General features: G+C 41.7%; 53 protein-coding genes, 20 tRNA genes, 3 rRNA genes and 1 pseudogene (2 of these 77 cut by a window edge). 67 read left to right on the top strand and 10 right to left on the bottom strand.

Annotation, left to right across the window (positions count from 1 at the left end; all coding sequences use genetic code 11):
- Positions 1-181 carry the 5' end (the start) of an HIT family protein gene (locus FGK98_RS08015; RefSeq protein ID WP_138100745.1) on the bottom strand. Its footprint begins 230 nt before the window's first position, so the window shows 181 of its 411 coding nt (coding positions 1-181); its start codon is at positions 179-181; the stop codon falls past the left edge of the window.
- Positions 182-248: 67 nt separating this feature from the next.
- Between FGK98_RS08015 and FGK98_RS08010 the strand changes: the two genes are divergently transcribed.
- The 19 genes from FGK98_RS08010 to FGK98_RS07920 all read left to right on the top strand — a co-directional run bounded on the left by FGK98_RS08010 (position 249) and on the right by FGK98_RS07920 (position 19,815).
- Positions 249-980 (top strand): ABC transporter ATP-binding protein, encoded by a 732-nt coding sequence (locus tag FGK98_RS08010; protein WP_138100744.1) that lies wholly within the window; start codon positions 249-251, stop codon positions 978-980.
- Complete coding sequence (locus FGK98_RS08005; RefSeq protein ID WP_138100743.1) at positions 977-2,026, top strand: ABC transporter permease; 1,050 nt, start codon at positions 977-979, stop codon at positions 2,024-2,026. Before FGK98_RS08010 ends, FGK98_RS08005 begins: the two co-directional genes overlap by 4 nt.
- Positions 2,027-2,073: 47 nt before the next feature.
- A complete protein-coding gene (gene ccrZ / locus FGK98_RS08000) occupies positions 2,074-2,868 on the top strand; it encodes a cell cycle regulator CcrZ (protein WP_138100742.1) in 795 nt (264 codons plus the stop codon).
- The gene (trmB, locus tag FGK98_RS07995; protein ID WP_001266088.1) at positions 2,865-3,500 is read left to right on the top strand and encodes a tRNA (guanosine(46)-N7)-methyltransferase TrmB; all 636 of its coding nucleotides are present in this window, start codon (positions 2,865-2,867) and stop codon (positions 3,498-3,500) included. The genes ccrZ and trmB overlap by 4 nt, the downstream gene beginning before the upstream one ends.
- Before the next feature lie 126 nt (positions 3,501-3,626).
- Positions 3,627-4,106: a ribosome maturation factor RimP gene (rimP, locus tag FGK98_RS07990; protein WP_000338695.1), complete on the top strand. Its 480-nt coding sequence runs from the start codon at positions 3,627-3,629 to the stop codon at positions 4,104-4,106.
- 42 nt (positions 4,107-4,148) lie between these two features.
- A complete protein-coding gene (nusA, locus tag FGK98_RS07985) occupies positions 4,149-5,285 on the top strand; it encodes a transcription termination factor NusA (protein ID WP_000032278.1) in 1,137 nt (378 codons plus the stop codon).
- Between the two features lie 21 nt (positions 5,286-5,306).
- On the top strand, positions 5,307-5,600 hold the full coding sequence (gene rnpM, locus FGK98_RS07980) for an RNase P modulator RnpM (protein WP_000857560.1): 294 nt from the start codon (positions 5,307-5,309) through the stop codon (positions 5,598-5,600).
- On the top strand, positions 5,593-5,892 hold the full coding sequence (locus tag FGK98_RS07975; RefSeq protein WP_138100741.1) for a YlxQ-related RNA-binding protein: 300 nt from the start codon (positions 5,593-5,595) through the stop codon (positions 5,890-5,892). Before rnpM ends, FGK98_RS07975 begins: the two co-directional genes overlap by 8 nt.
- Before the next feature lie 16 nt (positions 5,893-5,908).
- The gene (infB, locus tag FGK98_RS07970; RefSeq protein WP_138100740.1) at positions 5,909-8,695 is read left to right on the top strand and encodes a translation initiation factor IF-2; all 2,787 of its coding nucleotides are present in this window, start codon (positions 5,909-5,911) and stop codon (positions 8,693-8,695) included.
- A gap of 251 nt (positions 8,696-8,946) precedes the next feature.
- Positions 8,947-9,297, top strand: coding sequence for a 30S ribosome-binding factor RbfA (gene rbfA, locus FGK98_RS07965; protein WP_138100739.1), 351 nt, complete (start codon positions 8,947-8,949; stop codon positions 9,295-9,297).
- 96 nt (positions 9,298-9,393) lie between these two features.
- A complete protein-coding gene (locus FGK98_RS07960; RefSeq protein WP_138100738.1) occupies positions 9,394-9,627 on the top strand; it encodes a DUF1858 domain-containing protein in 234 nt (77 codons plus the stop codon).
- Entirely contained in the window at positions 9,627-10,961 is a 1,335-nt protein-coding gene (locus tag FGK98_RS07955) for a DUF438 domain-containing protein (RefSeq protein WP_138100737.1), read from the top strand. The genes FGK98_RS07960 and FGK98_RS07955 overlap by 1 nt, the downstream gene beginning before the upstream one ends.
- A 9-nt stretch (positions 10,962-10,970) precedes the next feature.
- Positions 10,971-11,225: a DUF1912 family protein gene (locus FGK98_RS07950; RefSeq protein WP_000119707.1), complete on the top strand. Its 255-nt coding sequence runs from the start codon at positions 10,971-10,973 to the stop codon at positions 11,223-11,225.
- Positions 11,226-11,322: 97 nt separating this feature from the next.
- Positions 11,323-11,718 carry a helix-hairpin-helix domain-containing protein gene (locus FGK98_RS07945; RefSeq protein ID WP_138100736.1) on the top strand — a complete coding sequence of 132 codons (396 nt, stop codon included), beginning with the start codon at positions 11,323-11,325 and terminating at the stop codon, positions 11,716-11,718.
- 280 nt (positions 11,719-11,998) lie between these two features.
- Positions 11,999-12,565 (top strand): GNAT family N-acetyltransferase, encoded by a 567-nt coding sequence (locus FGK98_RS07940; RefSeq protein WP_138100735.1) that lies wholly within the window; start codon positions 11,999-12,001, stop codon positions 12,563-12,565.
- Entirely contained in the window at positions 12,562-13,881 is a 1,320-nt protein-coding gene (locus FGK98_RS07935; RefSeq protein ID WP_138100734.1) for an ABC transporter permease, read from the top strand. Before FGK98_RS07940 ends, FGK98_RS07935 begins: the two co-directional genes overlap by 4 nt.
- 26 nt (positions 13,882-13,907) lie before the next feature.
- Positions 13,908-16,559 carry a valine--tRNA ligase gene (locus FGK98_RS07930; protein ID WP_138100733.1) on the top strand — a complete coding sequence of 884 codons (2,652 nt, stop codon included), beginning with the start codon at positions 13,908-13,910 and terminating at the stop codon, positions 16,557-16,559.
- A 74-nt stretch (positions 16,560-16,633) separates the two neighbouring features.
- Positions 16,634-17,560, top strand: coding sequence for a Hachiman antiphage defense system protein HamA (locus tag FGK98_RS07925; RefSeq protein ID WP_138100732.1), 927 nt, complete (start codon positions 16,634-16,636; stop codon positions 17,558-17,560).
- On the top strand, positions 17,530-19,815 hold the full coding sequence (locus FGK98_RS07920) for a helicase-related protein (protein WP_138100731.1): 2,286 nt from the start codon (positions 17,530-17,532) through the stop codon (positions 19,813-19,815). Before FGK98_RS07925 ends, FGK98_RS07920 begins: the two co-directional genes overlap by 31 nt.
- 152 nt (positions 19,816-19,967) lie before the next feature.
- Here FGK98_RS07920 and FGK98_RS07915 read toward each other — a convergent pair whose 3' ends face one another.
- Entirely contained in the window at positions 19,968-20,372 is a 405-nt protein-coding gene (locus tag FGK98_RS07915) for a hypothetical protein (protein ID WP_138100730.1), read from the bottom strand.
- 124 nt (positions 20,373-20,496) lie between these two features.
- On the opposite strand from FGK98_RS07915, the gene dcm reads away from it, so the two are divergent.
- The 16 genes from dcm (at position 20,497) to FGK98_RS07830 (ending at position 33,621) form a co-directional block, all read left to right on the top strand.
- On the top strand, positions 20,497-21,729 hold the full coding sequence (gene dcm, locus FGK98_RS07910) for a DNA cytosine methyltransferase (RefSeq protein ID WP_138100729.1): 1,233 nt from the start codon (positions 20,497-20,499) through the stop codon (positions 21,727-21,729).
- Positions 21,730-21,900: 171 nt separating this feature from the next.
- Positions 21,901-23,478, top strand: coding sequence for a hypothetical protein (locus FGK98_RS09935; protein WP_171011134.1), 1,578 nt, complete (start codon positions 21,901-21,903; stop codon positions 23,476-23,478).
- 117 nt (positions 23,479-23,595) lie between these two features.
- Positions 23,596-24,171: a TetR/AcrR family transcriptional regulator gene (locus FGK98_RS07900; RefSeq protein WP_138100728.1), complete on the top strand. Its 576-nt coding sequence runs from the start codon at positions 23,596-23,598 to the stop codon at positions 24,169-24,171.
- A complete protein-coding gene (locus FGK98_RS07895; RefSeq protein WP_004182281.1) occupies positions 24,168-24,848 on the top strand; it encodes an ABC transporter ATP-binding protein in 681 nt (226 codons plus the stop codon). The genes FGK98_RS07900 and FGK98_RS07895 overlap by 4 nt, the downstream gene beginning before the upstream one ends.
- A 3-nt stretch (positions 24,849-24,851) precedes the next feature.
- The gene (locus FGK98_RS07890) at positions 24,852-25,997 is read left to right on the top strand and encodes an FtsX-like permease family protein (RefSeq protein ID WP_138100727.1); all 1,146 of its coding nucleotides are present in this window, start codon (positions 24,852-24,854) and stop codon (positions 25,995-25,997) included.
- A 404-nt stretch (positions 25,998-26,401) separates the two neighbouring features.
- Entirely contained in the window at positions 26,402-26,992 is a 591-nt protein-coding gene (gene rpoE / locus FGK98_RS07880; protein ID WP_000418419.1) for a DNA-directed RNA polymerase subunit delta, read from the top strand.
- Positions 26,993-27,130: 138 nt separating this feature from the next.
- Positions 27,131-27,838 (top strand): B3/B4 domain-containing protein, encoded by a 708-nt coding sequence (locus FGK98_RS07875; RefSeq protein ID WP_138100726.1) that lies wholly within the window; start codon positions 27,131-27,133, stop codon positions 27,836-27,838.
- Between the two features lie 62 nt (positions 27,839-27,900).
- Positions 27,901-28,011, top strand: coding sequence for a choline-binding protein A (locus FGK98_RS07870; RefSeq protein WP_455164706.1), 111 nt, complete (start codon positions 27,901-27,903; stop codon positions 28,009-28,011).
- Between the two features lie 96 nt (positions 28,012-28,107).
- Positions 28,108-28,407, top strand: coding sequence for a DUF4651 domain-containing protein (locus FGK98_RS07865; RefSeq protein ID WP_138100725.1), 300 nt, complete (start codon positions 28,108-28,110; stop codon positions 28,405-28,407).
- Entirely contained in the window at positions 28,404-28,721 is a 318-nt protein-coding gene (locus FGK98_RS07860; RefSeq protein WP_138100724.1) for a thioredoxin family protein, read from the top strand. Before FGK98_RS07865 ends, FGK98_RS07860 begins: the two co-directional genes overlap by 4 nt.
- A 15-nt stretch (positions 28,722-28,736) precedes the next feature.
- Positions 28,737-29,363, top strand: coding sequence for a YtpR family tRNA-binding protein (gene ytpR, locus FGK98_RS07855; RefSeq protein WP_138100723.1), 627 nt, complete (start codon positions 28,737-28,739; stop codon positions 29,361-29,363).
- A 41-nt stretch (positions 29,364-29,404) separates the two neighbouring features.
- Entirely contained in the window at positions 29,405-30,166 is a 762-nt protein-coding gene (locus tag FGK98_RS07850; protein ID WP_138100722.1) for an SDR family NAD(P)-dependent oxidoreductase, read from the top strand.
- A 75-nt stretch (positions 30,167-30,241) separates the two neighbouring features.
- Complete coding sequence (locus FGK98_RS07845) at positions 30,242-30,637, top strand: single-stranded DNA-binding protein (RefSeq protein WP_138100721.1); 396 nt, start codon at positions 30,242-30,244, stop codon at positions 30,635-30,637.
- Between the two features lie 155 nt (positions 30,638-30,792).
- Positions 30,793-31,077: a co-chaperone GroES gene (gene groES, locus FGK98_RS07840; protein ID WP_009730535.1), complete on the top strand. Its 285-nt coding sequence runs from the start codon at positions 30,793-30,795 to the stop codon at positions 31,075-31,077.
- Between the two features lie 15 nt (positions 31,078-31,092).
- Entirely contained in the window at positions 31,093-32,715 is a 1,623-nt protein-coding gene (groL, locus tag FGK98_RS07835) for a chaperonin GroEL (protein ID WP_138100720.1), read from the top strand.
- Positions 32,716-32,853: 138 nt separating this feature from the next.
- Positions 32,854-33,621: an epoxyqueuosine reductase QueH gene (locus FGK98_RS07830; protein ID WP_138100719.1), complete on the top strand. Its 768-nt coding sequence runs from the start codon at positions 32,854-32,856 to the stop codon at positions 33,619-33,621.
- Between the two features lie 70 nt (positions 33,622-33,691).
- Here FGK98_RS07830 and ntdP read toward each other — a convergent pair whose 3' ends face one another.
- The 3 genes from ntdP to FGK98_RS07815 all read right to left on the bottom strand — a co-directional run bounded on the left by ntdP (position 33,692) and on the right by FGK98_RS07815 (position 35,877).
- On the bottom strand, positions 33,692-34,225 hold the full coding sequence (gene ntdP / locus FGK98_RS07825) for a nucleoside tri-diphosphate phosphatase (protein ID WP_000775318.1): 534 nt from the start codon (positions 34,223-34,225) through the stop codon (positions 33,692-33,694).
- A gap of 88 nt (positions 34,226-34,313) precedes the next feature.
- Positions 34,314-35,090, bottom strand: a complete 777-nt coding sequence (gene recX, locus FGK98_RS07820) for a recombination regulator RecX (RefSeq protein ID WP_138100718.1) — start codon at positions 35,088-35,090, stop codon at positions 34,314-34,316.
- Between the two features lie 10 nt (positions 35,091-35,100).
- The gene (locus FGK98_RS07815) at positions 35,101-35,877 is read right to left on the bottom strand and encodes an aminoglycoside 3'-phosphotransferase (protein ID WP_138100717.1); all 777 of its coding nucleotides are present in this window, start codon (positions 35,875-35,877) and stop codon (positions 35,101-35,103) included.
- 55 nt (positions 35,878-35,932) lie between these two features.
- On the opposite strand from FGK98_RS07815, the gene rlmD reads away from it, so the two are divergent.
- From rlmD to FGK98_RS07690, 24 genes are all read left to right on the top strand, one after another.
- Positions 35,933-37,294, top strand: coding sequence for a 23S rRNA (uracil(1939)-C(5))-methyltransferase RlmD (rlmD, locus tag FGK98_RS07810; protein ID WP_138100716.1), 1,362 nt, complete (start codon positions 35,933-35,935; stop codon positions 37,292-37,294).
- Positions 37,295-37,446: 152 nt separating this feature from the next.
- Positions 37,447-37,518, top strand: a tRNA-Glu gene (locus tag FGK98_RS07805).
- A gap of 232 nt (positions 37,519-37,750) precedes the next feature.
- Positions 37,751-39,299: ribosomal RNA gene (locus FGK98_RS07795) — 16S ribosomal RNA — on the top strand.
- Positions 39,300-39,350: 51 nt separating this feature from the next.
- A tRNA-Ala gene (locus FGK98_RS07790) sits at positions 39,351-39,423 on the top strand.
- A gap of 129 nt (positions 39,424-39,552) precedes the next feature.
- Positions 39,553-42,454, top strand: a 23S ribosomal RNA gene (locus tag FGK98_RS07785).
- A 76-nt stretch (positions 42,455-42,530) separates the two neighbouring features.
- Positions 42,531-42,646, top strand: a 5S ribosomal RNA gene (gene rrf, locus FGK98_RS07780).
- The 16S, 23S and 5S rRNA genes sit together here with 20 tRNA genes alongside, the layout of an rRNA operon.
- A 29-nt stretch (positions 42,647-42,675) precedes the next feature.
- A tRNA-Val gene (locus FGK98_RS07775) sits at positions 42,676-42,748 on the top strand.
- Positions 42,749-42,750: 2 nt separating this feature from the next.
- A tRNA-Asp gene (locus FGK98_RS07770) sits at positions 42,751-42,823 on the top strand.
- Between the two features lie 22 nt (positions 42,824-42,845).
- Positions 42,846-42,918, top strand: a tRNA-Lys gene (locus FGK98_RS07765).
- A gap of 5 nt (positions 42,919-42,923) precedes the next feature.
- Positions 42,924-43,005: transfer RNA gene (locus FGK98_RS07760), tRNA-Leu, on the top strand.
- A gap of 12 nt (positions 43,006-43,017) precedes the next feature.
- A tRNA-Thr gene (locus tag FGK98_RS07755) sits at positions 43,018-43,090 on the top strand.
- 21 nt (positions 43,091-43,111) lie between these two features.
- Positions 43,112-43,183 (top strand) — tRNA-Gly (locus FGK98_RS07750).
- 7 nt (positions 43,184-43,190) lie between these two features.
- Positions 43,191-43,276, top strand: a tRNA-Leu gene (locus FGK98_RS07745).
- 11 nt (positions 43,277-43,287) lie between these two features.
- Positions 43,288-43,361, top strand: a tRNA-Arg gene (locus FGK98_RS07740).
- A 16-nt stretch (positions 43,362-43,377) separates the two neighbouring features.
- Positions 43,378-43,451, top strand: a tRNA-Pro gene (locus FGK98_RS07735).
- A 5-nt stretch (positions 43,452-43,456) separates the two neighbouring features.
- Positions 43,457-43,530: transfer RNA gene (locus tag FGK98_RS07730), tRNA-Met, on the top strand.
- 13 nt (positions 43,531-43,543) lie between these two features.
- A tRNA-Ile gene (locus tag FGK98_RS07725) sits at positions 43,544-43,617 on the top strand.
- A gap of 11 nt (positions 43,618-43,628) precedes the next feature.
- Positions 43,629-43,718 (top strand) — tRNA-Ser (locus FGK98_RS07720).
- Between the two features lie 12 nt (positions 43,719-43,730).
- Positions 43,731-43,804 (top strand) — tRNA-Met (locus tag FGK98_RS07715).
- Positions 43,805-43,807: 3 nt separating this feature from the next.
- Positions 43,808-43,880, top strand: a tRNA-Phe gene (locus FGK98_RS07710).
- Positions 43,881-43,895: 15 nt separating this feature from the next.
- Positions 43,896-43,966, top strand: a tRNA-Gly gene (locus FGK98_RS07705).
- A 34-nt stretch (positions 43,967-44,000) separates the two neighbouring features.
- Positions 44,001-44,074 (top strand) — tRNA-Ile (locus tag FGK98_RS07700).
- A gap of 8 nt (positions 44,075-44,082) precedes the next feature.
- Positions 44,083-44,170, top strand: a tRNA-Ser gene (locus tag FGK98_RS07695).
- 66 nt (positions 44,171-44,236) lie between these two features.
- Positions 44,237-44,324 (top strand) — tRNA-Ser (locus FGK98_RS07690).
- A 120-nt stretch (positions 44,325-44,444) separates the two neighbouring features.
- On the opposite strand, the pseudogene FGK98_RS07685 reads toward FGK98_RS07690, so the two are convergent.
- Positions 44,445-45,145: pseudogene (locus tag FGK98_RS07685) on the bottom strand (transposase); the annotation flags it as partial.
- A gap of 529 nt (positions 45,146-45,674) precedes the next feature.
- Between FGK98_RS07685 and FGK98_RS07675 the strand changes: the two are divergent.
- Positions 45,675-46,229 carry a hypothetical protein gene (locus FGK98_RS07675; protein WP_241993348.1) on the top strand — a complete coding sequence of 185 codons (555 nt, stop codon included), beginning with the start codon at positions 45,675-45,677 and terminating at the stop codon, positions 46,227-46,229.
- Between the two features lie 102 nt (positions 46,230-46,331).
- Here FGK98_RS07675 and birA read toward each other — a convergent pair whose 3' ends face one another.
- The gene (gene birA, locus FGK98_RS07670) at positions 46,332-47,270 is read right to left on the bottom strand and encodes a bifunctional biotin--[acetyl-CoA-carboxylase] ligase/biotin operon repressor BirA (RefSeq protein ID WP_138100715.1); all 939 of its coding nucleotides are present in this window, start codon (positions 47,268-47,270) and stop codon (positions 46,332-46,334) included.
- 278 nt (positions 47,271-47,548) lie between these two features.
- On the opposite strand from birA, the gene FGK98_RS07665 reads away from it, so the two are divergent.
- The 5 genes from FGK98_RS07665 to FGK98_RS07645 all read left to right on the top strand — a co-directional run bounded on the left by FGK98_RS07665 (position 47,549) and on the right by FGK98_RS07645 (position 52,347).
- Entirely contained in the window at positions 47,549-48,742 is a 1,194-nt protein-coding gene (locus FGK98_RS07665; RefSeq protein WP_138101057.1) for an O-antigen ligase family protein, read from the top strand.
- A 143-nt stretch (positions 48,743-48,885) separates the two neighbouring features.
- The gene (locus FGK98_RS07660) at positions 48,886-49,323 is read left to right on the top strand and encodes a MarR family winged helix-turn-helix transcriptional regulator (protein ID WP_138100714.1); all 438 of its coding nucleotides are present in this window, start codon (positions 48,886-48,888) and stop codon (positions 49,321-49,323) included.
- Positions 49,324-49,326: 3 nt separating this feature from the next.
- Positions 49,327-50,091, top strand: a complete 765-nt coding sequence (locus FGK98_RS07655; RefSeq protein WP_138100713.1) for a nuclear transport factor 2 family protein — start codon at positions 49,327-49,329, stop codon at positions 50,089-50,091.
- A gap of 14 nt (positions 50,092-50,105) precedes the next feature.
- Entirely contained in the window at positions 50,106-50,834 is a 729-nt protein-coding gene (locus FGK98_RS07650; RefSeq protein WP_138100712.1) for an ABC transporter ATP-binding protein, read from the top strand.
- Positions 50,827-52,347: an ABC transporter permease/substrate-binding protein gene (locus tag FGK98_RS07645; protein ID WP_138100711.1), complete on the top strand. Its 1,521-nt coding sequence runs from the start codon at positions 50,827-50,829 to the stop codon at positions 52,345-52,347. Before FGK98_RS07650 ends, FGK98_RS07645 begins: the two co-directional genes overlap by 8 nt.
- 85 nt (positions 52,348-52,432) lie before the next feature.
- On the opposite strand, the gene FGK98_RS07640 is transcribed toward FGK98_RS07645, so the two are convergent.
- On the bottom strand, positions 52,433-52,765 hold the full coding sequence (locus tag FGK98_RS07640) for a glucuronide permease (RefSeq protein ID WP_138100710.1): 333 nt from the start codon (positions 52,763-52,765) through the stop codon (positions 52,433-52,435).
- A gap of 32 nt (positions 52,766-52,797) precedes the next feature.
- Positions 52,798-53,346, bottom strand: a complete 549-nt coding sequence (locus tag FGK98_RS07635) for a TetR/AcrR family transcriptional regulator (RefSeq protein WP_138100709.1) — start codon at positions 53,344-53,346, stop codon at positions 52,798-52,800.
- A gap of 128 nt (positions 53,347-53,474) precedes the next feature.
- Here FGK98_RS07635 and FGK98_RS07630 point away from each other — a divergent pair, with 128 nt between their 5' ends.
- Together FGK98_RS07630 and FGK98_RS07625 are read left to right on the top strand one after the other, a co-directional pair.
- A complete protein-coding gene (locus tag FGK98_RS07630; RefSeq protein WP_138100708.1) occupies positions 53,475-54,374 on the top strand; it encodes a cation diffusion facilitator family transporter in 900 nt (299 codons plus the stop codon).
- Between the two features lie 109 nt (positions 54,375-54,483).
- Positions 54,484-57,009: an ABC transporter ATP-binding protein/permease gene (locus tag FGK98_RS07625; protein ID WP_138100707.1), complete on the top strand. Its 2,526-nt coding sequence runs from the start codon at positions 54,484-54,486 to the stop codon at positions 57,007-57,009.
- Positions 57,010-57,061: 52 nt separating this feature from the next.
- Here the strand turns inward: FGK98_RS07625 and galR are convergent, their stop codons facing one another.
- On the bottom strand, positions 57,062-57,176 hold the end of the coding sequence (gene galR / locus FGK98_RS07620) for a DNA-binding transcriptional regulator GalR (RefSeq protein ID WP_138100706.1). It continues 890 nt past the right edge of the window; 115 of the gene's 1,005 nt are visible here — the last part of the coding sequence; its start codon lies beyond the right edge, outside the window — the gene reads right to left on this strand; the stop codon is at positions 57,062-57,064.

Here is a 57,176-nt window from a genome sequence, read left to right as displayed (position 1 = left end):
GTTGGCTAGCACTTGCGGCATCCATCTCCAAAAGATTGCGATAGTGCTCTTTGGGTACGACTAAGGTGTGTCCAGGCGTTACTTGAGAGATATCAAGAAAGGCAAGAACCTGCTCATCCTCGTATACTTTTGAAGCAGGAATCTCCCCTGCGATGATCTTACAAAAAATACAATCTGACATAAAATCCACCTCTACTGTATTGAATTTTGATATAATATAGCTACATTATACCAGATTCGGAGAAAATATGTTAGAAATTAAAAACCTGACAGGTGGCTATGTTCATGTCCCTGTCTTGAAAGATGTGTCCTTTACAGTTGAAAGTGGGCAGTTGGTCGGTTTGATTGGTCTCAACGGTGCTGGAAAATCAACTACTATCAATGAGATTATCGGTCTTTTGACGCCTTACAGTGGGGAAATCAAGATTAATGGTTTAACCCTGCGAGAAGATGCGACCAACTACCGCAAGCAGATTGGCTATATCCCAGAAACGCCTAGCTTGTATGAAGAATTGACCCTCAGAGAGCATATCGAGACGGTTGCCATGGCCTATGGTATTGAGCAAAATATAGCTTTTGATCAAGTAGAACCTTTGTTGAAAATGTTCCGTCTGGATCAAAAATTAGACTGGTTTCCGGTCTATTTCTCCAAAGGGATGAAGCAGAAGGTTATGATTATCTGTGCTTTTGTGGTAGAACCGAGCCTCTTTATCGTGGATGAGCCTTTTCTTGGTCTTGATCCCTTGGCGATTGCTGACTTGATTCAGCTTTTGGAAGTAGAAAAACAAAAAGGCAAGTCCATCCTCATGAGTACCCACGTGCTGGATTCGGCGGAAAAGATGTGTGACGCCTTTGTCATTCTCCACAAGGGGGAGGTGAGGGCTCAGGGGAACCTCCAGCAACTGCGCGAAGCCTTTGACATGCCTGAAGCGAGTTTGAATGATATTTACTTGGCTCTGACCAAAGAGGAGGAGCTATGAAAGACTTGTTTTTAAAGCGAAAGCAGGCTTTTCGTAAGGAGTGTGTCGGTTATCTGCGCTATGTTCTCAATGACCACTTTGTCTTGTTTCTGCTGGTTCTCATCGGTTTTCTAGCTTACCAGTACAGTCAACTCTTGCAAGATTTTCCTGAAAATCACTGGCCAATCCTCTTGTTTTTGGGGATTGTATCTGCCTTGCTTTTGGCTTGGGGAGGAATCGCGACCTACATGGAAGTACCTGACAAGCTCTTTCTCTTAGTCAGTGAAGAGGAGGTCAAGTCCCACCTCAAAGGGCAGACGGTGCGCTCACTGGTCTTTTGGCTATTGGTACAGACTCTCTGCTTACTTCTTTTCGCGCCCTTATTTTTAGCCATGGGTTATGGCTTGCCAGTTTTTCTCATCTATGTGCTTTTATTGGGAACTGGGAAATACCTGATTTTTCGTCAAAAAGTTAGTAAATTTTTTACTGGGAACGGAATTGACTGGGACTATGTCATTGCCCAAGAAAGCAAGCGCAAGCAAGTCTTACTTCGTTTCTTCGCTCTCTTTACTCAGGTCAAGGGCGTTTCAAATAGTGTCAAACGTCGCGCTTATCTGGATTTCATCCTTAAAGCAGTTCAGAAAGCGCCTAGAAAGATTTGGCAAAACCTCTATCTCCGCTCTTACCTGCGAAATGGAGACCTCTTTGCCCTCAGTCTCCGTCTGCTCTTGCTTTCCATACTGGCGCAGGTCTTTATCGAGCAAGCTTGGATTGCGACGGCAGTGGTGGTTCTGTTTAACTATCTCTTGCTCTTCCAATTGCTAGCCCTCTATCACGCCTTTGATTACCAATACTTGACCCAGCTCTTTCCATTAGAAAAAGGGGAGAAAGAGAAGGGATTGAAACAGATTGTAGTTGGTGTGGGAAGTGCAGTTCTTTTGTTAGAATTGCTAGTTGGAGCAGTGGTTTTTCAAGAAAAAATAGCCTTGTTGGCTCTTGTAGGAGCTAGTCTCTTCCTACAATTGTTTTATTTGCCTTACCAACTAAAAAGATTGGTTGACGAATAGACCAAAAACTAGTAGAATAGTAAGGAAACTTTATACGGAGGAAAGAAATGGACTTGGGTGATAATGAGCTAACGCTGACCCCTATACCTGGGAAGAGCGGCAAGGCTTATATGGGAAGCTACCCTGATGGGAAGCGCGTCTTTGTAAAAATGAACACCTCTCCAATCCTACCTGGCCTAGCCAGAGAACAAATCGCTCCTCAATTACTATGGACTCGTCGTTTAGCGGATGGTCGAGATATGTGTGCCCAAGAATGGTTGACGGGCAAAATCTTGACCCCGTACGATATGAATCGCAAACAAATCATTACAATCTTGAATCGTCTCCACCGCTCACGTCCCTTGATGAAGCAGTTGAGTCGTTTGGGATATACCATGGAAAAACCAGTTGATTTATTGCGTTCTTGGCAACAAGAAGTACCAGAAATCTTGCAACAGAATCACTACTTGAACAGTGTGATTGCTGAACTAGGTAAGACGGTTCCAGGCTTTAGGGAAGACCATGCAACGATTGTGCATGGTGATCTTCGCCATAGTAATTGGATTGAGACAGAGAGTGGGCTTGTTTATCTAGTGGATTGGGATTCGGTTCGCCTAACGGATCGTATGTTTGATGTGGCGCATTTGCTATGCCACTACATTCCAGATCATCAGTGGCGTCAATGGTTGAGAGACTATGGCTATAAGTACAATCAGACAGTGTTAGATAAATTGTATTGGTATGGTCAGTATTCTTACTTGAGCCAGATTGCCAAATACTTTGTAAATCAAGATTTAGATAATGTAAACCGGGAGATTTATGCCTTGCGTGTCTTCCGTGACAAGTATGGAAAGAAGAGATGAGAGTTAGAAATCGTAAAGGGGCGACAGAATTACTAGAAGCCAATCCCCAGTATGTGGTCCTCAATCCCTTGGAAGCCAAAGGGAAATGGCGAGACTTGTTTGGAAATGATCATCCTATTCATGTTGAAGTTGGAAGTGGGAAAGGGGCCTTCGTATCAGGTATGGCCAAGCAAAATCCTGACATCAACTACATTGGGATTGATATCCAAAAGTCGGTATTGAGTTATGCCTTGGACAAGGTGCTTGAAGTTGGAGTGCCTAATATCAAGCTTTTATGGGTAGATGGTTCAGATTTGACCGACTACTTTGAAGACGGTGAGATTGATCGTCTCTACCTCAACTTTTCAGATCCCTGGCCTAAAAAACGCCATGAAAAACGTCGTTTGACCTACAAGAGTTTCTTGGATACCTTCAAGCGCATCTTGCCTGAGAATGGGGAAATCCATTTCAAGACAGATAATCGTGGCTTGTTTGAGTACAGTCTAGTGAGCTTTTCTCAGTATGGCATGAAACTCAATGGGGTTTGGCTGGACTTGCATGCCAGTGATTTTGAAGGCAATGTCATGACGGAATATGAGCAAAAATTCTCCAGCAAAGGTCAAGTGATCTACCGAGTTGAGGCAGAATTTTAAGAAATAGCTTGAAAACCAGCCGTTTGAGTGCTTATGCTTTACATAAATTGACAAACGTGCTATACTGATAGTAAGAATATGAGAAAGAGAGGCGGGGAAATATCTTCGCCTCTTGCTTATGAGGAGGTGGACGCAATCGCAACAATCGTAGAATTAGTCAGAGAAGTTGTAGAACCTGTCATCCAAGCGCCTTTCGAGCTCGTGGATATCGAGTATGGAAAGATTGGCAGTGACATGATTCTCAGTATTTTTGTAGATAAACCCGAAGGAATTACCTTGAACGACACGGCAGACCTGACAGAAATCATCAGTCCTGTCCTAGACACTATCAAGCCTGATCCCTTCCCAGAACAATATTTCCTAGAAATCACCAGTCCAGGCTTGGAACGTCCTTTGAAAACCAAGGACGCCGTCGCTGGAGCAGTTGGAAAATACATCCATGTTGGGCTCTACCAAGCTATCGATAAGCAAAAAGTCTTTGAAGGAACCTTAGTATCCTTTGAAGAGGATGAGTTAACTATGGAGTATATGGACAAGACACGTAAGAAAACTGTCCAAATTCCATACAGTTTAGTATCAAAAGCACGTTTAGCAGTTAAACTATAGAAAAGAAAGGATAGCTTTTGAGGATTCAAAAGTAAAAAGAACATGAGTAAAGAAATGCTAGAGGCCTTCCGCATTTTGGAAGAAGACAAGGGAATCAAAAAAGAAGATATCATCGACGCAGTTGTAGAGTCGCTTCGTTCCGCTTATCGCAGACGCTATGGTCAATCTGATAGTGTAGCCATCGACTTCAATGAAAAGACGGGTGACTTTACTGTCTATACTGTTCGTGAAGTTGTTGATGAAGTATTTGATAGCCGTTTGGAAATCAGCTTGAAAGATGCTCTTGCCATTAATTCTGCCTATGAGCTTGGTGACAAAATTAAGTTTGAAGAAGCACCAGCTGAGTTTGGTCGTGTAGCAGCCCAATCTGCTAAACAAACCATTATGGAAAAAATGCGCAAGCAAACACGTGCCATTACTTACAATACTTACAAGGAACATGAGCAAGAAATCATGTCTGGTACAGTAGAACGCTTTGACAACCGCTTCATCTACGTCAATCTCGGCAGCATCGAAGCCCAATTGTCAAAACAAGACCAAATCCCTGGAGAGGTGTTTGCTTCCCATGACCGTATCGAAGTCTACGTTTACAAGGTTGAAGACAACCCTCGTGGTGTCAACGTCTTTGTTAGCCGTAGCCATCCTGAAATGATCAAACGCTTGATGGAGCAAGAAATTCCAGAAGTCTACGATGGAACTGTTGAAATCATGAGCGTAGCCCGCGAAGCTGGTGACCGTACGAAAGTTGCCGTTCGTAGCCACAATCCAAACGTGGACGCTATCGGGACAATCGTTGGGCGTGGTGGTGCAAATATCAAGAAAATCACCAGCAAATTCCACCCAGCTCGTTACGATGCCAAGAGCGATCGCATGATTCCTGTCGAAGAAAACATCGACGTTATTGAGTGGGTAGCAGATCCAGCTGAGTTTATCTACAATGCTATCGCACCGGCAGAGGTTGACCAAGTTATCTTTGATGAAAACGACAGCAAACGTGCCTTGGTCGTTGTACCTGATAACAAACTTTCTCTTGCTATCGGTCGTCGTGGACAAAACGTTCGCTTGGCAGCTCACTTGACGGGTTACCGTATCGATATCAAGTCTGCCAGTGAGTTTGAAGCTATGGAAGAAGCAGGTCAAGTGGATTACGCAGCTGCGGACGAATTGACGGAAGAATAAAAGCTGCTAGAGGAGGGAAAGATGAAAACAAGAAAAATCCCTTTGCGCAAGTCTGTTGTATCCAACGAAGTGATTGATAAGCGTGATTTGCTCCGCATTGTCAAGAACAAAGAAGGACAGGTCTTTATCGATCCGACAGGCAAGGCCAATGGCCGTGGCGCTTATATCAAGCTAGACAATGCAGAAGCCCTAGAGGCAAAAAAGAAGAAAGTCTTTAACCGCAGCTTTAACATGGAAGTGGAAGAAAGCTTTTATGACGAGTTGATCGCCTATGTGGATCACAAAGTGAAAAGAAGAGAGTTAGGACTTGAATAAGCAAAAGATAAGTAATCTCTTGGGACTTGCTCAGCGAGCAGGGCGGATCATATCGGGTGAGGAATTGGTGGTCAAGGCTATCCAAGACCAGAAAGCCAAGCTAGTCTTTCTAGCACAGGATGCTGGTCCCAATCTGACCAAGAAGATTCACGATAAAAGTGACTATTATCAAGTAGAAGTTATAACCGTGTTTTCAACACTGGAATTAAGCATAGCAGTCGGAAAATCGAGAAAGGTTTTGGCTGTGACAGATGCTGGATTTACAAAGAAAATGAGGTCTCTTATGGAATAGAAGAGGAGGACATGATTTGTCTAAGAAAAGATTGTACGAAATCGCAAAAGAACTTGGAAAAGAAAGTAAAGAAGTTGTAGCGCGTGCAAAAGAGTTGGGCTTGGATGTGAAAAGCCACTCATCGAGCGTGGAAGCTGCTGCTGCTGAGCAAATCGCGGCTAGCTTTAAACCTGCACCTGCTCCTAAGGCAGAAGCAAAACCTGTAGCACCAAAAGCAAGTGTAGAAAAGAAAGCAGAAAAGCCTGTATCAGCTACACCAGTAGCCACTAAGGAAGAAAGCAAATCAGCTACACCTGCAGCTCCTAAAGAAGAAAAAGTAGTGGCCGCAAGACCACAGAGTCGAAACTTCAAGGCGGAGCGTGAGGCGCGTGCCAAAGAGCAGGCAGAGCGACGCAAACAAAACAAGGGCAACAACCGTGACCAACAACAAAACGGCAACCGTCAAAAAAACGACGGTCGTAATGGTAGCAAACCTGGTCAAGGAAACCGCGACAACCGCCGATTTAACGACCAAGGGAAAAAACCACAAGGTCAAGGGAATCGTGGCAATGATCGCCGTCAGCAACAAGACTTCCAGCCAAAACAAGCTGGCCCACGTGTTGACTTTAAAGCCCGTGCAGCAGCCCTAAAAGCAGAGCAAAATGCAGAGTACGCACGCTCAAGCGAGGAGCGCTTCAAACAATCGCAAGCAGCCAAAGAAGCCTTGGCTCAAGCTAACAAACGCAAGGAGCCAGAGGAAATCTTTGAAGAAGCTGCTAAGCTAGCTGAACAAACGCAGCCAGCCGTAACAGTAGCTCCTGTAGCGAAAGAAGCGCCAGTGGATACACGTCGTAAAAAACAAGCTCGACCAGACAAAGAACGTGACGATTATGATCACGAAGAAGATGGTCCTAGAAAACAACAAAAGAATCGAAGTAGTCAGAATCAAGTGAGAAATCAAAGAAATAGTAACTGGAATAACAACAAGAAAAATAAAAAAGGCAACAAGCAAAACAACCGTAACCAGACTCCAAAACCTGTTACAGAGCGTAAGTTCCACGAATTGCCAACAGAATTTGAGTATACAGATGGTATGACTGTTGCGGAAATCGCAAAACGGATCAAACGTGAACCAGCTGAAATCGTTAAGAAACTCTTTATGATGGGTGTCATGGCCACACAAAACCAATCCTTGGATGGAGAAACCATCGAACTCCTCATGGTGGATTATGGTATCGAAGCCAAACAAAAGGTTGAAGTAGATAATGCCGACATCGAACGTTTCTTTGTCGAAGATGGCTATCTTAACGAAGATGAATTGGTTGAGCGTCCACCAGTTGTGACCATCATGGGACACGTTGACCATGGTAAAACTACCCTTCTAGATACCCTTCGTAACTCTCGTGTTGCGACAGGTGAAGCAGGTGGTATCACTCAGCATATCGGTGCCTACCAAATCGTTGAAAACGGCAAGAAGATTACCTTCCTTGATACACCAGGACATGCGGCCTTTACATCGATGCGTGCGCGTGGTGCATCTGTTACCGATATTACCATCTTGGTCGTAGCGGCAGACGACGGGGTTATGCCTCAGACTATCGAAGCAATCAACCACTCAAAAGCAGCCAATGTTCCAATCATTGTAGCTATCAACAAAATTGATAAACCAGGTGCCAACCCAGAACGCGTTATCGGTGAATTGGCAGAGCATGGTGTCATGTCAACAGCTTGGGGTGGGGATTCTGAGTTTGTCGAAATCTCAGCTAAGTTCAACCAAAACATCGATGAACTCTTGGAAACAGTCCTTCTTGTGGCTGAAATTCAAGAACTCAAGGCAGACCCAACAGTGCGTGCTATCGGTACGGTTATCGAAGCTCGTTTGGATAAAGGGAAAGGTGCGGTCGCAACCCTTCTTGTGCAGCAAGGTACTCTGAATGTGCAAGACCCTATCGTTGTCGGAAATACCTTCGGTCGTGTACGTGCCATGACCAATGACCTTGGTCGTCGTGTCAAGGTGGCAGGCCCATCAACACCAGTTTCGATCACAGGTTTGAACGAAGCCCCAATGGCGGGTGATCACTTTGCCGTTTATGAAGATGAGAAATCTGCTCGTGCAGCAGGTGAAGAACGTGCCAAACGTGCCCTTATGAAACAACGTCAAGCAACGCAACGTGTCAGCCTTGAAAACCTCTTTGATACGCTTAAAGCGGGTGAACTCAAGTCTGTTAACGTTATCATCAAGGCCGACGTACAAGGTTCAGTTGAAGCCCTTTCTGCCTCACTTCAAAAGATCGATGTAGAAGGTGTAAAAGTTACCATCGTTCACTCAGCGGTCGGTGCTATCAACGAATCTGACGTGACTCTTGCGGAAGCTTCAAATGCCTTTATCGTTGGTTTCAACGTCCGCCCTACACCACAAGCTCGTCAACAAGCAGATGCTGACGATGTCGAAATCCGTCTCCACAGCATTATCTACAAGGTTATCGAAGAGATGGAAGAAGCTATGAAAGGGATGTTGGATCCTGAATTTGAAGAAAAAATCATCGGTGAAGCTCTTATCCGTGAAACCTTCAAGGTATCTAAAGTGGGAACCATCGGTGGATTTATGGTTATGAGTGGTAAAGTTACCCGTGACTCTAAAGTTCGTGTTATCCGTGACGGTGTCGTTATTTACGATGGTGAACTTGCAAGCTTGAAACACTATAAAGATGACGTCAAAGAAGTTACAAACGGTCGTGAAGGTGGATTGATGATTGATGGCTACAATGATATCAAGATGGATGATGTGATTGAGGCCTATGTCATGGAAGAAATCAAACGATAATCATTTTTGCTCCTTTCTTAGGTGGTGAGGGACGCAAGCAAACCGCTGGTTTCATTGCTTATTTTTGAGCCTAAGGTTTCAAAAATCCCCTGTGATGGGACTGATAAATCAGTTCCATCACTTTCACCACAGCGAAAGAAGCGGATGAGTTCAAATTGAACTTCGTTTCAATTTGAGCTGAAAATCAATAAGTTTAAAAATAGCTAGGTCTGCTGGCCTAGCTTTTGGTTCAAAGTAGAGAAAGGAATATCATGGCAAATCATTTCCGTACGGATCGTGTGGGCATGGAAATCAAGCGTGAAGTCAATGAGATTTTGCAAAAGAAAGTCCGTGATCCGCGTGTCCAAGGTGTGACCATCACAGATGTTCAGATGCTAGGTGACTTGTCTGTTGCCAAGGTTTACTACACCATTTTAAGTAACCTTGCTTCAGATAATCAAAAAACTCAAATCGGGCTTGAGAAAGCAACTGGTACCATCAAACGTGAACTTGGTCGCAATTTGAAATTGTACAAAATCCCAGATTTGACTTTCGTCAAAGACGAATCCATCGAGTATGGAAACAAGATTGACGAGATGCTACGCAATCTGGATAAGAACTAAAAAAGAGGGGATGACCCTCTTTTTTGGTGTATGCTAATCGTCCTTATGGTATAATATAAGCAGGAAAATCATTTTAGAACATACATGGAGGTCGTCATGGACAATATCATTGATGTGTCAATTCCCGTTGCAGAAGTGGTGGATAAGTATCCAGAAGTCTTGGAAATCCTAGTGGAGCTTGGTTTTAAACCACTTGCTAATCCCTTGATGCGTAACACAGTCGGTCGCAAGGTATCGCTCAAACAGGGTTCTAAGCTCGAAGGAACTCCTATGGATAAGATTGTCCGCACACTAGAAGCGAATGGCTACGAAGTGATTGGATTAGACTAATGGCAGATGAACGGATTCATATCCTACGGGATATTTTGTTAGAATTGCACAACGGCGCCTCTCCCGAGTCGGTTCAGGAGCGTTTTGATGCGACCTTTACAGGTGTTTCAGCCATCGAGATTTCCCTCATGGAGCACGAGCTGATGAACTCAGACTCAGGTGTCACCTTTGAAGATGTTATGGAGCTCTGTGATGTCCATGCCAATCTTTTTAAAAACGCAGTAAAGGGCGTCGAAGTGGAAGATACCGAGCATCCTGGCCACCCAGTTCGCATCTTCAAGGATGAAAATCTGGCCCTCCGTGCGGCCTTGATTCGCATTCGGAGATTGTTAGATACCTATGAGTCTATGGAAGACGAGGAAATGCTGGCAGAGATGCGCAAGGGCTTGGTCCGTCAAATGGGGCTGTTGGGGCAATTTGATATCCACTACCAGCGCAAGGAAGAGCTCTTCTTTCCTATCATGGAGCGCTATGGACACGATTCACCCCCTAAGGTCATGTGGGGAGTGGATGACCAGATCAGAGAACTCTTTCAAACAGCTCTAACAACAGCCAAGTCACTACCAGAAGTGTCGATTAGCAGTGTAAAAGAAGATTTTGAAGCTTTTGCGACAGAGTTTGAAAGTATGATTTTCAAGGAAGAGTCCATCCTTCTCATGATTCTCCTTGAGTCCTTTACTCAGGATGATTGGCTTCAGATTGCGGAGGAGAGCGATGCTTACGGCTATGCCATCATCCGTCCGTCTGAGAAATGGGTTCCAGAACGCCAGAGCTTTGTTGAGGAAAAGAGTGCAGAGGAGCCCGTGCAACTAGACACTGCTGAAGGCCAAGTACAACAAGTCATCGATACACCAGAAGGTCAGTTCACCATTACCTTTACCCCTAAGGAAAAGGAAGCGGTGCTGGACCGTCATAGTCAACAGGCTTTTGGCAATGGCTATCTCTCAGTTGAGCAGGCCAACCTCATCCTCAATCACCTCCCCATGGAGATTACCTTTGTCAATAAAGACGATATTTTCCAGTATTACAATGACAATGCGCCAGCTGATGAGATGATTTTCAAACGGACACCGTCCCAAGTCGGGCGCAATGTCGAGTTATGTCATCCGCCCAAGTACCTAGAAAAGGTTAAGGCCGTTATGAAGGGCCTTCGTGAAGGAACCAAGGACAAGTATGAAATGTGGTTCAAGTCTGAGTCTCGAGGCAAGTTTGTCCACATCACCTACGCTACAGTACACGATGAGAACGGAGAATTCCAAGGCGTGCTAGAGTATGTTCAGGATATCCAGCCCTACCGTGAGATTGATACGGACTACTTCCGTGGATTAGAATAAGGAGAATCAATGAGTTACGAACAAGAATTTATGAAGGAATTTGAAGCTTGGGTCAATACCCAGATCATGATCAACGACATGGCGCACAAGGAAAGTCAAAAAGTCTACGAAGAAGACCAAGACGAGCGTGCCAAAGATGCTATGATTCGCTACGAAAGTCGCTTGGATGCTTATCAATTTTTGCTAGGTAAGTTTGAAAACTTCAAAGCAGGCAAGGGATTTCATGATTTGCCAGAAGGCTTGTTTGGTGAGCGAAACTACTAAAATAGTGATACTTTCTTGATTTTTTCTCAAAATCTTGATAGAATATTTTTATTAAATCCTTGTCAGAGCAGGGATTTTTTATTGAAAGGATTTTATCATGTCAAAGAAACTCCAACGTAAAAAACAATTGCGAAATAGCCTTCGTCGTTCAGGTGCATTTTCAACTACAGTGACTAAAGTTGTAGAAGAGACCAAAAAAGTCGTGAAACATGCGGAAAAATCTGCCAACCAAGCAGGAAAAGTTGTCACTAAAAAAGTGGAACAAGCAGTAGAAGCGACTAAAGAACAAGCTCAAAAAGTGGCGAATTCAGTAGAAGATTTCGCAGCTACTTTGGGTGGTCTCTCAGTAGATCGCGCTAAGACTTTCTATGATGAAGGTATCAAGTCGGCTGCTGACTTTAAAAACTGGACGGAAAAAGAACTCCTTGCCTTAAAAGGAATCGGCCCAGCTACCATCAAGAAATTAAAAGAGCACGGAATCAGCTTCAAGTAATTTTTCTTGTCCCTTGCATTTCCGTGAAAAACTTGCTACAATAGAGCCATTAGAGGTGTTTTGAATCCCACATTTTACAGAAAGTGGCGGTGCTGAGAAGTCCACAAATGTGTCAAAACTGGTTGCTGATGGATGAAAATGAAATAAAAGTGTCTTTGTATATCCTTCAAAGACAAGAGTTGCGGGCGTCTGCCCGAAATTGGGTGGTACCGCGGATAAACACATTCGTCCCTGTCATGTAGATGGCAGGGGCATTTTTTATGGGAAGCGAGGTAGGAAGATGGAGCAAGCACAATTACCAGAACGATTAGAAACCGATCGGCTCGTCTTACGAGTCCGTACAGTGGCTGATGCTGAGGATATCCATGCCTACGCTAGTCTGCCAGAAGTCGCCTATCCAGCAGCATTTCACCCCGTCAAGACCTTGGAAGATGAGATTTATTATCTGGAGTATATTCTGCCCGAGCGTAATGAAAAGAACAATCTCCCAGCTGGTTACGGCATAGTGGTTAAAGGGACCGATACTATCATCGGCTCTGTTGATTTCAACCACCGCCATGAAGATGATGTTCTTGAGATTGGATATACCTTGCACCCAGACTACTGGGGGCGAGGCTATGTGCCCGAAGCGGCGAGTGCCTTGATTGATCTAGGTTTTAAAGATTTAGGCCTTCACAAGATTGAACTGGTCTGCTTTGGCTACAATGTCCAAAGTCAACGAGTCGCAGAAAAACTTGGTTTTACCCTTGAAGCTCGCATAAGGGATCGCAAAGATGCCCAAGGAAATCGCTGTGACAGTCTGATATATGGCTTGTTGAGGAGTGAGTGGGAGAGTGAAAAGAAATGAAAAAAATACTTTCATACGCCATAGCTTTAGTTCCAATCTTATTATTAATTTCTTTATTGCTTTTAGTACCTATTGTTTTTTTTATATCTTTAGTTCCAAATAATTATTTACCTGTATCCCCGATTTGGATAATAGAAGGCTTGATAGGAATCTTAATATTAGGGTATGGCGTTAGGTTAAATAAATTGCCAATTAATTTAAAACCTAAAATAGTTTATTGGGCTGTGTTCATACTGTTAATCATTATAACTGGTACATTATTTCTATGTTTTAAGAACTTACTTATTATTTTTGTTTTTTGTCAGTTATTCCTACCAATAATCTATATTTTATGGTTTGAAAATAAATTTGAAGGAGTTAAAAGATATATTAAAAAAAGTAGAAACACTTTTTGTTTTTTTAATTTATTCGATTCTTCTTTTATTGGATTATATTTCCTTTTAAAATTCATTGTTCAAACGTGGGGAAAGAACATAGAAAATTTTCTTGATAAGTTAAATGTTCCTCAGGATTTTATTGAGCCTATTGTTACAGTTTTATTATTAATAATACTATTTATTCTTATTCCCTTTTTCAGAGGCTATTTAGCCGTTAGGAAGTATAGAAAAGAAAACAATATATTTACGTCGTCAGGAAAAATATATTGGAATTCAAATTTAAAATCATTTTTATCCTCAATTCTGTCGATATGCTTATATAGTTCGACTCTTCTCCAATCTGATACATATAATTTTATTACGAAATTAGTTGTTTGCTTAATATCTATGTCTTTTACAGTGTTTTTCTGGGCTTATGTCTTAGAGGATATTGATAGAGGTGGTGAAAATAAAGAAGTAGTGAAATCAAATTGGTTACTTTTTGGTTTATTATCGACCTTTTTGGTTCTTTTAGATCAGATTGAAAGTGATTTGATTGATATTTTAACATGGTTTTTACCTATGTTATTACCTGTTTTGATAGGGGAAGTTAATAACATAATACCCGGAGGTCATTCAAAATCTCCCACTCCTGATATGAAGAAACATCTTTATTGGTTACAAATAATGAGTTTTAATACATTATTTGTGTTCAATATAGTTTCCTCCATATCAACGAAACAATTAATAAAAGATAATCAGATAGAAAAGGTTAATACTTTCAAAGTCTTTTTTATTTCTTTAATTAATAAAGGGTCATCTTCAAATTTCACATTAGGTATTTTAGTTTCAGCTGCTATATTGCTAATTTCGATGGTTATTGCTTATGGACTCAGTAGAATAATGGTATATTTAATACGGAGATTTTATATAGAGACTTCAAATAGATATTTTAATTAGATTATATTTATAGAAAGGACACACACATGTCTAAAGAACTTTCACCTAAATACAATCCAGCCGAGGTTGAGGCTGGTCGTTACCAAAAATGGCTTGACGAAGATGTTTTCAAGCCTTCAGGAAATCAAAAGGCTAAGCCTTATTCGATCGTGATTCCACCACCAAACGTAACTGGTAAACTCCACCTTGGTCACGCTTGGGACACAACCTTGCAAGATATCATCATCCGTCAAAAACGCATGCAAGGCTTTGATACGCTTTGGCTTCCAGGGATGGACCACGCGGGGATTGCGACTCAAGCTAAGGTTGAGGAGCGCTTGCGTGGAGATGGCATTACGCGTTACGACCTCGGTCGTGAAAAATTCCTCGATAAGGTCTGGGAATGGAAAGACGAATACGCCACTACCATCAAGGAACAATGGGGCAAAATGGGTCTCTCTGTAGACTACTCTCGTGAGCGTTTCACTCTTGATGAGGGACTGTCAAAAGCTGTCCGTAAGGTCTTTGTCGAGCTTTACAAGAAAGGATGGATCTACCGTGGTGAGTTTATCATCAACTGGGACCCAGCTGCTCGCACAGCCCTTTCTGATATTGAGGTTATCCACAAGGATGTCGAAGGTGCCTTCTACCACATGAACTACATGCTTGAAGATGGTTCCCGCGCCCTTGAGGTTGCGACAACTCGTCCTGAGACTATGTTTGGGGACGTTGCCGTTGCGGTCAATCCAGAAGACCCACGCTACAAGGATTTGATTGGCAAACATGTCGTTCTTCCAATCGCTAACAAACTGATCCCAATCGTTGGAGACGAGCACGCTGATCCTGAGTTTGGTACTGGTGTCGTGAAAATCACACCTGCCCACGATCCAAATGACTTTTTAGTTGGTCAACGCCACAACTTGCCACAAGTTAACGTTATGAACGACGACGGAACTATGAATGACTTGGCCTTCGAATTTTCAGGCATGGATCGTTTTGAAGCACGTAAGGCAGTCGTTGCTAAGCTAGAAGAAATCGGTGCTCTTGTTAAAATCGAAAAACGTGTCCACAGTGTTGGTCACTCAGAACGTACAGGTGTCGTGGTTGAGCCACGCTTGTCTACTCAATGGTTCGTCAAGATGGACCAATTGGCTAAGAATGCTATTGCCAACCAAGATACAGAGGACAAGGTAGAATTCTACCCACCTCGTTTCAACGATACCTTCCTTCAATGGATGGAAAATGTCCACGACTGGGTTATCTCTCGTCAGCTTTGGTGGGGTCACCAAATCCCTGCTTGGTACAATGCTGAGGGTGAAATGTATGTCGGCGAAGAAGCTCCTGAAGGTGACGGATGGACTCAGGACGAAGACGTCTTGGATACTTGGTTCAGCTCTGCCCTTTGGCCATTCTCAACCATGGGCTGGCCTGATGTCGACTCAGAAGACTTCAAACGTTACTTCCCAACTTCAACCTTGGTAACAGGTTACGACATCATCTTCTTCTGGGTGTCTCGTATGATCTTCCAATCATTGGAATTCACTGGCCGTCAGCCATTCCAAAACGTTCTGATCCACGGTCTTATTCGTGACGAGCAAGGACGCAAGATGTCTAAATCTCTCGGTAACGGAATTGACCCGATGGACGTCATCGAGAAATATGGTGCCGATGCGCTTCGTTGGTTCCTTTCAAACGGTTCTGCACCAGGTCAAGACGTCCGTTTCTCTTATGAGAAAATGGATGCTTCATGGAACTTCATTAACAAGATCTGGAACATCTCTCGCTACATCCTCATGAACAATGAAGGCTTGACCCTTGAGCAAGCAACGGCTAATGTGGAAAAAGTGGTTAACAAGGAAGCTGGAAATGTCACAGACCGCTGGATTCTCCACAACCTCAATGAAACAATTGGAAAAGCGACCGCCAACTTTGACAAGTTTGAATTTGGGGTTGCTGGCCACATCCTCTACAACTTCATCTGGGATGAGTTTGCGGACTGGTACGTTGAGTTGACCAAGGAAGTCCTTTATAGCGACAACGAAGAAGAGAAAGTCATCACACGTTCTGTTCTCCTTTACACTTTGGACAAGATCCTTCGTCTCCTTCACCCTATCATGCCGTTCGTGACAGAGGAAATCTTTGGGCAAATTTCAGAAGGCTCTATCGTTATAGCAGCATACCCAACTGTTAACCCAGTCTTTGAAGACCTTGCGGCCCACACAGGTGTGGAAAGCCTCAAAGACTTGATCCGTGCTGTTCGTAATGCGCGTGCGGAAGTAAACGTTGCACCAAGCAAACCTATCACTATCCTTGTTAAGACAAGCGATAGCGACTTGGAAGCCTTCTTTAACAGCAATGTCAACTATATCAAACGCTTCACAAATCCAGAACACTTGGAAATCGCATCAACCATCCCTGCGCCTGAACTCGCTATGTCAAGCGTCATCACAGGAGCAGAAATCTACCTGCCACTGGCAGACCTCTTAAATGTCGAAGAAGAACTAGCTCGTCTCGACAAGGAACTGGCTAAATGGCAAAAAGAACTGGATATGGTTGGTAAGAAGCTCTCTAACGAACGCTTCGTAGCCAATGCCAAACCAGAAGTCGTCCAAAAAGAACGCGACAAACAAGCCGACTACCAAGCGAAATACGATGCGACAGTCGCACGTATTGATGAGATGAAGAAGTTGGTGAAATAAATATAGAAACACGGTGATGAGCCGTGTTTTTTTGGTATAATAAAAATGAAATTTATTGGGTTGGGAGTTGGATATTGAGAGATAATCTTAAAAATTTAATAAATAGGGCAATAGTAAAATATACTTTTCCTATTGTACTGACTGACGAACAAGGGCAATTGACTTCAATTAATAAGAGTAATTTGACATCTACAGAAAAGGATGAATATTGCTTTAAAGGCAATGATAATGACATTTCAAAGATAATTTATAATGGAATTGTTGAATTCGCTGAGAATGAGTTTAAGATTGATTATGATAACTTGGATAGAGAACAAACAAAGGTAATCAAAACTAAATTAAAATATAATGAGAATGATTTCTCTCAAACAAAACTTCAGTACGGATTTTATGGGGAAGTACTTTTAGATTTATTTTTAAGAAATTATTTTCATACTGATGTTCTAATTTCTAGAGGTTATTTTTATTCTCCTCTTGAAAAATCTGAACCAAAAGGGTTTGATGCTTTTCATATTATTGATAATAAAGGTAGTTTAGAACTCTGGTTTGGAGAAGCAAAATTTCATCAAAGTTTTACATCTGGAATTAACTCTGTACTTTCCAAGATAAATTATTCTATTTCAGATGAATATTTGAATAATCATATGTTTGCAATTATTAATGAGAAAGATAATATCTCTCATTTCCATCCAATTTTAGAAGGAATAATCAAAAGATGGGAGAATAATCCTGACCTCATTCTTATCGATGAATTACAAAATAATAATATTGAGTTAGTGTATCCTGTTTTTATTGCATATCAAAAACAGCAAACCTACGGTTACGAAAAATCAATTGCATCTAGTGTGGATAAAATCAATAGGGAGTTAGGAAAATATTCGTTAAATTTAGCTGTTAAAATAAAGGTTAGTATATTTGTAATGCTCTTACCTGTTTATGATTCTAATAAATTAAAGGAAGAAGTGATTGAATGGATAGAAACGAAAGAACCGCTCATCTAATAAAAGAATTGAATTTATATAAACGATACCCTGAAAGAAGAGGCGTCTTTGTCAAGTCAACTTGTGACTATTACGACTCTGTTAAATTAGACGAACTTACAAGTAGTGATTTAAATTTCTTGCGTTGTATAGCAAATGAAGCTGGAGTACCACAATACTTTGAGCTACTTGAAAGAAAGTATCAAGAAGGTAATGAAATAAATCCAGAGGACATGAATTTATTATCCATGAGTTCATTTTTAAATGAAGCGAATTTAATCGTAAATGATTATATGCTACATAAATACCAAAAAGAAGTTTTAGAATTATTCGAAAATAATTCAGTTAATAGATATGTCCTCTCTGCTCCAACTTCTTTTGGTAAAACTTTTATTGTTTATACTATTATAAAGAAAATGGATTATTCTAATGTATTATTAGTTTTTCCTACGATTAGTCTGTTATCTGAAAATTATTTAAAGTTGCTAAATGATGAGTTTTTTTCTCCGTATAAAATACATACTCTAAGTGAAATAAACGAGGACGAACTTGGAGAGAAAAATATTTTTATTTATACTCCTGAACGATATCTTTCGTTTTTAGATAATAATACTAGTTATTTTGATTTTACTTTTGTGGATGAAATATATAAAATAGACAATGATTTTATTATAGATAATGACACTCCAGAAGAAAATGAACGAGATACTGCTTATAGACTTGCTTTAGAATATGCTTGCCAAAATAGTAAAGATATTTTACTCGCTGGACCTTATATTCAATTTCAAAAACTAGATTCAGAAAGAAATTCATTCAATAATTTTGTTCGAGTTAATAAATTTACAATTCTTGAATATAACGATGTTGAGATTGTATCTAAGAACATTACACATATCGATAGAAATAAGTTTGAACTTGGAAATATTAAATATAAATTAAATGTAGGCACCTCATCCTTACAAGATAAAGTAGTACAAACTATTGTAAAGATAGAAGGTAATACTCTAATTTATTGTGGAAGCAAGCCAGATGTAGAGAGATTTGCTAATCATATGTTGAAAAATGATGAATATCTTTCGCTTTTGTCAGAAAAAGAGTATAAAGAAGATGATGAACTATTTTCTATTTTTTTAAAACATATAGAAAAGAAATTTGGATCAGATTGGATTCTATATAAAGCACTTGAAAAGAGAATTGGGCTCCATCATGCAGGAATACCCAAATATCTACAGAATGAAATAATTAATTTGTTTAATAGTGGGGAGCTGTTGTGTCTTTTTTCGACAACAACAATTACTGAAGGAGTCAATACAACTGCAAAGAATTTGATTGTTACTGCAGTAAAAAAAGGAAGGAAGCCATTAAAACAGTTTGATGCTAAAAACATTGCTGGGAGAGCAGGCAGATTTAATGTACACTATAGTGGTAATGTCATTGATTTAACAAAAGAATTTGAAGCTGTTATTGATTCGCAACAGGACGAAATTGAACATAAAAATTATGATAATAGCCGAAATAAAACGGATGTAGACTTAGAAGTGACATTTGATGAATTTTTGACAGATGATGATAAAAATTTCAAGACCGAAATTAATGAAGCAAAGGAAAAATCAGGATTACCAGATTTTATTTTTCAATCATATAGAACAATAGGTCCTTTGGAGAAAATCTCAATCTATAATCGAATAGCAGAGATGTCGATAGTCGAATTTCGTAAAATTGATCGGTTGAAGCGGGTATTAAATTTGAGCAACTGCACAAAAATTCATTGGGAAGGTTTTCAAACAGTAGTTGATTTTTGTCATAAATTTGTCTCTAATTCAGATTTAAAGCGTATAATGGAAACTAGAGTAGGACAGAAAAATTTTTCTTTAATTGTAGTACAATTATCAGGATTTTTAGAAAAAGGCTTTTTAGGAACAGTTGATTATTACGTTAAACAACAGAATTACAGTAAAGATAGAGCAATTAGTAAAACTTCTAAATTAATCTATACAATATTTAAATATCATCTTGTAAAGTATTTAGGTGTATTTGATTTGTTATATAGATTTCATTATTCAAGAGTTTATGGAAGAAATTTTGATGATGTTGCTGGAATTCAACTCCTTCTACAGAGGCTAGAGTACAATGCTCTAACTAATACTGGTCGAAAATTAAGCGATTATGGTGTTCCGTTTGAATTAGTAAAATATTACGATGGAGTAGTAAAAACTAAGGATTTTGATTTATATGAAAGTTATGTAGATAGAACAATACAAAGATTACTTGAATAAAAGATAAGACTGGGTTAAAACTCAATTTCAGGAGAAAATGAAGTAAATCTTCCCACAATAAAACGCATAGTATCAAGGTTTTTCAATACCTGATATTATGCGTTTTTGATTTTAAAGACTTTTTTTGCCCAGCCTCATCTTAGTAATTATATTTAGATAATAGTAAACAAAATATCAGTAGGACTAGTCCATTCTACTTTGATTCTTGTCCCAACGGTTACATTCATTTGATTGAACCAGTAGTTAAAGGCTCTCAAGTTACCTTTACCAGAAAGATTTTTAGCATAGGGATCTCCACCCCGAGAATTTCCTGATGATTTTACTATTCCAACGAAGTATCCATCTGTTGATCTAGCATTAAATATATTTTGTCCTAAAACATCTTTTCCTTGAGTATGTTTAGAATTAAATATTCTATACTGATGTGCAGCTTTACTTGGAATTGGGATATAGCATTCTCCTGTTATCTGAGGTCGAGAATTTGTATACCTATAAGTACCCCAGTCAATGTTCGTTTCTTTAAGTTCTACTATGAATTGATCTCCTTGATTTGGCATTATGCACCTCCTTGGTTTAATATATTCATTATATCATAAAAATTGAGAGATGTTTATATTCCGGTCTTTTTTAAAAAATGATATACTAGTATAGTTAATCATATTTTAGAAAGCAGGTTACTACATGACAAATTCTGTAAGTTCGAACCAAGCTGAGAAGTACAACATTGCGGCTTTCTTCTCAGGTGTTGGGGGAATTGAGTTGGGATTTGAACAAACCAACGAGTTCAGAGTGGTGTATGCCAATGAATTTGATAAGTATGCGCGTCAGACTTATCAGTTAAACCATCCAGATACCTATTTGGATGGTCGTGATATTCACGCTGTTCAGCCAGAGGACATCCCGACTGAGCGAGTGGATGTGATTATGGGAGGTTTTCCTTGTCAGGCCTTTAGTATTGCGGGTTATCGCAAGGGTTTTGATGATGATCGTGGAGATCTTTTCTTTGAATTGCTTCGCATGATTGAGGGATGCAAACCTCGTGCGATTTTCATTGAAAATGTCAAAAACATGGTCGGTCATGACCACGGCAATACCTTCAAGGTTATTCGCGAAGCCTTGACGGAGAACAACTACTTTATCAAGTGGAAGGTTCTTAACGGGAAAGACTATGGGAATATCCCACAAAACCGTGAGCGGATCTACATCGTTGGTTTTGATACTAAGGAAGCCTATGACTTATTTGAGTTTCCAGAGGAAATCAAGCTGACCACGACTCTTCAAGACGTCATTAACTTCGGCGATAAGCTAGACGAGGCATACTACTACCGTAAAGGCAAGCAAAACTTCTACGATCAGTTGAAGTTTGAAGTTACCAGTCAAGATACGGTTTACCAGTGGCGCCGTCAGTATGTCCGTGAAAATAAAAATGGTGTTGTCCCTACCTTAACAGCCAATATGGGAACGGGTGGACATAACGTTCCATTGATCCTGACAGACAGTGGCGAGATTCGGAAGTTGACACCGAAAGAAACCTTTAACGTTCAAGGATATCCTAAATCCTTTAAAATCCCAGAAGGGATTTCCAATGGTCAGCTCTACAAACAAGCTGGAAATAGCGTAGTTGTTCCCGTGATTAAACGTATCGCGGAGAATGTTGCCAAGGCCTTAAATAAAAGCAAGAAGCAATCTCAGCTTCATCGTTCGGGAAAAATTGCAATTATCTACATTAAGATGAATGGTCAGTTTGAAGGTGAGTCGTATGTTAAAGATTTTGTACGGAGTGAAGCTGAGGCATACGAAAAAATCTATACTGAATACAGAGATAATCTTGAGGTTATTTCTTCTAAACATTATAGATCATTGATTCGTAATAAAAAAAGTAAAGAGTTTTATATGCTATCCATAAATAGATAATAAATATTTGTGTTTTGTTGTTTCGGATGAAGAGCGTATTACATTGCCCGAAAATCGTGGCAATTTGATAAATTAGAGTATTTTTGATAGTTTTTCCGAAATATATAAGTGGGAACTAGTGCTTAAGCTAGTCTTTTCACAAATATAATATAGGTAAGTGAGGCATAATTCATGTGGGAACATCTAAAATCTGAACAAAAAGAAAAATACAAAACCTTAATTACCAACTTCGCTAGCTTGAGCCAAGCTTTCTCTCAAAAGGCAGAATCCGAAGACGAGGGACAAACGGAGAATTATGTTGCTCCTATCGTCAACTCCAAATTTCAGGAGACTGTTTTCCAGAAGGCTTTTAATGCTGTTGGGGAAGATATCGCCAATACTTCCTATGATGCTTCCGTCGTTGTGGATGAAAATCATAAATACCTAGTGGGTATCAAGTCTTTTGGGATTAATTCTGGAGACCAAAAAATCGCTCAGTTTAAGAAGGACTCTCAAGATTGGACGGACTTGTTGGGTGATATCAAGTTTCATGCGGATATTTCAGCTGATAAAGAAGCTGCAGACAAGGAAAACTATCAAAGATATGAAGAGTTGGCAAGAAAGATTGCGACTTTGAGGAATCAGAGAATAGAGTCTTCTAAGGCGCAAATCAAGGGATTCAACTCTGACTCGGTCAATGTTGAAGCTGTTTACCACGTCTTGATGCCAACACCAAAAGGAGAAAATCCTAGAATTTTTGTCGGTGAAACATCTTATTTACCAGTTGATATCGATAATCTAGTCATTGAAGGATCAACTACCAAAAACAATCCAACCAATTTTCGATTTACGGATGGGCAACACCACTACAAGTACACCGCAGCTGACAGCCAGCTCCACATGACTTTTGATAATAAAGACATTGTGGTAGATACTTGGGACGTCCATTATATCGAAGATCCTTTTTCTCTCTTTGAAAACCTTCATTTACTAACAGCTGAAAAGGAACAATCCGATATTTTGGAAACAGTGTCTTGGGTGATTACAGATAAACATGGAAATGTGGAAGAGAACTCTGGTTTCAATGCCTTTAATGGTGGTTCAAAACTAGCCAAGAAAGATCGTCTGCCACGGATTCTAAAGATTCAGGAAAAATTCAAAGATAGTCTGGCTCCTGAGGAACTAGCTTTTGTAACCTACTCCTTAGAAGAAATCCTCTTGAAAAAGTGGACTAGCAAGGAAGAAAAAGTTCAGATGAAGGCTATTCGTGAGGACTTGATTCACTTTGTTCATAAGAATGGCAATGAAAAACTCATCAAAGAGATTGAACAACTCGTCTATCGTCCAGTTAGCGAAGTTTACATTCCGCTACCTGACTCCAAGAATTTCCATGATGAAAGGCCAGACTTCTTTGGTCCAGGATTCGGGACTTTTGAGCCTGGAACTAAAAAACTAGCTCTATCCAAAGAAGAAAGAACCTTTAAACTGCGATTTTTACCTTCTGGAGATGTTATAAACGCCTATATCAACCAAGAAGCAGGAAAGGCAATTCAGTCAACCGATAAGCAAGAAATCCTTGGAAATTGGATCTTGCGTGGTGTTTTCCAGTTGAAAGAACGAGAAGTCTTGACAGGCCAACGACTCAATGAACTGGAAATCAACGGAATTCGTTTGACTAAGTTTAAAAATGAGGAAATCGGCATCGAATTCATCTGGATTGATATCGAAAATCCACCTAGAGATGCCATTGGCTGGGTCGCAAAGAAATAAAAAGTTCGCTGTCTTTTTGTTTTGTGTTTTACATTTTTTTCTTGACAAGTCTTTTTTGTTATGGTATTTTATTAAGCAACAAATGTTGCGCAACAAGCATTGCGCGAAAGGAGCCTTATGCCACCAAAAGTTAAATTTAGTAAAGAGGCTATGATTGGGACAGCTTTACAATTAGTGAGAGAACAGGGCATGGCTAGTTTGACGGCTAGAGCATTAGCGGAGAAACTGGGAGCCACGCCAAGAGTCATTTTTGGACAATTTTCTAATATGTCTGAGTTACAAGCAGAGGTTATTGTTGCTGCGGAAATGGTAGTGGTGGAGTATATACGCAAGGCTTTAGAAGATGAGAAGCCTTTTCGATCTGTCGGAGTTGCTTATATACTTTTCGGATTAAAAGAGCCTCAACTTTTTCAATTGCTTTTCCAGAATTCTAGTAAAGAACCGATTCGTCGCTTTCAAGATTTTCTTCCTATGAAGGATCATAGTTACCAATTGGTTCTGGATTCGATTGTCGCAGATTATCCTTTGACTTTAGAGGAAGCTAGTCGCTTGTACCAGCATCTATTTATCTACTCACACGGGATGGCCTCTATGGTTGCTTCTGGTATTTATCAGTACAGCATGGAAGAAGTGATAGGATTATTGACAGAGGTTTGTCAATCTCTCATCAAAGAAATGGTAGGGAAGAAATGATTCAACTAGAAAATGTTCACAAAAGTTACGGCCAAACCAAGGTTTTAAAAGGAATTGATTTGCAGATTCAAGACCAGGATGATGTAGTTATTCTAGGCCCTTCTGGATCAGGAAAGTCAACTCTCTTAAACGTATTATCCGGATTAGAAAAGGTAGACGAGGGGCATATCCTCATTCAAGGGCAGGATTTATCGCAACTCACGGATGCTCAATTGACAGCCTTTAGACGTGAGAAGATTGCCTTTATTTTTCAGCAGTATTATTTATTGCCGAATCTAACGGTTAGACAGAATGTTAAAATGGGAGCTGACCTGGCCAACAATCATGATTTTTTGCAGATCATCGAAGATTTGGGACTTGGCGATAAGCTAGACAAGTATCCAAGTGAATTGTCTGGTGGGGAACAGCAGAGAGTGTCTATTGCTCGGGCCTTGGCCAAAAAGCCAGAGATTCTTTTCTTAGATGAGCCGACGGGGGCCTTGGATGAAGAAACAGGGCGCAAGATTCTCGATTATATCTGGAAGTTGAAGGAAAAACTGGGCTTTACTTTAATTATGGTGACGCACAACCAAAACATTGCGGATATGGCGAGAACTATCATTCGCGTCAATAGTGGCAAGATTACCGAAGTTGTGACCAATGATCAGCCTCAGACTGCCTATGAGATTGGATGGTAAACCATGTTTTCAGTAAAAGATATTCGAAAATTAGTTGTCGTCAGTATCATTGGGGCCTGTGCCGTCTTTGTAGCCAATCTCTTCTTGAATTTTTATCTTGATATCGAGCAGCTGGAGATTTCTAAAACCAATCCCATGATTCAGACCTACTATGATGCCCAGGTTTCGCTTTCCTGGATGGTGTCCATGGTTAGTGGGGTTGTCTTGTCCTTGACGTCGATCCTCCTCATGTGTTTTTATATCAAACAATTTGTCGATGACCACAAGGAACAATTAGGAATTTTAAAGGCCTTGGGCTATAGCAATGGCCAGTTAGCTAAACGATTTTGGGCTTTTGGACTCAGTTTTGGAGTCGGAGCGCTTCTTGGTTATTTTGCTTCTTTTCTCATGATGGGACATTTTTATGACTTTCGCAATGAGAAGGGGATTTTGCCAGAAATCACCATTCATTTTCATTGGCAGCTCTTAGTTGCTTTGGTGATGCTACCCACAACCTTCTTTATGGTTCTTGCGGTTGGCTATGCTAGAAGACAACTACAAACGCCAGCCCTTCGCTTATTGAAAAAATCCCCAACACCAATCAAGGTCAAAAGGAGAAAGAGTGCTGCCACGAAAGAGCAATCCTTCCTAAAAGAGCTATCTTCGTCGCTGATTTGGGGGAGAAAATTGATCTTGTTTTTTGTGGTCTTTGGCTCCATGTGCTTCGCGGCCATGGTTCAATTGTCCTTTGGCCTAAGGGACTACACAGATGACATCATCCAAACCATGATGATTATGATTGGCTTGATCCTTTCTTTCTCTATTCTCTTTTTGTCATTGGGGATTGTCGTCTCAGAAAGTCGCGAAACCTTGGCCTTGATGAAGGCCTTTGGCTACACCAATCGTGAATGCCAAAGTCATATTCTCGCTCCCTATCGCTTCTGGGCTTATCTAGGGTTTGTTCTTGGAACGGCTTATCAATACGGCATCACGGAAATTTTGATCGGTGTGATCAAAGACACAGTACCTGAAAAGATTGAGCATAATTTTGATTGGAACGTTTGCTTTTGGACTTTGATCGGCTTTACTGTGGTTTATGAAATCCTCTTTTATCTATCCAACAGAAAACTCAAAAAACAAACGATTAAAGAAGTTCTCTTAGCCGAATAAATAGAGAAGGTTGGATTCTCCAGCCTTTTTCTTATGAAACTCATTAACAAGAGAAGGATTTTTCACTATTCTAGGGAAAATGAAATAAAGGAAAGAAAACGAAGTTACTGGCAGGACCTGAAATGATCTTTTTACTTGATTTGACGCAATAAATAATCTTTTATCTCTGTAGGAATCCTCTTGCAGTTTATGGTTGGCATTGGAGCTACATCCTTGAGTCATAAATAAATCAATAGACCTGTGGTCATGTTACACAGGTCTTTCAATTAGCTGAAATATTTCACCTTTATTTTTTCTTAACCTTTGACTATTCCGCAAAATTATCGTACAATAAAGAGTACATGATAAAATGAGGTCAGAGTCTGTTCACTCTGGCGATAGTAGTAAAAATGAGGAGAAACGCTTTGGAATTAGAAGTATTTGCTGGGCAAGAAAAAAGTGAACTATCTATGATTGAGGTAGCGCGTGCTATCTTGGAACTTCGTGGTCGCGATCACGAGATGCATTTTAGCGATCTTGTAAACGAAATTCAAAACTACCTTGGAACATCAAACAGCGATATCCGCGAAGCCTTGCCTTTGTTCTACACAGAGTTGAACTTTGACGGTAGCTTCATCTCTCTTGGAGACAACAAATGGGGTCTTCGTTCATGGTATGGTGTGGACGAAATCGATGAAGAAATCATCGCTCTTGAAGAAAGTGACGACGATGAAGTAGCACCAAAAGCTAAGAAAAAACGTGTCAATGCCTTCATGGATGGTGATTCAGATGCTATTGACTACAATGCAGATGATCCAGAAGACGAAGATGCATACGAAGCAGACCCAGCTCTTTCATACGATGATGAAAATCCAGATGATGAGAAAAATGAAGTGGAAGCTTACGATGCAGAAATCAACGAAATCGCCCCCGATGACTTGGGTGAAGATGTAGAACTCAATGAAGAAGACGACGAGTTTTCAGACGATGACGCTGAAACGAGTGACGAAGTATAAGAAGCCTCACAGAGGAGATCAGTTTGGTCTTCTCTTTTTATTTGTCGGGAGAGAGTTGATGATTTCTTTGAAATCAGGGGCTAGAAGGTGTAAAATAAAAGTAGAAAGTTGAGCATTTTTTAAAGGAGGTGCCTGCCGATGGAGTTTCGTTTAGATAAAAGTTTGTATGACTTGGGGATCAAGAATGTCGTGATGGGTATTGCTAAAAACGTGGATCCTCACGCTGATTTGCCTCTTGCTTTTCTGAAAAAGAAAGAGGAGAGGGAGAAATGGGCGCTAGAGTGTGATGTAAAGGAAGTTCAAGAGTCTCCTGTTGTCCAAGGTTACAGGAAACTGCTCCAGCGAGTCGGGCGTAGCGTCAAGAAAAATCCACCGACGGTGGTCGCCCTCATTCGCAATATCCAGCATCGTGGTTCCCTTCCTCACATCAATAGTATCATCGATATCTACAATGTAGAGGCGCTTTCTTCTTTGCTGGCGATTGGAGGGCATGATTTGGATAAGATTGGAGGGCAGATAGAGTTTTCTGTTAGTCAAAGGGAGGACATTTTCCTACCTATCTTGTCAACGGAGAAGCACGTTGCACAGACGGACTATGTCTATCGGGATGAAAATGGAGTTCTAGCTTGGCTGGATGTTCGCGATAGTGAACATTACAAATTTGATGAAGATACAAAAAATGCTATTTTCATCATTCAAGGGAATGAAGACACTTCTGTCGAGATGCGTTTAGAAGCGTTAGAAGAAATTGAAAAGGATTTGGCTGCTTGCATGCCTGATTTACAGTTTGAAAAGAAAGTCATTTCACTTGAAGGAAACCGCACGGTGGTTCAGGACATTTACTGAGTTTTGTAGTATCCACTTTATGGTGTGTGAACAAAGGAGGAAAGTGCCATGAAGAACAATGCTTGGATCAAATCCAAGGCAAGTGGTACTACTTAGACTCATCTGGTAAAATGCTTCGCAATACCGACACACCTGATGGCTATTATGTCGGCAACTCAGGTGCTTGGCAATAAGAATGAGAAGTCCTTTTCCTCTTACTAAGGGAAGGGGCTTTTTACTTGCCCTAATCCATATTTCCTCATTTGTCCTAAAACCCTTTTTGTGTTACAATGAAAGGTATGAAAGCTAAGAAATTATGGATGACTGGCTTGACTGTGGCTGGTCTAAGTGCCCTTGCTTTGGGTGCCAAAAAAGCAGCAGATAATCACAAACTCATGAAGAGTCAAGAGGAGTTAACCGCTATCGTGCGGGATCTTTTCTCAGATATGGGAGAGATTGCGACTCTCTATGTTCAAGTTTACGAAAGTAGTCTAGAGCGACTTGTCGGAGGAGTCATTTTCGAGGATGGTCGTCACTATACCTTTGTCTATGAAAATGAAGATCTGGTCTATGAGGAGGAAGTCTTATGATTACTCCCGATAGTATAGAAGAACTCGCAGGTTTTGTCGAGCAAGATGGCAAGAAGGTCTTCCTTTTTGTGGCAGACTGGTGTGGAGATTGTCGTTATATCTATCCTGCCTTGCCCGAGATAGAGGCGGAAAATCCTGAATTTACTTTTATTCGAGTGGACCGAGACCAGTACATGGATCTGGCTAAACTCTGGGATGTTTACGGGATTCCTAGCCTTGTTGTGCTAGAAAAAGACAAGGAAATCGGTCGTTTTGTCAATCGTGACCGTAAAAGCAAGGAGCAAATCAACGACTTTTTAACAGGACTGAAATAGGAGAAAAAGGAAACAATGATTTTTACATATAACAAAGAACATGTCGGCGATGTCCTTATGGTCATCGTGAAAAACAGCGGAGATGCCAAACTGGACGTGGAACGTAAAGGCAAGGTAGCCCGTGTTTTCCTCAAAGAAAATGGAGAAACAGTGGCTTGGAATATTTTTGAAGTTTCAAGTTTATTTGAAATTGCCGAGTGCGGTCAAGTCTTTTTATCAGATGAGCAAGTAGAGCGTTTGAACCAAGAGTTGCAGGCAGAAGGCTTTACAGAAGAGATTGTTAATGATAAGGGACCTAAGTTCGTTGTCGGTGAGATTGTCGACATGGTAGCTCATCCAGATAGTGACCACCTTAATATCTGCCAAGTTGCAGTCGCCAGTGACAAGACGGTGCAAATTGTTGCAGGGGCTCCTAATGCGCGTGTCGGTTTGAAAACTATTGTAGCTCTTCCGGGAGCTATGATGCCAAAAGGAAATCTCATTTTCCCAGGCGAACTTCGTGGTGAAAAGAGTTTTGGTATGATGTGCAGCCCTCGTGAATTGCATTTGCTAAATGCTCCGCAGAAACGTGGGGTTATTGAATTATCAGAAGACCAAGTTGTCGGAACCCCATTCGACCCAGCTAAACACTGGACTGCCTAGGAAGTTGTCAGTATCTGATACACCAGATAGAAGGAAATAAGATGGCAAAAAATGTTGTGATTACAGGAGCGACCTCAGGAATCGGTGAAGCGATTGCGCGTGCTTATCTGGAGCAGGGTGAGAATGTCATTCTTACTGGACGACGGACAGATAAACTAGAAGCCCTCAAGTCGGAGTTTGCAGAAACTTTTCCAAATCAAACAGTTTGGACTTTTCCGCTGGATGTGACGGATATGGTCATGGTAAAGACTGTCTGTGCAGATATTTTAGAAACGATAGGGCAGATTGATATCTTGGTCAATAACGCCGGGCTGGCTCTTGGCTTGTCTCCCTATCAAGACTATGAAGAACTGGATATGCTAACTATGTTGGATACCAATGTTAAGGGGTTGATGGCGGTTACTCGCTGTTTCTTACCAGCGATGGTAAAAGATAATCAAGGTCATATCATCAATATGGGGTCAACTGCAGGAATCTACGCCTATGCGGGTGCGGCGGTCTATTCAGCCACCAAGGCTGCCGTCAAGACTTTTTCAGATGGGCTTCGAATCGATACTATCGCAACAGACATCAAGGTGACAACCATTCAACCGGGGATCGTCGAAACAGATTTTTCTACAGTACGTTTTCATGGCGACAAAGAGCGAGCTGAGGCAGTCTATCAGGGAATCGAAGCCTTGCAAGCTCAGGATATTGCAGACACAGTAGTCTATGTGACCAGTCAACCTCGCCGTGTGCAGATTACAGATATGACCATTATGGCCAATCAACAGGCGACTGGATTTATGGTTCATAAAAAGTAAAAAATTCCTCGAAAAGTTACAAATTTCTGTAACTTTTTTTGATTTCCTGCGAATAGATAGGTAGGAGGATGAAAAATGTATAATAAAGTTATCTTAATCGGGCGCTTGACGTCTACACCAGAATTGCACAAAACCAATAATGACAAGTCGGTAGCGCGCGCAACGATTGCTGTGAATCGTCGTTACAAAGACCAAAATGGGGAACGCGAAGCCGACTTTGTCAATTTGGTTTTTTGGGGGAAATTGGCTGAAACCTTGGCAAGCTACGCAACTAAAGGTAGTCTTATCTCTGTGGATGGAGAACTTCGTACCCGTCGCTTTGAGAAAAATGGTCAGACTAACTATGTGACCGAGGTTCTCGTGACAGGATTCCAACTCTTGGAAAGTCGCGCTCAACGCGCCATGCGTGAAAATAAGGCAGGCCAAGACTTAGCGGATTTGGTTTTGGAAGAGGAAGAATTGCCATTTTAGACATTGAAAAGCCTGAGTCAATCTCAGGCTTTTTATCTTGAGAAATTCAGACTTTTTTCTTGACTATTTCTGACCAAGTGATACAATAGAACTATGATTTAGCACTCAGATATAAAGAGTGCTAATAATATGTATTTCATCATGGAGGAAAGCAAATGTTGAAACCATTAGGAGACCGTGTGGTCTTGAAAATCGAAGAAAAAGAACAAACTGTTGGAGGCTTTGTCCTTGCAGGCTCAGCCCAAGAAAAAACAAAAACAGCTCGTGTTGTAGCTACTGGACAAGGTGTTCGTACCTTGAATGGTGACTTGGTTGCTCCAAGCGTTAAGGCTGGAGACCGTGTCTTAGTTGAAGCCCACGCTGGTATTGATGTCAAAGATGGCGATGAAAAGTATATCATCGTAGGAGAAGCTAACATCTTAGCTATCATTGAAGAATAGAAGGAGAAAGTAAGTATGTCAAAAGAAATTAAATTTTCATCAGATGCCCGTTCAGCTATGGTTCGTGGTGTCGATATCCTTGCAGATACTGTTAAAGTAACCTTGGGACCAAAAGGTCGTAACGTTGTGTTGGAAAAATCATTTGGCTCACCACTCATCACCAATGACGGTGTAACCATTGCTAAAGAAATCGAGTTGGAAGACCATTTTGAAAATATGGGTGCCAAGTTGGTATCAGAAGTCGCTTCGAAAACCAATGATATCGCAGGTGACGGAACGACAACTGCAACTGTCTTGACCCAAGCCATCGTCCGTGAAGGAATCAAAAACGTCACAGCAGGTGCCAATCCAATCGGTATTCGTCGGGGAATTGAAGCAGCGGTTGCCGCAGCTGTAGAAGCCTTGAAAAACAATGCCATCCCAGTTGCCAATAAAGAAGCTATTGCTCAGGTTGCTGCCGTATCTTCTCGTTCTGAAAAAGTCGGTGAATACATCTCTGAAGCCATGGAAAAAGTTGGTAAAGACGGTGTCATCACCATTGAAGAGTCACGTGGGATGGAAACAGAACTTGAAGTTGTGGAAGGTATGCAGTTCGACCGTGGTTACCTTTCACAGTACATGGTGACAGATAGCGAAAAGATGGTGGCTGACCTTGAAAATCCATACATCTTGATTACAGACAAGAAGATTTCCAATATCCAAGAAATCTTGCCACTCCTAGAAAGCATTCTTCAAAGCAATCGTCCACTCTTGATTATTGCAGATGATGTGGATGGTGAGGCTCTTCCAACTCTTGTATTAAACAAGATTCGTGGAACCTTCAATGTGGTAGCAGTTAAGGCTCCTGGTTTTGGTGACCGTCGTAAGGCTATGCTGGAAGACATTGCCATCTTAACAGGTGGAACAGTTATCACTGAAGATCTTGGTCTTGAGTTGAAAGACGCGACGATTGAGGCTCTTGGTCAAGCTGCTAGAGTGACTGTTGACAAAGACAGTACGGTTATTGTAGAAGGTGCGGGTAACCCTGAAGCGATTTCCCACCGAGTTGCTGTTATCAAGTCTCAAATTGAAACCACAACTTCTGAATTTGACCGTGAAAAACTCCAAGAACGCTTGGCGAAATTGTCAGGTGGTGTCGCAGTTATCAAGGTCGGTGCTGCAACTGAAACTGAGTTGAAAGAAATGAAACTCCGCATTGAAGATGCCCTCAACGCTACTCGAGCTGCAGTGGAGGAAGGAATTGTTGCAGGTGGTGGAGCTGCTCTTGTCAATGTGATTCCAGCTGTTGCTGCCTTGGAATTGACAGGTGATGAAGCAACAGGACGTAGTATCGTTCTCCGCGCCTTGGAAGAACCTGTTCGTCAAATCGCCCACAATGCAGGATTTGAAGGGTCTATCGTCATCGATCGCTTGAAGAATGCTGAGCTTGGTACAGGCTTCAACGCAGCAACTGGTGAGTGGGTTAATATGATTGATCAAGGAATCATCGATCCAGTTAAGGTTAGTCGTTCTGCCCTTCAAAATGCAGCATCTGTAGCCAGCTTGATTTTGACAACAGAAGCAGTCGTAGCCAATAAACCAGAACCAGTAGCCCCAGCTCCAGCCATGGATCCAAGCATGATGGGTGGAATGATGTAAGCAGTTTATACTAAGCAATTCATAAAAAACACAAAAGGAGGGAATGAGCATCCCTCCTTTTATCGCTTCCTTTTTATAAAATAGATTTGAGCTCTCCTAACTTATATGATAAAATAAGACTAGAAGAAGGAGAAGAACATGATCGATGTAGAAGAAATTCTGAGCAAGATGAATCCCAATCAGAAGATTAATTATGACCGTGTCATGCAGAAAATGGTTCAGGTTTGGGAAAAAAATGAGCAACGTCCAACTATTCTCATGCATGTTTGCTGTGCTCCTTGTAGTACCTACACCCTCGAGTATCTAACAAAGTATGCAGATGTGACCATCTATTTTGCCAATTCCAATATTCATCCTAAGGCAGAATACCACAAGCGGGCTTATGTCACCCAAAAATTTGTCAGTGATTTTAATGAGCGAACAGGCAATACGGTTCAGTACCTTGAAGCTCCCTACGAACCAAATGAATACCGTCAGTTAGTCAGAGGACTGGAAGAAGAACCTGAAGGTGGCGACCGTTGCAAGGTTTGTTTTGATTACCGTCTGGACAAAACAGCGCAAGTGGCTATGGACTTGGGCTTTGACTATTTTGGTTCAGCCTTGACCATCAGTCCCCATAAGAATTCTCAAACCATCAATAGCATCGGAATTGATGTGCAAAAGATTTATACGACCCACTATCTTCCAAGTGATTTCAAGAAAAATCAAGGCTACAAGCGTTCGGTGGAGATGTGCGAGGAGTATGATATTTATCGTCAATGTTATTGTGGATGTGTCTATGCAGCTCAAGCCCAGAACATTGATCTTGTTCAGGTTAAGAAGGATGCCACGGCTTTCTTGTTGGATAAGGATGTTGAAAAAGACTATTCCCACATCAAGTTTACTGTTACTAAATTAGATATATAGAAACCAACCCAGCTGTAAAGCTGGGTTTTTCAAATAAAAAAACCAGGGCTTTCACCCCAGTTTGACAACTTTACCGATTCTTTAGTTCTATGTAGCGTTTGTACCAAATGTTGACATAGGCCTCTGAGAAAGGACCGCGTCCATTGTTAATCCAATCAACAAGGATTTTAACATGCTCTTTCAAAATATAGTCTAAATCATCAGAATACTTCATTTTGCGTTTATGGCGCTCATACTCTTCAACGTCCAAGAGACGCTTTTCACCATCAGTGAAGACCTTGACATCCAAATCATAATCAATGTATTTCAGTGCTTCCTCATCTAGATAGTAGGGGCTAGCCATATTGCAATAGTAGGAAATTCCATTATCGCGAATCATAGCTATGATATTAAACCAATATTTTTTGTGAAAGTAAACAATAGCCGGTTCTCGAGTCACCCAACGACGACCGTCACTTTCGGTAACAAGTGTGTGGTCGTTGACGCCGATAATGGCGTTCTCTGTTGTTTTTAGTACCATGGTGTCCCGCCAAGTGCGGTGAAGACTCCCATCATGCTTATAACTTTGAATTGTAATAAAGTCGCCTTCTTTTGGAAGTTTCATAACTAACCAACTTTCTACAATTTATAAGTTTATCGTTTACTATTATATCATAAATCGGTCTAATTTTTTTGAATTTTACACGAAAATATTAAAGATATTCTCTGAGAGCGCTGGCTATATCCGAAAAATCATAGCCTTTTCGAGCTAAAAATTGGGTTAAACGCTGTTTAAGTTCGTATCCTTCATACTTACGAGCGTATTTCGGATATTGTTTGTCTAGTTCTTTAAAAATGAGTTTTTGAGTCGTTTCTTGGTCGACTTGACTGTCCAAGTCCTCAAAGGCACTTTTAGCATCAGAATAGGAGAATCCTTTGTTAGTCAAGTTTTGAATGATTTTATCTTGCAAGGCACGAGCTGGAAGTTTTCCGGTGTATTTTTTAAGCAGTTTCTCAGCTACACGTTGAGCAACTTCTGTAAAATCAAAATCCTTTGACACATCTTCGATGGTTGATTTAGCAATCCCCTTTTGAGCTAATTTCTGAGTCAGTACATAAGGGCCCTTGTCTCCTGAAAGTTGATTAGCATTGATGATAGAGTAGGCATACTGATGATCATTAATCAAGTTATCCTCTTTAAGGTTAGCGATAACTTGACTAGCGATTGTATCTTCAATATCATACTTTTTCAGATACTCTCGCACTTCCTTTTCAGTACGAGCCTTGAAGGATAAGTGGTAGAGGGCTAGATTCTTTCCATAGGAGAATTGTGCAAAGTCCTGAATCTCTTTTAATTTTTCTTCGCTTATCATCTTATCTCTTGATAACATAAAACGAACAATCGTGTCTTCGGTGATATAGCATTTTTCGTCATTATCAAGCTCCATCAGATAGAGTCGTTTTTTCTTTTCAAGTTTTGTGATTTTCATGGTTTTCCTTTTATCCAAACGCTTCAAAGGCAGCAACTAGTCGAAGTTTATTTATATCAACCTGTTCTCTTCCGTAATAGTCAAGAAATAGTTCAGCATATTTAGGGTTATGTAGATTATAGTTGAGGGACCAAACTGCCCAAAAGAGATCGATATGTCGGTCACTGAAATCAGCTAAGCCAAGGTCAATAAAGCAAGAGAAGTGGTCAGCATCTTTTAGAATAATGTTTGGTAGACAGGCGTCCCCGTGAATAAAGGCATTTGTTTCTAAAAGGTGTCCTTGCTCTTGAATGAGTCGAAAAGCCTCTTCGCGACTGTTAATCTGAAATTGTGGTAGGAGCGCCTTGGCATAGAACTCGCCTTTTTCATAGTTTTTCAAGGCTCTGTCTTTATAGGTTTGTAAATGATTTTCTGATGGAAAATTTTTCGAATATAAGCTGTGAAGCTTTTTGAGAGCCTCTGCCATGGTTTGACAGATTGTCTCTGGCTGGTCTAAAAAAGCGAGAGCATCATGACCAATAGCCTCTTTAGTCAGGAGGTAGTCTTTATCCGTAGATAGATAGTGGATGACTGGAGTTCCTATTCCCTCTTGTTCAAACCAACTTGCAATTCTAGCTTCTCGCTCTAATCTTCCCTTTTGATCAATTTTCAAATAGTAACCTGAATCAAGATAGAGAACCGTTGCGCCTGAATGAGAAGAGCTGTCAGAAAGGGTTGCTCCCTCTATATAAGTTCGTAATTGCTCAGGGAAATCCAATGGGGAAAAATAAGATGTCTTTGTATTCATGGTTTTATTGTAACATATTCTTAACCATTGAGAAACTACGTGGTATAATAGACTTATGAGTCTTAAAGTCAAACAAAAAATTCCATTAAAAATCAAGCGCATGGGGATAAACGGGGAAGGTATTGGTTTTTATCAGAAAACCCTCGTTTTTGTGCCAGGAGCCCTCAAGGGAGAAGATATCTATTGTCAGGTTACTTCTATTAAACGCAACTTTGTTGAAGCAAAATTACTCAAAGTAAATAAAAAGTCCAAGTTTCGAGTTGTACCAGCATGTACGATTTATAATGAATGTGGTGGTTGCCAAATCATGCACCTTCACTATGATAAACAGTTAGAGTTTAAAACAGACTTACTTTATCAAGCTCTGAAGAAATTCGCCCCAGAAGGATATGAAAACTATGAAATTCGTCCAACTATCGGAATGCAGGAACCAAAGTACTACCGTGCTAAGTTGCAATTTCAGACTCGAAAATTTAAAAGTCAGGTCAAGGCAGGTTTGTATGCACAAAACTCTCATTACCTTGTCGAGTTGAAAGACTGCTTGGTGCAAGATAAGGAAACCCAAGTGATCGCGAATCGCCTAGCTGAGCTTCTCACTTACCATCAAATCCCCATCACCGATGAGAGAAAAACGCTAGGTGTCCGCACCATCATGGTACGTCGAGCGAGAAAAACTGGACAAGTCCAGATTATCATCGTCACAAATCGCCAGATTAATTTAAATCAACTAGTCAAAGACCTAGTCAAGGATTTTCCAGAAGTCGTCACAGTCGCGGTCAATACAAATACAGCAAAAACAAGTGAAATCTATGGTGAAAAGACGGAAATTATCTGGGGCCAGGAGAGTATTCAAGAAGGAGTACTCGACTACGAGTTTTCTCTTTCCCCGCGAGCCTTCTATCAACTCAATCCTGAGCAGACAGAAATTCTCTATAGAGAAGCAGTCAAGGCTCTGGATGTTAGCAAAGAGGATCATTTGATTGATGCTTATTGTGGAGTCGGGACAATTGGTTTCGCATTCGCGAAGAAGGTCAAGAGTCTCAGAGGGATGGATATTATTCCAGAAGCCATTGAAGATGCCAAGCGAAATGCGCAAAAAATGGGATTTGACAATACCCATTACGAGGCTGGTACAGCTGAAGAGATTATTCCCCGCTGGTATCAAGAGGGTTATAGGGCGGATGCACTGATAGTTGACCCTCCTCGGACGGGTTTAGACGACAAGTTATTAGATACCATCCTAACCTATGTACCTGAAAAAATGGTCTATGTATCTTGTAATGTTTCGACATTAGCGCGAGACTTGGTGAAACTTGTAAAGGTATACGATCTTCACTACATTCAGTCAGTTGATATGTTTCCCCACACCGCAAGAACTGAAGCAGTTGTGAAGCTGGTGAAACGAAAAAACTTGTAAGTTCTTTGTGGGAGATTAAAAAACTATAATAGTAATGTTTAGAATAACCTCTTCAAAAAATATAGGTGCGAAAATAAAAAATAAAGCTAATTTCAAAAAGTCCTTGACAAAGTAGGAAAAGTAGGTATAATAGAAAGAGTTGAAAAGCTCAAGGTCCGTTGGTCAAGGGGTTAAGACACCGCCTTTTCACGGCGGTAACACGGGTTCGAATCCCGTACGGACTATGGGTATATCGCAGGGATGAAAAAAGTAAAAAAAGTTTCAAAAAAGTGTTGACATCGGTGAACAGCTGTGATATACTAATATAGTTGTCGCTTGAGAGAAAGAGTGACAAAGACCTTTGAAAACTGAACAAGACGAACCAATGTGCAGGGCACTACAACTAAGGTTGTAGTACTGAACAATGAAAAAAAACAATAAATCTGTCAGTGACAGAAATGAGTGAGAACTCAAACTTTTAATGAGAGTTTGATCCTGGCTCAGGACGAACGCTGGCGGCGTGCCTAATACATGCAAGTAGAACGCTGAAGCTTGGTGCTTGCACCGAGCGGATGAGTTGCGAACGGGTGAGTAACGCGTAGGTAACCTGCCTGGTAGCGGGGGATAACTATTGGAAACGATAGCTAATACCGCATAAGACATTTTACTGCATGGTAAGATGTTAAAAGGTGCAACTGCACCACTACCAGATGGACCTGCGTTGTATTAGCTAGTTGGTGGGGTAACGGCTCACCAAGGCGACGATACATAGCCGACCTGAGAGGGTGATCGGCCACACTGGGACTGAGACACGGCCCAGACTCCTACGGGAGGCAGCAGTAGGGAATCTTCGGCAATGGACGGAAGTCTGACCGAGCAACGCCGCGTGAGTGAAGAAGGTTTTCGGATCGTAAAGCTCTGTTGTAAGAGAAGAACGAGTGTGAGAGTGGAAAGTTCACACTGTGACGGTATCTTACCAGAAAGGGACGGCTAACTACGTGCCAGCAGCCGCGGTAATACGTAGGTCCCGAGCGTTGTCCGGATTTATTGGGCGTAAAGCGAGCGCAGGCGGTTAGATAAGTCTGAAGTTAAAGGCTGTGGCTTAACCATAGTACGCTTTGGAAACTGTTTAACTTGAGTGCAAGAGGGGAGAGTGGAATTCCATGTGTAGCGGTGAAATGCGTAGATATATGGAGGAACACCGGTGGCGAAAGCGGCTCTCTGGCTTGTAACTGACGCTGAGGCTCGAAAGCGTGGGGAGCAAACAGGATTAGATACCCTGGTAGTCCACGCCGTAAACGATGAGTGCTAGGTGTTAGACCCTTTCCGGGGTTTAGTGCCGCAGCTAACGCATTAAGCACTCCGCCTGGGGAGTACGACCGCAAGGTTGAAACTCAAAGGAATTGACGGGGGCCCGCACAAGCGGTGGAGCATGTGGTTTAATTCGAAGCAACGCGAAGAACCTTACCAGGTCTTGACATCCCTCTGACCGCTCTAGAGATAGAGTTTTCCTTCGGGACAGAGGTGACAGGTGGTGCATGGTTGTCGTCAGCTCGTGTCGTGAGATGTTGGGTTAAGTCCCGCAACGAGCGCAACCCCTATTGTTAGTTGCCATCATTCAGTTGGGCACTCTAGCGAGACTGCCGGTAATAAACCGGAGGAAGGTGGGGATGACGTCAAATCATCATGCCCCTTATGACCTGGGCTACACACGTGCTACAATGGTTGGTACAACGAGTCGCAAGCCGGTGACGGCAAGCTAATCTCTTAAAGCCAATCTCAGTTCGGATTGTAGGCTGCAACTCGCCTACATGAAGTCGGAATCGCTAGTAATCGCGGATCAGCACGCCGCGGTGAATACGTTCCCGGGCCTTGTACACACCGCCCGTCACACCACGAGAGTTTGTAACACCCGAAGTCGGTGAGGTAACCTTTTAGGAGCCAGCCGCCTAAGGTGGGATAGATGATTGGGGTGAAGTCGTAACAAGGTAGCCGTATCGGAAGGTGCGGCTGGATCACCTCCTTTCTAAGGATAAGGAACTGCACATTGGTCTTGTTTAGTCTTGAGAGGTCTTGTGGGGCCTTAGCTCAGCTGGGAGAGCGCCTGCTTTGCACGCAGGAGGTCAGCGGTTCGATCCCGCTAGGCTCCATTGGTGAGAGATCACCAAGTAATGCACATTGAAAATTGAATATCTATATCAAATAGTAACAAGAAAATAAACCGAAACGCTGTAAGTATTTAATGAGTTTTCTAATTTTTGAAAAAATTAGGTTAATAAGGTTAAGTTAATAAGGGCGCACGGTGGATGCCTTGGCACTAGGAGCCGAAGAAGGACGTGACAAACGACGATATGCCTTGGGTAGCTGTAAGTAAGCGATGATCCAGGGATTTCCGAATGGGGGAACCCAACAGGTACTACCTGTTACCTACATCTGTTAAGGATGTGAGGAGGAAGACGCAGTGAACTGAAACATCTAAGTAGCTGCAGGAAGAGAAAGCAAAAGCGATTGCCTTAGTAGCGGCGAGCGAAACGGCAGGAGGGCAAACCGAAGAGTTTACTCTTCGGGGTTGTAGGACTGCAATGTGGACTCAAAGATTATAGAAGAATGATTTGGGAAGATCAGCCAAAGAGAGTAATAGCCTCGTATTTAAAATAGTCTTTGTACCTAGCAGTATCCTGAGTACGGCGGGACACGTGAAATCCCGTCGGAATCTGGGAGGACCATCTCCCAACCCTAAATACTCCCTAGTGACCGATAGTGAACCAGTACCGTGAGGGAAAGGTGAAAAGCACCCCGGGAGGGGAGTGAAATAGAACCTGAAACCGTGTGCCTACAACAAGTTCGAGCCCGTTAATGGGTGAGAGCGTGCCTTTTGTAGAATGAACCGGCGAGTTACGTTATGATGCGAGGTTAAGTTGAAGAGACGGAGCCGTAGGGAAACCGAGTCTGAATAGGGCGACTTAGTATCATGACGTAGACCCGAAACCATGTGACCTACCCATGAGCAGGTTGAAGGTGCGGTAAGACGCACTGGAGGACCGAACCAGGGCACGTTGAAAAGTGCTTGGATGACTTGTGGGTAGCGGAGAAATTCCAAACGAACTTGGAGATAGCTGGTTCTCTCCGAAATAGCTTTAGGGCTAGCGTCGACATTGAGATTCTTGGAGGTAGAGCACTGTTTGGGTGAGGGGTCCATCCCGGATTACCAATCTCAGATAAACTCCGAATGCCAAAGAATTATGGTCGGCAGTCAGACTGCGAGTGCTAAGATCCGTAGTCGAAAGGGAAACAGCCCAGACCACCAGCTAAGGTCCCAAAATAATTGTTAAGTGGAAAAGGATGTGGGGTTGCACAGACAACTAGGATGTTAGCTTAGAAGCAGCTATTCATTCAAAGAGTGCGTAATAGCTCACTAGTCGAGTGACCCTGCGCCGAAAATGTACCGGGGCTAAAACAATTTACCGAAGCTGTGGATACCTTTATAGGTATGGTAGGAGAGCGTTCTATGTGTGATGAAGGTATACCGTGAGGAGTGCTGGAACGCATAGAAGTGAGAATGCCGGTATGAGTAGCGAAAGACAGGTGAGAATCCTGTCCACCGTAAGACTAAGGTTTCCAGGGGAAGGCTCGTCCGCCCTGGGTTAGTCGGGACCTAAGGAGAGACCGAAAGGTGTATCCGATGGACAACAGGTTGATATTCCTGTACTAGAGTATGTAGTGATGGAGGGACGCAGTAGGCTAACTAAAGCAGACGATTGGAAGAGTCTGTCTAAGCAGTGAGGTGTGATATGAGTCAAATGCTTATATCTGTAACATTGAGCTGTGATGGGGAGCGAAGTTTAGTAGCGAAGTTAGTGACGTCACACTGCCAAGAAAAGCTTCTAGCGTTTAAACATACTCTACCCGTACCGCAAACCGACACAGGTAGTCGAGGCGAGTAGCCTCAGGTGAGCGAGAGAACTCTCGTTAAGGAACTCGGCAAAATGACCCCGTAACTTCGGGAGAAGGGGTGCTGACTTATGTCAGCCGCAGTGAATAGGCCCAAGCAACTGTTTATCAAAAACACAGCTCTCTGCTAAATCGTAAGATGATGTATAGGGGGTGACGCCTGCCCGGTGCTGGAAGGTTAAGAGGAGTGCTTAGGAGTAATCCGAAGGTATGAATTGAAGCCCCAGTAAACGGCGGCCGTAACTATAACGGTCCTAAGGTAGCGAAATTCCTTGTCGGGTAAGTTCCGACCCGCACGAAAGGCGTAATGATTTGGGCACTGTCTCAACGAGAGACTCGGTGAAATTTTAGTACCTGTGAAGATGCAGGTTACCCGCGACAGGACGGAAAGACCCCATGGAGCTTTACTGCAGTTTGATATTGAGTGTCTGTACCACATGTACAGGATAGGTAGGAGTCTATGATTTCGGGACGCCAGTTTCGAAGGAGACGTTGTTGGGATACTACCCTTGTGTTATGGCCACTCTAACCCAGATAGGTTATCCCTATCGGAGACAGTGTCTGACGGGCAGTTTGACTGGGGCGGTCGCCTCCTAAAAGGTAACGGAGGCGCCCAAAGGTTCCCTCAGAATGGTTGGAAATCATTCGCAGAGTGTAAAGGTATAAGGGAGCTTGACTGCGAGAGCTACAACTCGAGCAGGGACGAAAGTCGGGCTTAGTGATCCGGTGGTTCCGTATGGAAGGGCCATCGCTCAACGGATAAAAGCTACCCTGGGGATAACAGGCTTATCTCCCCCAAGAGTTCACATCGACGGGGAGGTTTGGCACCTCGATGTCGGCTCGTCGCATCCTGGGGCTGTAGTCGGTCCCAAGGGTTGGGCTGTTCGCCCATTAAAGCGGCACGCGAGCTGGGTTCAGAACGTCGTGAGACAGTTCGGTCCCTATCCGTCGCGGGCGTAGGAAATTTGAGAGGATCTGCTCCTAGTACGAGAGGACCAGAGTGGACTTACCGCTGGTGTACCAGTTGTCTTGCCAAAGGCATCGCTGGGTAGCTATGTAGGGACGGGATAAACGCTGAAAGCATCTAAGTGTGAAACCCACCTCAAGATGAGATTTCCCATGATTTTATATCAGTAAGAGCCCTGAGAGATGATCAGGTAGATAGGTTAGAAGTGGAAGTGTGGCGACACATGTAGCGGACTAATACTAATAGCTCGAGGACTTATCCAAAGTAACTGAGGATACGAAGCGCGAGGTTTACTTGTAATTTGATAGATATTCAATTTTGAGTAGGTATTACTCAGAGTTAAGTGACGATAGCCTAGGAGATACACCTGTACCCATGCCGAACACAGCAGTTAAGCCCTAGAACGCCGGAAGTAGTTGGGGGTTGCCCCCTGTGAGATATGGAAGTCGCTTAGCAGAATAGGAAGTTTAGAGACTTCCTTTTTGGGAGTTTAGCTCAGCTGGGAGAGCATCTGCCTTACAAGCAGAGGGTCAGCGGTTCGATCCCGTTAACTCCCATAGGTCCCGTAGTGTAGCGGTTATCACGTCGCCCTGTCACGGCGAAGATCGCGGGTTCGATTCCCGTCGGGACCGTAAGATAACGGAAGTTATTTTAGACTCGTTAGCTCAGTTGGTAGAGCAATTGACTTTTAATCAATGGGTCACTGGTTCGAGCCCAGTACGGGTCATATTAGCGGGTTTGGCGGAATTGGCAGACGCACCAGATTTAGGATCTGGCGCTTAACGGCGTGGGGGTTCAAGTCCCTTAACCCGCATAATAGGAATCAGCCGGCTTAGCTCAGTTGGTAGAGCATCTGATTTGTAATCAGAGGGTCGCGTGTTCAAGTCATGTAGCCGGCATTAAAACTAGAAGAGGTCGATGCGAACGTAGTTCAGTGGTAGAACACCACCTTGCCAAGGTGGGGGTCGCGGGTTCGAATCCCGTCGTTCGCTTAGAGAGGCCGGGGTGGCGGAACTGGCAGACGCACAGGACTTAAAATCCTGCGATTGGAAACGATCGTACCGGTTCGATCCCGGTCCTCGGCATATAATAATGGGCACCCTTAGCTCAACTGGATAGAGTACCTGACTACGAATCAGGCGGTTAGAGGTTCGACTCCTCTAGGGTGCATTTTTTCTATTTAACTCGGGAAGTAGCTCAGCTTGGTAGAGTACTTGGTTTGGGACCAAGGTGTCGCAGGTTCGAATCCTGTCTTCCCGATTGATGGCGGTGTAGCTCAGCTGGCTAGAGCGTCCGGTTCATACCCGGGAGGTCGGGGGTTCGATCCCCTTCGCCGCTATAAAGATCTTGTTGGACCTTTAGCTCAGCTGGTTAGAGCTCTCGGCTCATAACCGAGTGGTCGTAGGTTCAAGTCCTACAAGGTCCATTGTATATTTTGGAGGATTACCCAAGTCTGGCTGAAGGGAACGGTCTTGAAAACCGTCAGGCGTGTAAAAGCGTGCGTGGGTTCGAATCCCACATCCTCCTTTTTATTGTTAACGCGGGATGGAGCAGCTCGGTAGCTCGTCGGGCTCATAACCCGAAGGTCGTAGGTTCAAATCCTGCTCCCGCAATTTGGCTCGGTAGCTCAGTTGGTAGAGCAATGGATTGAAGCTCCATGTGTCGGCGGTTCGATTCCGTCTCGCGCCATTTTATAATAGTTATGCGGGTGTAGTTTAGTGGTAAAACTACAGCCTTCCAAGCTGTTGTCGCGAGTTCGATTCTCGTCACCCGCTTTGAACTTTGTTCAAATTACCAAGTTTTTGACTTGGGCGCGTAGCTCAGGTGGTTAGAGCGCACGCCTGATAAGCGTGAGGTCGGTGGTTCGAGTCCACTCGTGCCCATTAAAGTAGGAGAATTACTCAAGAGGCTGAAGAGGACGGTTTGCTAAATCGTTAGGTCGGGTAACTGGCGCGGGGGTTCGAATCCCCCATTCTCCGTATACAGAGATCTGTAACGTGAGTGTGGGGAGATCGTATAAACTTATACCTGTTAATTAATATTTTGGAGAATTACTCAAGAGGCTGAAGAGGACGGTTTGCTAAATCGTTAGGTCGGGTAACTGGCGCGGGGGTTCGAATCCCCCATTCTCCGTGATGTGATTTGAGACTCTTTGTCAACTCTAGTGGGGTGGTGAAAAGTCATATTCTGGAGAGAACCAAATTGGCACTCTCTTTTTTCAGCTCTTTGTCAATTGTAGTGGGTTGAAATCAGCTAAAATCTGGAGAGGGCAATCTTAGTCTCCTCCATTTTTCTGTTAAGAGCGATAACAACCCGTTTCTTAAAGTTGTCAAAGTTTCGAAGGTTAGAGATATTGCGTTTAATGATATGATTGGTTACTTCTAGTTTGACGTTGGATTAAGGCAATTGAAGGGTGTTAATGTTTTTTTCTTTGTCCTTGAGAAAGGTTTGAAAGGCAGCCTGAAAGCGAGGATGGATAAGCTTTAGATTATTTTCAATGAGTTTGAAAGATTTTTCTGTCTCCTTGTTCTGAAAGTGAAAAAGCAAGTGCTGGTAGAAATTATAGTGTTTCTTTAAGTCGGGTGATAAAAGCGTTTATCGCTTAGCTTCTGACTATCTTGTTGGATGGGTTTCTAGTAGCGCTTGATGGTTCTATATTCATGAGATTTTCGGTCAAAGTAATTCATGATTTGCACACGAACACGACTCATAGCACGGCTTAGATGTTGTACAATGTGGAAACGATCGAGGACAATTTTAGCAGAAGGAAAGAGTTTTTTAGTGATGTGGTAGTAAGGGCTAAACATGTCCATTGTAATGACTTTCACTCCATTTCGGACCTGTCTGGAATACCTCAGAAAGTGATTGAGAATAGCCACTTTAGTCCGTCCGTTTAAGATAGCTAGGAACTTATTTGAATCAAAACCTTGTGCAATGAAGCTCAGCGATGATTTCCTTGTAGGTATTCATATTAACGATATGATCTGGATATTAGGGCCTTTTATTCCCAGTAAGTTTGTGATAAAATGTAATTGTTCCATATGATTCTTTCTAATGATGGTTTGGTCGCTTTTCATTATAGATCTTATGGGACTTTTTTTCTACAACAAAATAGGCTCCATAATATCTATAGGGGATTGACCCACTACAAATATTATAGAACCCAACAAAAGAAGTCTCATAATCTCCATAGTTGTTTTGCTCATTACAGAATTATAAAGCTCTATTATCTAATGCTGTTTCAGTAACTTTCATACTAGAAAAAATCATAAATAGACTAGACTTAGTGGTATACTAGAGTTAGGGACTTTAAGTGGCTAGGGGATAATCGAGATGAAAAATGGAGTAAAATTTTATAGTATTTTTTATAGATTTATACTATTTATCTTTGTAGTATTTCTAACTGTGATTTCAATGATCTTAGATGCAAAAAAAGCTCAAATTCGCTTTTTTAACCTATCCTAGATTATTGGGCAAGAGGAGTTGAGGATTGTTACGGTTGCGGTTTTTCTCCTTACTTTTCTTTTATCTTTCCTGTTCAAATGGAAGTGTTTAATCTATGAAACTGGGATTTATCTAAGAAAAATTGATTTATTTATAGCTTGGGATGAGATTAGAGGTCTTAGCCATGTCTGGATTAATGACTATCATCGTAGATCTCATGGTTTCTTTTTCTATAATCGTAAGACGCTGGTTATTTATAGGAAAAATTATCAACCGATTTGCCTTTATAATATTTCATTATTGGCCTTATATGTGGCTAAATGTTATCATCCAAAATTGAAAACCAATATAGTCTCAGCAACGTTAGCAAGTCTCTTCAATATGGCTTTAAATGCATGGTTCTTGTACGAGATGTTGAGTAAAAATTTGGTGAATATAAAAGCTGAAGTATTTATGTTTTGGCTACTTTTGTATGCTGTTAAAGTTTTTGCGTTGCCATTGATTATACTTGGATACGAAAATCACTACAATGGGGTTTCTTTGGCTCATAGCACGGCATATAAAAAGAATGCCTCGAAAGCTATTCACCTGTAAAGTGTTGATAGGAAGTCAGCTATTTATATATCAGTCGCTTTCCACATTCAAAAAGCACTATATGTTGCTAGTTGAGGTTCTAGACACCATATAGTGCTGTTATTAAGTCCAGCTAGTGAGTGAGATTTCACCACTATGGAGCCAGATTTCTGTCTGATCATCAAGCTGGATAAGGAGTTGTCCTTTGTCGGAGATGTCCTTGGCGATTCCTTTTTTTTCAGTCTGATCTTGGATAAAACTGACCTCTCTTCCTAGGACGAGAGAGTGTTCTTTATAAAGATAAAGTAGTTCTTCGGGTGCTGTTTGGTAGAAACAACGCCAAATTTCTGAGATTAGTTCGTTTCGTGTGATAGGAGCTGGTGGTGTAAAGAGACTTCCAGCTTTTTCTTTTATCTCTTTAGGGAAATCGCTGATGGCAAAGTTGATTCCAACGCCGATAATGACATCTGTTACTAGGTCTGTTTCTACTGACGTCATGGCTTCGGTGAGGATACCTGCTATTTTTTTATTTTTAAAGTAGACGTCATTTACCCATTTGATACTCACGTCAATCAAGGTGAGGTTTTTAATAGCTTTGTAAATGGCACCTGCTGTAAGTAATGTGTAGGCAGGAAGCTGGTCATAGGTGAGATTTGGTTGAATATGCAAGGACATATAGATCCCCCCCTGAGCAGGAGAGTAGTAGGGACGCTGAAAGCGACCACGACCGGCTGTCTGATATGTGGAAAGATAGAGGGTATCTCCCTTGTTTCCATCCTCAATACCTTTCTTTGCATCTGTTTGGGTTGATTTGGTTTCAGGTTTGTAGAGAATGTTTAAGTTGGTTTTCTCCTGGATTACATCAGGCAATATTAAATCGCCTTGAATGAGCTTATATCCTCTATTTTTAATACTGTCAATCACGAGCCCTTCTTGTTGGAGGCGTTGGATCGCTTTCCATATGGATGTGCGGCTTAGATTCAGTTCTCCTCCGATTTTTTCTCCGCTAACATAGTCGTTTTCTCTAGCTAATATTTGATAGACTAGTTGGTGTGATTTCATAGTTTTTCCTTTTTAACTGTCGTTCAATAGTTGTTATTTTAACCTTTCTTATATTCTACCATAGCTTTTCCTTTTTTAGGAAGTTTACTTCTTTTTTACTAGCGACAATTTCCTTGTAATGCTTTTTATGACAAGGTGCGTATATTTGTATTCCTATTTAAAAGTTTTTTTCATTTTGATAACGTGTTCATTGTTCCCAAATGACGGAAAAAATGGTAAAATTAAAAGATAGTTTAGCATTTATCTTCTGGAGAAATCCAGAACAGAAAGGATCCGTTTTGAAATCAATTGGATTACTGGATAAGATAAGAGGGCTTTCGAAAAAAGATTTCTTTTTGTATCTGATGATCATGAGTATCTTTTTGCCTTTTTATTTGTTCTTAGCACTCTTTGCTTTGTATTTGATAGGTTTACTTGTTACTGGGGAGATGAAGGGAATTATCAAAGGATTGGCCAAACATCCTGTACTTCTCTTTTTTATTGCCTACAGTAGTATCATCTCCATCGTCGCCAAGAACTGGCTTGGATTGGTTGCATCTTTACTGATGTTTCTCTTACTCATTTTCTTTAGTTTTTATCAGAAACGTCTGACGCATGCTTTCTTTCGACTGATTCTGCAGACAATCTTGTTTGGTAGTGTGCTCTCTGCTGTTTTTGCTACTTTGGAACATTTCCAAATTGTAAAGAAATTTAACTATGCCTTTCTTTCGCCCAATATGCAAGTATGGCACCAGAACCGTGCAGAGGTAACCTTCTTTAATCCGAATTACTATGGAATTATCTGTTGTTTCTGTATCATGATTGCCTTTTATCTCTTTACAACGACCAAGTTAAGATGGTTAAAAGTCTTTTGTGTGCTAGCAGGTTTTGTAAATCTATTTGGTTTGAATTTTACGCAGAATCGAACAGCCTTTCCTGCCATCATCGCTGGTGCGATTATTTATCTTTTTACAACCATTAAAAACTGGCGTGCCTTCTGGCTCAGTATAGGAGTTTTCGGAATTGGCCTTTGCTTCCTCTTCTCAAGCGATTTGGGTGTCCGTATGGGAACATTAGATTCTTCAATGGAGGAGCGTGTTTCAATCTGGAATGCGGGTATGACTTTGTTCAAGCAAAATCCGATCTGGGGTGAGGGTCCACTGACCTATATGAATTCCTATCCGAGAATTCATGCACCTTACCACGAGCACGCGCATAGTCTTTACATCGATACTATTTTAAGTTATGGTTTGATTGGAACCATTCTCTTATCCATTTCTTCGGTTATCCCGGTTCACATGATGATGGATATGAGTCAGGAGTCTGGTAAACGACCAATTATCGGTCTTTATCTCTCCTTCCTTACAGTAGTCGCTGTACATGGAATTTTTGACTTGGCTCTCTTTTGGATTCAGTCAGGATTCATCTTCTTGCTGGTTATGTGCAGTCTACCACTGGAACATCGAACACTGGTGTCCGAAATGACAGATTAAGTTGATCAAGATTAGAGATCTTCTGCTTTAGGTAGGAGGTCTTTTTTGTTGGTAGAAATTATTTCTAAATCGAAATAGTTGACAGATGAAACAGCAGGTGCTACAATGGAGAAAATTCGATATAGAAATAAATTGGAGAAGTCATGAAAGATAGTCATTTAGTAGCCCACCATATTCGTTTGCTGAATGGGCGGATTTTTCAAAAGTTACTGAGTCAGGATCCGGAGGCTCTTTATCGAAGTGAGCAGGGTAAGATTCTCACTGTTTTATGGAATAGTGAAACTGGCTGTGCAACTGCGACAGATATTGCGCTGGCGACTGGTCTCACCAACAATACGCTCACAACCATGATTAAGAAACTTGAGGAGCAAAATCTGGTTACCATCAGTCCATGTGGAATAGACAAGAGAAAAAAATATGTCAAGTTGACGGAGCGTGGTTGGTCTCAGAAAGAAGTTGGCCATCGTATCAGTCAAAAACTGGATGCGATTTTTTATAAAGGCTTCTCAGAGGAAGAAATTCGCCAGTTTGAAAGTTATCAGGAACGCATTTTAGAAAATTTGAAAGAAAAAGAGGCGTAAATCATGTCAAAACAAGTTAAAAATGCACAAAATCTATATATTCATGCTATTCAAGACGGACGAGTTGCTGAGGCTCAAGCCCAGTCCGTAGGGGATACTTATATCCAACATTCGACAGGTGTGCCAGATGGGAAAGAAGGTTTTTCGGCTTTCTTTGCAAATTTCTTTGAGCGTTATCCCGAGCGTGAGATGAAAATTGTTCGCACCATTGAAGACGGCAATCTGGTCTTTGTCCATGTTCACCAATATCTCAATGGCGGGGAAGCGCAATGGGTGACGACAGATACTTTCCGTTCTGATGAGAATGGTCGTATCGTGGAGCATTGGGATGTCATTGACTACTATCGCACTCCAGAAAATGAACAGTTAGATCAGATCTTTGGTGATTTTGAAATTACGGATTTGGATAAGACAGCAGAAAATAAAAAAACTGTTCGCCGTTTCTTGACAGAAATTTTCCAAAATGGGGAACTGGAGCAGTGGAGTGATTATGTGGCAGACGATTTGATTCAGCATAGTCATGAGATTGGACAAGGAAGTGCTGCTTATAAAAACTATGTGGCTGAACATGGTGTCACTTTCGACTTTGTTTTCCAGCTTTTGGGACAAGGGAACTATGTGGTTAGCTATGGGCAGACTCAGATTGATGGAGTGGCTTATGCCCAGTATGACATCTTCCGTTTGGAGAACGGCTTGATTGTGGAGCATTGGGATAATAAGGAAGTTATGCCTAAGGCAGAAGACTTGACCAATCGAGGGAAGTTTTAAATTGAGGATACAGAATGATTGAATACAAAAATGTAGCTTTACGTTACACAGAAAAAGATGTCTTGAGAAATGTTAATTTAAGAATTGAGAATGGGGAGTTTATGGTTTTAGTTGGTCCATCTGGCTCAGGTAAGACAACCATGCTCAAGATGATCAACCGTCTCTTGGAACCTACGGATGGCGATATTTACATGGATGGCAAGCGTATCAAGGACTATGATGAGCGTGAACTTCGTCTTTCTACTGGTTATGTTTTACAGGCCATTGCTCTGTTTCCCAATCTAACAGTTGCGGAAAATATTGCCCTCATTCCTGAAATGAAGGGGTGGAGCAAGGAAGAGATTGTTAAGAAAACAGAAGAACTCTTGGCTAAGGTTGGTTTACCAGTAGCTGACTATGGTCATCGCCTACCTAGTGAATTATCTGGTGGAGAACAGCAGCGGGTTGGTATTGTTCGTGCTATGATTGGTCAGCCTAAGATTCTCCTCATGGATGAGCCTTTTTCAGCTTTAGATGCTATTTCGAGAAAACAACTACAAACCTTGACCAGAGAATTGCACAATGAATTTGGGATGACAACGATTTTTGTGACCCATGATACGGATGAGGCGTTGAAATTAGGTGATCGGATCGCTGTTTTGCAGGATGGGGAGATTGTTCAAGTGGCGAATCCTGAGACTATTTTAAAAGCTCCTGCCACAGACTTTGTGGCAGACTTGTTTGGAGGTGGAGCCCATGGCTAATTTAATATCAACTTTTCAGGATCGTTTTAGTGATTGGGTAACAGCCCTATCTCAACATTTGCAGTTGTCACTTTTGACCTTGATCTTAGCAATTTTACTAGCCCTACCTTTAGCAGTATTTCTCCGTTATCATGAAAAGTTGGCGGATTGGGTCTTGCAGATTGCTGGGATTTTCCAGACCATCCCGTCTCTAGCTTTGTTGGGGCTTTTTATCCCCTTGATGGGAATTGGGACCTTGCCGGCTTTGACAGCTCTGGTGATTTATGCGATTTTTCCGATTTTGCAAAATACCATCACTGGGCTGAAGGGAATTGATCCGAGTCTGCAAGAGGCAGGGATTGCTTTTGGGATGACCAGATGGGAGCGACTCAAGAAGTTTGAAATTCCACTAGCCATGCCTGTCATGATGTCTGGGATTCGGACGGCAGCGGTCTTGATTATCGGTACGGCAACCTTGGCGGCCTTGATTGGTGCAGGGGGACTGGGTTCCTTTATCCTGTTGGGAATTGACCGTAATAATGCCAGTTTGATTTTGATTGGGGCACTTTCTTCTGCAGTGCTAGCCATTGCCTTTAACTTCCTACTAAAAGTAATGGAAAAAGCGAAATTGCGGACGATTTTTGCTGGTTTTACCTTGGTGACGGTCTTGCTCGGTCTGTCTTATAGCCCAGCTCTTTTGGCTCAGAAAGAGAAAGAAAACCTGGTCATCGCTGGGAAATTGGGGCCTGAACCAGAAATCTTGACTAATATGTATAAGTTGCTGATCGAAGAAAATACCAGCATGTCTGCGACTGTTAAACCGAATTTTGGGAAAACAAGCTTTCTCTATGAAGCTCTGAAAAAAGGGGATATTGACATCTATCCTGAATTTACCGGTACGGTGACTGAAAGTTTGCTTCAACCAGCACCTAAAGTAGGTCATGAACCAGAGCAGGTTTATCAAGTGGCGCGTGATGGTATTGCCAAGCAGGATCATCTAACCTATCTTAAACCCATGTCTTATCAAAATACCTACGCTGTAGCTGTTCCAAAAAAGATTGCTCAAGAATATGGCTTGAAGACCATTTCAGACTTGAAAAAAGTAGAAGGTCAGCTGAAGGCAGGGTTTACTCTCGAATTTAATGACCGCGATGATGGAAATAAGGGCTTGCAGTCTCTCTACGGTCTCAATCTCAATGTAGCGACAATGGAACCAGCCCTTCGTTATCAGGCTATTCAGTCAGGTGATATTCAAATCACGGACGCCTATTCGACCGATGCAGAGTTGGCGCGTTATGATTTACAGGTTTTGGAAGATGATAAGCAACTCTTCCCACCTTATCAAGGGGCTCCTCTGATGAAAGCAGCTCTTCTTAAGAAACATCCAGAGTTGGAAACGGTGCTTAATAAACTGGCTGGTAAAATTTCTGAAAGCCAGATGAGCCAGCTCAACTATCAAGTTGGTGTCGAAGGCAAAGCAGCAGAACAAGTAGCCAAGGAATTTCTACAAGAACAAGGCTTGTTGAAGAAATAAAAGGAAAGTCAGTGGTAGTCACTAGCTCCCTTCTTTAGCAGACAAAATCCCATCTCGTCTATAATTCGAGATGGGATTTTTAATGTTAGAGTAAGATAAACAAGAGCGTGATCAAAGCCGCTAGTGTGCCCCTTATAATGTGGTGCGATATATGTTGACTTTCTTGCTGTTGCCCATTCCAGTAAGCACCGTAGCAGATGATGCTAGAGCCCACTATCCATAAGACGACAGTTGCAAGCGGGATAAAGAAAAAGATAGCAAGAGCTAGTGAGGTGAGACAGCTCCCTACCAAGATACACATATTTCCCCGACAGTAATTTTTTTCTTTCATGGCTGCGAAAGCAGCTGCGAGATGGAGAAGTGAAAAACCGAGAGCTAGTACAATCGTTAGTATTCCTAGGATAATAGAATTTAACATGGTTGATTCCTTTCTTCGTAACAGGATTAAATCTAGAGTGATTTTGTAGAAGTCATCTCAATCACATCTAAGTAAAATCTCACTACTTGGTCTTCTGTATAAGATTTTCCATTTTTTAGCCACCAGGTCAGTGTTTCGATAAAATTGGTTACTACAAAATGTTTGAGGTAGGAAGCCGGAATGTTTGGATAGGCCTCTTGCAAATCCTCCGCTACCATGGGGTAAACATGGTGTTCGAGTTCCTTGTGTAGTTGGCGGAGAAAGTAGTCGTTTTTGGAAAAAAGAAGACTGGTGACATGGTCTTGGTTTTTTTGAAAATGTAAAAAGATATGTGCGAGGTAGCCTTCTGTAGTTAAGTGTTCTTCCCTTTCAAAGAGATGATGAAAGAGGTAGCGACAGAGTTCATCTAAAAGCAGCTCCTTGCTCTCGTAGTGACAGTAAAAGGTCGAGCGCCCAACATCTGCCAAGTCAATGATATCTTGGACAGTAGTGGCATCATAGCCCTTGTCGTTCAAAACTTGTAAAAAAGCTTGATAAATGGCTTTTTTCGTCTTGCTGACTCGACGGTCCCTTTTTTGCATATAGACACTTGGGGCAAACTGTTCAGAACTGAATAGGGCTGACAGTTTGCTTCTATCCTTTCTTTGGATTTTATTAGATAATACAAATGAAAGAAGTATATATCTATTATACCAAAGGAGGGAGAGAAATGAGTTCTAAAACATCTATCTGGTTAGCTTTTTTCTTAAATCTATCATTTTCTGTTGTCGAATTTATTTTTGGTGTCATCTTTAATTCAAGCGCTGTATTAGCAGATGCGGTTCATGATTTGGGTGATGCCCTTGCCATAGGCTTATCAGCTTGCTTGGAAACTATTTCCAATCGTCAGGAAGACAAACGTTACACTCTTGGTTACAAACGTTTCAGTCTGCTAGGTGCCATGCTGACAGCTGTTATCCTCTTTACGGGGTCAATCATAATGATTTTAGAAAGCATTCCCCGTCTGCTTTCTCCGGAGCCTGTCGATTACCAAGGTATGCTGTGGCTGGGAGTTATCGCAATTATTATCAATCTCTTGGCTAGTCTGGTCGTTCGTAAGGGTCAGACCAAGAACGAAGCTATCCTGACCCTACATTTTCTAGAAGATATTCTAGGTTGGCTAGCGGTTATTCTGGTTGCTTGTGTTCTGTATGTCACTGACTGGTACTTTCTTGATCCGCTTTTATCGCTATTGATTTCTTGCTTTATTCTCTGGAAAGCCATTCCTCGCTTTTGGTCTACCCTTAAGATTTTCTTAGATGCGGTGCCTGAAGGTATCGAGACTGCTAAGCTAGAGAAAGAGTTAGTAAGGCTAACTAATGTTAAAAGTGTAAATCAACTCAGTATTTGGTCTATGGATGGTCTGGAAAATGACGCCATTGTTCATGTTTGCCTAGAAGAGATTGAATATATGGAGTATTGTAAAGAATCCATTCGTAATTTACTCAAAGATTATGGTTTTCAAAATGTTACCATTGAAGTTGATGCAAACCTAGCAAGTCACCAAACTCATAAGCGAAACATTGAGGGGTTGGAAGTAGGTCAAAGTCATAGACATCATCATTCATAAGAAGTCGATTTTCCATTTGTTGATTATTTTTGATGAATTGTAAATATAACATATTTACTCCAATATGAAATTGTGATAGACTACATATATCACTGAAAGGAGATAGGCGATGTTACAGCTACAACACATTTCAAAAGTCTATCATACGGGCGATCAAGAGTTCCATGCGCTAAAGGATATCTCGATTCGTTTCCGTGAGAATGAGTTTGTCTCCATTCTCGGGCAATCGGGTTCTGGGAAAACCACCCTATTAAATATCATCGGGGGACTCGACCAATACACATCCGGTGATTTACTCATCCAAGGAAAATCAACAAAGCAATTTAAAGACCGCGATTGGGATAGCTACAGAAACCACACCATCGGTTTCGTCTTTCAGTCTTATAATCTCATCGGGCACCAAACTGCACTCTCCAACGTAGAAATTGCAATGACTCTTTCGGGCGTTTCAAAAGCAGAACGTAAGAAACGTGCTATCGAAGCTCTTGAACGCGTTGGATTAAAAGACCATTTATATAAGAAGCCAAACCAAATGTCTGGAGGACAGATGCAACGGATTGCGATTGCTCGTGCACTTGTCAATAATCCAAAGGTCGTTTTAGCTGATGAACCTACAGGAGCGCTTGATTCTGAGACTTCTCTACAAATCATGGAGTTGCTAAAAGACATCGCCAAGGAACGTTTGGTTATCATGGTGACGCATAACCCAGAGCTGGCACAGAAGTACTCCACACGTATCGTACAAGTATTAGATGGAAACATCTTGAGCGACTCAAACCCATGCGAACCAACAGAGGAGATAAAGCAAGTCGACATCCAGTTCACGAAGACGAAGATGAGCTTTATGACAGCTCTAGCCCTTTCGTTTAATAACCTATTGACGAAGAAAGGCCGTACCTTCCTGACAGCCTTTGCCGGTTCCATCGGGATTATCGGGATTGCCCTTATCTTAGCCCTTTCAAATGGTGTGAGTGACTACGTTAAAAAGGTGCAGGAAGATACTCTCGTCTCTCTTCCACTGACGATTAGCGAGCAGAACCAGAGCAACTTGTTGGCGACCTCTCCAGATTTGAGCGAGAAGCCTTACAAGGATAATCATGAGCTCGGTATCAATACGGTTTTAACTAATTTATTGAAAAAACAAATCGGAAAGAACGACTTAGCTTCCTTCAAGACTTACTTGGAGGAACACGCTTCGAAGGTCGAATCTCTCACAAAAGACATTCGTTACCGATACAATTTACAACCGTTTATCTATGCAAGTGATACTTCCAACGGACCCAAAAGTATTCTGCCTTCAACCTTAGCTGATGAAGTAGAAACAGCGAACCAAACGATGAAGGGATACTTACAAAACCTCAACTACTGGACTGAACTTTCTAGTGATTCTTCAATGCTAGAAAGCAAGTACGACGTGTTGGAAGGACGCTTCCCACAAGATAAGTCCGAGATCGTCCTTATCGTAGATGAAAACAATCAAATTAGCGACTTGTTGCTCTATAGTTTGCGTATCAAAGATCCCAGTGAATTGAACGACACGAAGAAGCTCGACGAACTCTCTTCTCAAACGTATCAATATAGTGATTTTATCGGAAAAACTTTCAAAGCAGTTGTCAATACAAAGCGTTTTGTGAAAGAAAATAACTTATGGCTCAATAAGATTGATAATGCTTCTTATATGACCACTCAAATCGAGAATGGGCTCGAACTTAAAATTGTGGGTGTCCTTCGCCAAAAAGACGGCACAAGTTCAGGCGTGAATGCTCCTTCAGGAGGAATCGCCTACACAAGCGCCCTTATTGATTACACTTCCGAGCATATTCAAAATAGTGATATCGTTAAGGAACAGGAAGCCAATCAAAATCTAAATGTATTTACGGGTAAAGACTTTGCCAAAGATCCTAAACCATTCAGTTCGGAGAATTTAACTGAAGAAGAAAAAATTCAGTTAGCCAAAATGACTCCTGAAGAACAAGCGCAGTATGTCCAACAATATAACGATAACTCGGCTGCCACTTACGAGGAAAACCTCGCAAAAATGGGCGTCATCAACAAATCTAAACCAGCTGCCATTGAGCTCTACAACCCCTCGTTCCAACAAAAACAAGACTTGAAAGAATTTATAAACGCCTATAACACGGCGAAAAAAGAAGCTGGAGAAGACGATAAGGTACTCGCTTATTCAGATGATATCCAAACTATCATGTCTTCAATTACGACATTGGTTGGCGTAGTGACAACAGTACTCGTTGGCTTTGTGGCCATCTCACTCATTGTATCTTCTATAATGATTTCGATTATCACGTACATTTCAGTTCTCGAACGTACAAAAGAAATCGGAATCCTACGTGCAATGGGGGCTTCGAAGAAAGACATTCGTCGTATCTTTACTGCTGAAACAGCCATCGAAGGATTCATCTCTGGGGTGCTCGGTATCGCGGTTACTCTCCTTGCGACATTTCCAATCAATACGATTGTTGCGAAAATGACAAATGTGGAAAATGTAGCGCAATTACCAATAGAAGTAGCTCTAATCCTTATCGGTATTTCGATTGTCCTAACTATGTTAGCAGGTCTCATCCCTTCACGCATCGCTGCTAAGAAAGACCCAGTCGAATCGCTTCGTAGCGAATAACAACTAAACCACAAAAAGGTGGATAAAGGCCTACTTCTTTATCCACCTTTTTCTATTCATTCCTTGTACTTTCTCTCAGAGTCAGTCTGGTTCCCAGCATGGTCAGGCTAGGGATTTTGCGACCGTGGAGTACTTCCTTGTTAAGGATATCCATACCTGCTCTGCCC

Source organism: Streptococcus australis, from assembly GCF_901543175.1.
Classification (GTDB): domain Bacteria; phylum Bacillota; class Bacilli; order Lactobacillales; family Streptococcaceae; genus Streptococcus; species Streptococcus australis_A.
Note: the sequence above shows the minus strand (reverse complement) of the source record. Positions and strands in the feature narration are given on the sequence as shown.

Coding starts and splice junctions, on each gene's coding strand:
- FGK98_RS08010 (WP_138100744.1), top strand. CDS start 249: ATGTTAGAAATTAAAAACCTGACAGGTGGCTATGTTCATGTCCCTGTC.
- FGK98_RS08005 (WP_138100743.1), top strand. CDS start 977: ATGAAAGACTTGTTTTTAAAGCGAAAGCAGGCTTTTCGTAAGGAGTGT.
- ccrZ (WP_138100742.1), top strand. CDS start 2,074: ATGGACTTGGGTGATAATGAGCTAACGCTGACCCCTATACCTGGGAAG.
- trmB (WP_001266088.1), top strand. CDS start 2,865: ATGAGAGTTAGAAATCGTAAAGGGGCGACAGAATTACTAGAAGCCAAT.
- nusA (WP_000032278.1), top strand. CDS start 4,149: ATGAGTAAAGAAATGCTAGAGGCCTTCCGCATTTTGGAAGAAGACAAG.
- rnpM (WP_000857560.1), top strand. CDS start 5,307: ATGAAAACAAGAAAAATCCCTTTGCGCAAGTCTGTTGTATCCAACGAA.
- rbfA (WP_138100739.1), top strand. CDS start 8,947: ATGGCAAATCATTTCCGTACGGATCGTGTGGGCATGGAAATCAAGCGT.
- FGK98_RS07960 (WP_138100738.1), top strand. CDS start 9,394: ATGGACAATATCATTGATGTGTCAATTCCCGTTGCAGAAGTGGTGGAT.
- FGK98_RS07955 (WP_138100737.1), top strand. CDS start 9,627: ATGGCAGATGAACGGATTCATATCCTACGGGATATTTTGTTAGAATTG.
- FGK98_RS07950 (WP_000119707.1), top strand. CDS start 10,971: ATGAGTTACGAACAAGAATTTATGAAGGAATTTGAAGCTTGGGTCAAT.
- FGK98_RS07945 (WP_138100736.1), top strand. CDS start 11,323: ATGTCAAAGAAACTCCAACGTAAAAAACAATTGCGAAATAGCCTTCGT.
- FGK98_RS07940 (WP_138100735.1), top strand. CDS start 11,999: ATGGAGCAAGCACAATTACCAGAACGATTAGAAACCGATCGGCTCGTC.
- FGK98_RS07935 (WP_138100734.1), top strand. CDS start 12,562: ATGAAAAAAATACTTTCATACGCCATAGCTTTAGTTCCAATCTTATTA.
- FGK98_RS07930 (WP_138100733.1), top strand. CDS start 13,908: ATGTCTAAAGAACTTTCACCTAAATACAATCCAGCCGAGGTTGAGGCT.
- FGK98_RS07920 (WP_138100731.1), top strand. CDS start 17,530: ATGGATAGAAACGAAAGAACCGCTCATCTAATAAAAGAATTGAATTTA.
- FGK98_RS07915 (WP_138100730.1), bottom strand. CDS start 20,372: ATGCCAAATCAAGGAGATCAATTCATAGTAGAACTTAAAGAAACGAAC.
- dcm (WP_138100729.1), top strand. CDS start 20,497: ATGACAAATTCTGTAAGTTCGAACCAAGCTGAGAAGTACAACATTGCG.
- FGK98_RS09935 (WP_171011134.1), top strand. CDS start 21,901: ATGTGGGAACATCTAAAATCTGAACAAAAAGAAAAATACAAAACCTTA.
- FGK98_RS07900 (WP_138100728.1), top strand. CDS start 23,596: ATGCCACCAAAAGTTAAATTTAGTAAAGAGGCTATGATTGGGACAGCT.
- FGK98_RS07895 (WP_004182281.1), top strand. CDS start 24,168: ATGATTCAACTAGAAAATGTTCACAAAAGTTACGGCCAAACCAAGGTT.
- FGK98_RS07890 (WP_138100727.1), top strand. CDS start 24,852: ATGTTTTCAGTAAAAGATATTCGAAAATTAGTTGTCGTCAGTATCATT.
- FGK98_RS07875 (WP_138100726.1), top strand. CDS start 27,131: ATGGAGTTTCGTTTAGATAAAAGTTTGTATGACTTGGGGATCAAGAAT.
- FGK98_RS07865 (WP_138100725.1), top strand. CDS start 28,108: ATGAAAGGTATGAAAGCTAAGAAATTATGGATGACTGGCTTGACTGTG.
- FGK98_RS07860 (WP_138100724.1), top strand. CDS start 28,404: ATGATTACTCCCGATAGTATAGAAGAACTCGCAGGTTTTGTCGAGCAA.
- ytpR (WP_138100723.1), top strand. CDS start 28,737: ATGATTTTTACATATAACAAAGAACATGTCGGCGATGTCCTTATGGTC.
- FGK98_RS07850 (WP_138100722.1), top strand. CDS start 29,405: ATGGCAAAAAATGTTGTGATTACAGGAGCGACCTCAGGAATCGGTGAA.
- FGK98_RS07845 (WP_138100721.1), top strand. CDS start 30,242: ATGTATAATAAAGTTATCTTAATCGGGCGCTTGACGTCTACACCAGAA.
- groES (WP_009730535.1), top strand. CDS start 30,793: ATGTTGAAACCATTAGGAGACCGTGTGGTCTTGAAAATCGAAGAAAAA.
- groL (WP_138100720.1), top strand. CDS start 31,093: ATGTCAAAAGAAATTAAATTTTCATCAGATGCCCGTTCAGCTATGGTT.
- FGK98_RS07830 (WP_138100719.1), top strand. CDS start 32,854: ATGATCGATGTAGAAGAAATTCTGAGCAAGATGAATCCCAATCAGAAG.
- ntdP (WP_000775318.1), bottom strand. CDS start 34,225: ATGAAACTTCCAAAAGAAGGCGACTTTATTACAATTCAAAGTTATAAG.
- recX (WP_138100718.1), bottom strand. CDS start 35,090: ATGAAAATCACAAAACTTGAAAAGAAAAAACGACTCTATCTGATGGAG.
- FGK98_RS07815 (WP_138100717.1), bottom strand. CDS start 35,877: ATGAATACAAAGACATCTTATTTTTCCCCATTGGATTTCCCTGAGCAA.
- rlmD (WP_138100716.1), top strand. CDS start 35,933: ATGAGTCTTAAAGTCAAACAAAAAATTCCATTAAAAATCAAGCGCATG.
- birA (WP_138100715.1), bottom strand. CDS start 47,270: ATGAAATCACACCAACTAGTCTATCAAATATTAGCTAGAGAAAACGAC.
- FGK98_RS07660 (WP_138100714.1), top strand. CDS start 48,886: ATGAAAGATAGTCATTTAGTAGCCCACCATATTCGTTTGCTGAATGGG.
- FGK98_RS07655 (WP_138100713.1), top strand. CDS start 49,327: ATGTCAAAACAAGTTAAAAATGCACAAAATCTATATATTCATGCTATT.
- FGK98_RS07650 (WP_138100712.1), top strand. CDS start 50,106: ATGATTGAATACAAAAATGTAGCTTTACGTTACACAGAAAAAGATGTC.
- FGK98_RS07645 (WP_138100711.1), top strand. CDS start 50,827: ATGGCTAATTTAATATCAACTTTTCAGGATCGTTTTAGTGATTGGGTA.
- FGK98_RS07640 (WP_138100710.1), bottom strand. CDS start 52,765: ATGTTAAATTCTATTATCCTAGGAATACTAACGATTGTACTAGCTCTC.
- FGK98_RS07635 (WP_138100709.1), bottom strand. CDS start 53,346: ATGCAAAAAAGGGACCGTCGAGTCAGCAAGACGAAAAAAGCCATTTAT.
- FGK98_RS07630 (WP_138100708.1), top strand. CDS start 53,475: ATGAGTTCTAAAACATCTATCTGGTTAGCTTTTTTCTTAAATCTATCA.
- FGK98_RS07625 (WP_138100707.1), top strand. CDS start 54,484: ATGTTACAGCTACAACACATTTCAAAAGTCTATCATACGGGCGATCAA.